At 61.9% G+C, this 56,819-nt stretch carries 49 protein-coding genes and 1 pseudogene (2 of these 50 cut by a window edge); 25 read left to right on the forward strand and 25 right to left on the reverse strand.

The window, feature by feature from the left end; genetic code table 11:
* From CBW66_RS15780 to CBW66_RS15795, 4 genes are all read left to right on the forward strand, one after another.
* A protein-coding gene (locus CBW66_RS15780) for a RidA family protein (RefSeq protein WP_086138673.1) crosses the window boundary here: on the forward strand, positions 1-42 show its end. Its footprint begins 417 nt before the window's first position; 42 of the gene's 459 nt are visible here — the last part of the coding sequence; its start codon lies beyond the left edge, outside the window; its stop codon occupies positions 40-42.
* Between the two features lie 129 nt (positions 43-171).
* Positions 172-1,602, forward strand: coding sequence for an amino acid permease (locus CBW66_RS15785; RefSeq protein ID WP_086138674.1), 1,431 nt, complete (start codon positions 172-174; stop codon positions 1,600-1,602).
* A 294-nt stretch (positions 1,603-1,896) separates the two neighbouring features.
* The gene (locus tag CBW66_RS15790) at positions 1,897-3,369 is read left to right on the forward strand and encodes an amino acid permease (protein ID WP_086138675.1); all 1,473 of its coding nucleotides are present in this window, start codon (positions 1,897-1,899) and stop codon (positions 3,367-3,369) included.
* A gap of 67 nt (positions 3,370-3,436) precedes the next feature.
* Positions 3,437-5,386: a S9 family peptidase gene (locus CBW66_RS15795; protein ID WP_230492331.1), complete on the forward strand. Its 1,950-nt coding sequence runs from the start codon at positions 3,437-3,439 to the stop codon at positions 5,384-5,386.
* 128 nt (positions 5,387-5,514) lie between these two features.
* Here the strand turns inward: CBW66_RS15795 and CBW66_RS15800 are convergent, their stop codons facing one another.
* A complete protein-coding gene (locus CBW66_RS15800; protein ID WP_086138676.1) occupies positions 5,515-7,668 on the reverse strand; it encodes an FUSC family membrane protein in 2,154 nt (717 codons plus the stop codon).
* A 90-nt stretch (positions 7,669-7,758) separates the two neighbouring features.
* Positions 7,759-9,447 carry a M14 family zinc carboxypeptidase gene (locus tag CBW66_RS15805; RefSeq protein ID WP_086138677.1) on the reverse strand — a complete coding sequence of 563 codons (1,689 nt, stop codon included), beginning with the start codon at positions 9,445-9,447 and terminating at the stop codon, positions 7,759-7,761.
* 149 nt (positions 9,448-9,596) lie between these two features.
* Between CBW66_RS15805 and CBW66_RS15810 the strand changes: the two genes are divergently transcribed.
* Positions 9,597-10,175 carry a hypothetical protein gene (locus CBW66_RS15810; RefSeq protein ID WP_086138678.1) on the forward strand — a complete coding sequence of 193 codons (579 nt, stop codon included), beginning with the start codon at positions 9,597-9,599 and terminating at the stop codon, positions 10,173-10,175.
* 96 nt (positions 10,176-10,271) lie between these two features.
* On the opposite strand, the gene CBW66_RS15815 is transcribed toward CBW66_RS15810, so the two are convergent.
* The 6 genes from CBW66_RS15815 to purB all read right to left on the reverse strand — a co-directional run bounded on the left by CBW66_RS15815 (position 10,272) and on the right by purB (position 16,723).
* On the reverse strand, positions 10,272-12,425 hold the full coding sequence (locus tag CBW66_RS15815) for a S46 family peptidase (protein ID WP_086138679.1): 2,154 nt from the start codon (positions 12,423-12,425) through the stop codon (positions 10,272-10,274).
* Between the two features lie 305 nt (positions 12,426-12,730).
* Complete coding sequence (locus CBW66_RS15820; protein ID WP_076571892.1) at positions 12,731-13,000, reverse strand: GlsB/YeaQ/YmgE family stress response membrane protein; 270 nt, start codon at positions 12,998-13,000, stop codon at positions 12,731-12,733.
* A 164-nt stretch (positions 13,001-13,164) separates the two neighbouring features.
* Entirely contained in the window at positions 13,165-13,740 is a 576-nt protein-coding gene (locus CBW66_RS15825) for a YceI family protein (protein ID WP_086138680.1), read from the reverse strand.
* 139 nt (positions 13,741-13,879) lie between these two features.
* Positions 13,880-14,434 (reverse strand): YceI family protein, encoded by a 555-nt coding sequence (locus CBW66_RS15830; protein WP_086138681.1) that lies wholly within the window; start codon positions 14,432-14,434, stop codon positions 13,880-13,882.
* A gap of 199 nt (positions 14,435-14,633) precedes the next feature.
* On the reverse strand, positions 14,634-15,158 hold the full coding sequence (locus CBW66_RS15835) for a cytochrome b (RefSeq protein WP_071075201.1): 525 nt from the start codon (positions 15,156-15,158) through the stop codon (positions 14,634-14,636).
* Between the two features lie 185 nt (positions 15,159-15,343).
* Positions 15,344-16,723 (reverse strand): adenylosuccinate lyase, encoded by a 1,380-nt coding sequence (gene purB, locus CBW66_RS15840; RefSeq protein ID WP_086138682.1) that lies wholly within the window; start codon positions 16,721-16,723, stop codon positions 15,344-15,346.
* Positions 16,724-16,999: 276 nt separating this feature from the next.
* Between purB and CBW66_RS15845 the strand changes: the two genes are divergently transcribed.
* The gene (locus CBW66_RS15845) at positions 17,000-17,614 is read left to right on the forward strand and encodes a glutathione S-transferase N-terminal domain-containing protein (protein WP_086138683.1); all 615 of its coding nucleotides are present in this window, start codon (positions 17,000-17,002) and stop codon (positions 17,612-17,614) included.
* A gap of 59 nt (positions 17,615-17,673) precedes the next feature.
* Here the strand turns inward: CBW66_RS15845 and bfr are convergent, their stop codons facing one another.
* Positions 17,674-18,150 (reverse strand): bacterioferritin, encoded by a 477-nt coding sequence (gene bfr / locus CBW66_RS15850; protein ID WP_010401839.1) that lies wholly within the window; start codon positions 18,148-18,150, stop codon positions 17,674-17,676.
* A 423-nt stretch (positions 18,151-18,573) separates the two neighbouring features.
* Here bfr and CBW66_RS15855 point away from each other — a divergent pair, with 423 nt between their 5' ends.
* Positions 18,574-19,254 carry a Fe2+-dependent dioxygenase gene (locus CBW66_RS15855; RefSeq protein WP_035822772.1) on the forward strand — a complete coding sequence of 227 codons (681 nt, stop codon included), beginning with the start codon at positions 18,574-18,576 and terminating at the stop codon, positions 19,252-19,254.
* 226 nt (positions 19,255-19,480) lie between these two features.
* On the opposite strand, the gene CBW66_RS15860 is transcribed toward CBW66_RS15855, so the two are convergent.
* Entirely contained in the window at positions 19,481-20,182 is a 702-nt protein-coding gene (locus CBW66_RS15860; protein WP_086153647.1) for an energy transducer TonB, read from the reverse strand.
* Between the two features lie 17 nt (positions 20,183-20,199).
* Positions 20,200-20,415, reverse strand: coding sequence for a bacterioferritin-associated ferredoxin (locus CBW66_RS15865; protein ID WP_034745611.1), 216 nt, complete (start codon positions 20,413-20,415; stop codon positions 20,200-20,202).
* 405 nt (positions 20,416-20,820) lie between these two features.
* Between CBW66_RS15865 and CBW66_RS15870 the strand changes: the two genes are divergently transcribed.
* The 4 genes from CBW66_RS15870 (at position 20,821) to CBW66_RS29010 (ending at position 23,526) form a co-directional block, all read left to right on the forward strand.
* Positions 20,821-21,105: a FeoA family protein gene (locus CBW66_RS15870; RefSeq protein ID WP_086138684.1), complete on the forward strand. Its 285-nt coding sequence runs from the start codon at positions 20,821-20,823 to the stop codon at positions 21,103-21,105.
* 2 nt (positions 21,106-21,107) lie between these two features.
* The gene (locus CBW66_RS15875) at positions 21,108-23,009 is read left to right on the forward strand and encodes a ferrous iron transporter B (protein ID WP_086138685.1); all 1,902 of its coding nucleotides are present in this window, start codon (positions 21,108-21,110) and stop codon (positions 23,007-23,009) included.
* 9 nt (positions 23,010-23,018) lie between these two features.
* Complete coding sequence (locus tag CBW66_RS15880; protein ID WP_070220612.1) at positions 23,019-23,300, forward strand: hypothetical protein; 282 nt, start codon at positions 23,019-23,021, stop codon at positions 23,298-23,300.
* A 64-nt stretch (positions 23,301-23,364) separates the two neighbouring features.
* The gene (locus CBW66_RS29010; RefSeq protein ID WP_170932886.1) at positions 23,365-23,526 is read left to right on the forward strand and encodes a hypothetical protein; all 162 of its coding nucleotides are present in this window, start codon (positions 23,365-23,367) and stop codon (positions 23,524-23,526) included.
* A gap of 35 nt (positions 23,527-23,561) precedes the next feature.
* On the opposite strand, the gene CBW66_RS15885 is transcribed toward CBW66_RS29010, so the two are convergent.
* Complete coding sequence (locus CBW66_RS15885) at positions 23,562-24,482, reverse strand: AraC family transcriptional regulator (RefSeq protein ID WP_086138686.1); 921 nt, start codon at positions 24,480-24,482, stop codon at positions 23,562-23,564.
* 137 nt (positions 24,483-24,619) lie between these two features.
* On the opposite strand from CBW66_RS15885, the pseudogene CBW66_RS15890 reads away from it, so the two are divergent.
* Positions 24,620-25,601, forward strand: a pseudogene (locus tag CBW66_RS15890) (oxidoreductase).
* Between the two features lie 43 nt (positions 25,602-25,644).
* On the opposite strand, the gene nagZ reads toward CBW66_RS15890, so the two are convergent.
* From nagZ to CBW66_RS15910, 4 genes are all read right to left on the reverse strand, one after another.
* A complete protein-coding gene (nagZ, locus tag CBW66_RS15895) occupies positions 25,645-27,186 on the reverse strand; it encodes a beta-N-acetylhexosaminidase (protein WP_086138687.1) in 1,542 nt (513 codons plus the stop codon).
* A 181-nt stretch (positions 27,187-27,367) separates the two neighbouring features.
* Entirely contained in the window at positions 27,368-28,978 is a 1,611-nt protein-coding gene (locus CBW66_RS15900) for an FMN-binding glutamate synthase family protein (RefSeq protein WP_086138688.1), read from the reverse strand.
* Between the two features lie 223 nt (positions 28,979-29,201).
* Positions 29,202-30,215 carry a M48 family metallopeptidase gene (locus CBW66_RS15905; RefSeq protein WP_086138689.1) on the reverse strand — a complete coding sequence of 338 codons (1,014 nt, stop codon included), beginning with the start codon at positions 30,213-30,215 and terminating at the stop codon, positions 29,202-29,204.
* Between the two features lies 1 nt (position 30,216).
* The gene (locus tag CBW66_RS15910; protein WP_086138690.1) at positions 30,217-31,269 is read right to left on the reverse strand and encodes a YjgN family protein; all 1,053 of its coding nucleotides are present in this window, start codon (positions 31,267-31,269) and stop codon (positions 30,217-30,219) included.
* 166 nt (positions 31,270-31,435) lie between these two features.
* Here CBW66_RS15910 and CBW66_RS15915 point away from each other — a divergent pair, with 166 nt between their 5' ends.
* The 3 genes from CBW66_RS15915 to CBW66_RS15925 all read left to right on the forward strand — a co-directional run bounded on the left by CBW66_RS15915 (position 31,436) and on the right by CBW66_RS15925 (position 33,401).
* Positions 31,436-32,107 (forward strand): glutathione S-transferase, encoded by a 672-nt coding sequence (locus tag CBW66_RS15915; protein WP_086138691.1) that lies wholly within the window; start codon positions 31,436-31,438, stop codon positions 32,105-32,107.
* 71 nt (positions 32,108-32,178) lie between these two features.
* On the forward strand, positions 32,179-32,952 hold the full coding sequence (locus CBW66_RS15920; RefSeq protein ID WP_086138692.1) for a 5'-3' exonuclease: 774 nt from the start codon (positions 32,179-32,181) through the stop codon (positions 32,950-32,952).
* Positions 32,953-32,993: 41 nt separating this feature from the next.
* On the forward strand, positions 32,994-33,401 hold the full coding sequence (locus tag CBW66_RS15925; protein WP_086138731.1) for a response regulator: 408 nt from the start codon (positions 32,994-32,996) through the stop codon (positions 33,399-33,401).
* Between the two features lie 197 nt (positions 33,402-33,598).
* Here CBW66_RS15925 and mnmA read toward each other — a convergent pair whose 3' ends face one another.
* Together mnmA and CBW66_RS15935 are read right to left on the reverse strand one after the other, a co-directional pair.
* Positions 33,599-34,714: a tRNA 2-thiouridine(34) synthase MnmA gene (gene mnmA / locus CBW66_RS15930; RefSeq protein WP_086138693.1), complete on the reverse strand. Its 1,116-nt coding sequence runs from the start codon at positions 34,712-34,714 to the stop codon at positions 33,599-33,601.
* 42 nt (positions 34,715-34,756) lie between these two features.
* Positions 34,757-35,236, reverse strand: a complete 480-nt coding sequence (locus CBW66_RS15935) for an NUDIX hydrolase (RefSeq protein ID WP_010401817.1) — start codon at positions 35,234-35,236, stop codon at positions 34,757-34,759.
* A gap of 411 nt (positions 35,237-35,647) precedes the next feature.
* Here CBW66_RS15935 and CBW66_RS15940 point away from each other — a divergent pair, with 411 nt between their 5' ends.
* From CBW66_RS15940 to CBW66_RS15950, 3 genes are read left to right on the forward strand one after another with little or no spacing between them, the layout of a single operon-like run.
* Complete coding sequence (locus CBW66_RS15940; RefSeq protein ID WP_086138694.1) at positions 35,648-36,763, forward strand: Re/Si-specific NAD(P)(+) transhydrogenase subunit alpha; 1,116 nt, start codon at positions 35,648-35,650, stop codon at positions 36,761-36,763.
* A 15-nt stretch (positions 36,764-36,778) separates the two neighbouring features.
* A complete protein-coding gene (locus CBW66_RS15945; protein ID WP_034745644.1) occupies positions 36,779-37,093 on the forward strand; it encodes an NAD(P) transhydrogenase subunit alpha in 315 nt (104 codons plus the stop codon).
* An 8-nt stretch (positions 37,094-37,101) separates the two neighbouring features.
* Positions 37,102-38,556: an NAD(P)(+) transhydrogenase (Re/Si-specific) subunit beta gene (locus tag CBW66_RS15950; RefSeq protein ID WP_086138695.1), complete on the forward strand. Its 1,455-nt coding sequence runs from the start codon at positions 37,102-37,104 to the stop codon at positions 38,554-38,556.
* 61 nt (positions 38,557-38,617) lie between these two features.
* Here CBW66_RS15950 and CBW66_RS15955 read toward each other — a convergent pair whose 3' ends face one another.
* The 6 genes from CBW66_RS15955 to ltrA all read right to left on the reverse strand — a co-directional run bounded on the left by CBW66_RS15955 (position 38,618) and on the right by ltrA (position 45,940).
* Entirely contained in the window at positions 38,618-39,571 is a 954-nt protein-coding gene (locus tag CBW66_RS15955; protein WP_086138696.1) for a sensor domain-containing diguanylate cyclase, read from the reverse strand.
* 115 nt (positions 39,572-39,686) lie between these two features.
* Positions 39,687-40,829: an FAD-dependent monooxygenase gene (locus CBW66_RS15960; RefSeq protein ID WP_086138697.1), complete on the reverse strand. Its 1,143-nt coding sequence runs from the start codon at positions 40,827-40,829 to the stop codon at positions 39,687-39,689.
* A 9-nt stretch (positions 40,830-40,838) separates the two neighbouring features.
* A complete protein-coding gene (locus CBW66_RS15965; protein WP_170932888.1) occupies positions 40,839-42,161 on the reverse strand; it encodes an aminopeptidase P N-terminal domain-containing protein in 1,323 nt (440 codons plus the stop codon).
* Complete coding sequence (murU, locus tag CBW66_RS15970; RefSeq protein ID WP_086138699.1) at positions 42,161-42,880, reverse strand: N-acetylmuramate alpha-1-phosphate uridylyltransferase MurU; 720 nt, start codon at positions 42,878-42,880, stop codon at positions 42,161-42,163. The genes CBW66_RS15965 and murU overlap by 1 nt, the downstream gene beginning before the upstream one ends.
* A 164-nt stretch (positions 42,881-43,044) precedes the next feature.
* Complete coding sequence (locus CBW66_RS15975; RefSeq protein ID WP_086138700.1) at positions 43,045-44,112, reverse strand: aminoglycoside phosphotransferase family protein; 1,068 nt, start codon at positions 44,110-44,112, stop codon at positions 43,045-43,047.
* 124 nt (positions 44,113-44,236) lie between these two features.
* A complete protein-coding gene (gene ltrA, locus CBW66_RS15980) occupies positions 44,237-45,940 on the reverse strand; it encodes a group II intron reverse transcriptase/maturase (RefSeq protein WP_086138701.1) in 1,704 nt (567 codons plus the stop codon).
* Positions 45,941-47,083: 1,143 nt separating this feature from the next.
* Here ltrA and CBW66_RS15985 point away from each other — a divergent pair.
* The 4 genes from CBW66_RS15985 (at position 47,084) to rsmA (ending at position 52,719) form a co-directional block, all read left to right on the forward strand.
* A complete protein-coding gene (locus CBW66_RS15985) occupies positions 47,084-49,321 on the forward strand; it encodes an LPS-assembly protein LptD (protein WP_086138702.1) in 2,238 nt (745 codons plus the stop codon).
* A 103-nt stretch (positions 49,322-49,424) separates the two neighbouring features.
* Positions 49,425-50,819: a peptidylprolyl isomerase gene (locus CBW66_RS15990; protein WP_227742060.1), complete on the forward strand. Its 1,395-nt coding sequence runs from the start codon at positions 49,425-49,427 to the stop codon at positions 50,817-50,819.
* Positions 50,820-50,838: 19 nt separating this feature from the next.
* The gene (pdxA, locus tag CBW66_RS15995) at positions 50,839-51,888 is read left to right on the forward strand and encodes a 4-hydroxythreonine-4-phosphate dehydrogenase PdxA (protein ID WP_230492330.1); all 1,050 of its coding nucleotides are present in this window, start codon (positions 50,839-50,841) and stop codon (positions 51,886-51,888) included.
* A 51-nt stretch (positions 51,889-51,939) separates the two neighbouring features.
* Positions 51,940-52,719, forward strand: a complete 780-nt coding sequence (rsmA, locus tag CBW66_RS16000; protein WP_086138704.1) for a 16S rRNA (adenine(1518)-N(6)/adenine(1519)-N(6))-dimethyltransferase RsmA — start codon at positions 51,940-51,942, stop codon at positions 52,717-52,719.
* An 8-nt stretch (positions 52,720-52,727) separates the two neighbouring features.
* On the opposite strand, the gene CBW66_RS16005 is transcribed toward rsmA, so the two are convergent.
* Positions 52,728-53,645 carry a LysR family transcriptional regulator gene (locus CBW66_RS16005; RefSeq protein WP_086138705.1) on the reverse strand — a complete coding sequence of 306 codons (918 nt, stop codon included), beginning with the start codon at positions 53,643-53,645 and terminating at the stop codon, positions 52,728-52,730.
* Positions 53,646-53,872: 227 nt separating this feature from the next.
* On the opposite strand from CBW66_RS16005, the gene CBW66_RS16010 reads away from it, so the two are divergent.
* The 3 genes in view from CBW66_RS16010 to CBW66_RS16020 are tightly spaced (at most 57 nt apart) and all read left to right on the forward strand, a layout consistent with a single transcriptional unit that may run on beyond the window.
* The gene (locus CBW66_RS16010) at positions 53,873-54,988 is read left to right on the forward strand and encodes a porin (protein WP_230492329.1); all 1,116 of its coding nucleotides are present in this window, start codon (positions 53,873-53,875) and stop codon (positions 54,986-54,988) included.
* A gap of 57 nt (positions 54,989-55,045) precedes the next feature.
* Complete coding sequence (locus CBW66_RS16015) at positions 55,046-56,068, forward strand: ABC transporter substrate-binding protein (protein WP_227742058.1); 1,023 nt, start codon at positions 55,046-55,048, stop codon at positions 56,066-56,068.
* Positions 56,069-56,089: 21 nt separating this feature from the next.
* Positions 56,090-56,819: the 5' portion of an ABC transporter permease gene (locus tag CBW66_RS16020; RefSeq protein WP_086138707.1), read on the forward strand. 110 nt of this gene lie beyond the right edge of the window; 730 of the gene's 840 nt are visible here — the first part of the coding sequence; the start codon lies at positions 56,090-56,092; the stop codon falls past the right edge of the window.

The raw sequence follows: 56,819 nt of genomic DNA on the forward strand, positions 1-56,819 counted from the left end.
GGCGCTTGCGTCGAGATCGAGCTGATCGCCGAACTGGCCTGACGCGGTAGCCTGACCACATGAGCATGCCGGCGCTTGCCGCCGGCTCGCCTTTTCCTCCTTTCCAGCAAGAGCGGAACCGCCATTGGGGTGGAGGGATCGGTGTATTCAAGAAAAAAACGGAGACACGTAATGAAAACGAGTGAACAAGGCTTGCACCGCGGCCTGGGCGAGCGGCAGATCCGCCTGATGGCGCTGGGCGCCGCGATTGGCGTAGGCCTGTTTTTGGGTTCCGGCAACGCCATCAAGATGGCCGGTCCCGGCATCATGCTGTCGTACATCATCGGTGGCGCCGTCATCTTCATGATCATGCGCGCGCTGGGCGAAATGGCCGTGCACAACCCGGTTGCCGGTTCCTTCAGCCGCTATGCCCAGGATTACCTGGGACCCCTGCAAGGCTATCTGACGGGCTGGAACTACTGGTTCCTGTGGCTGGTCACGTGCGTGGCGGAAATTACCGCCGTCGCCATTTACATGGGCATCTGGTTCCCCGATGTGCCGCGCTGGATCTGGGCCCTGGCGGCCTTGGGTTCCATGGGCGCCATCAACCTGCTGGCGGTGAAAGCCTACGGCGAGTTCGAGTTCTGGTTTGCCCTGATCAAGGTGGTCACCATCATCCTGATGATCGTCGGCGGCACGGGCATGATCATCTTCGGTCTCGGCAACGGCGGCGTGGCCATCGGCATCTCGAACCTGTGGACGCACGGCGGCTTCTTCCCGAATGGCGCACAGGGCGTGCTGATGTCCTTGCAGATGGTGATGTTTGCCTATCTGGGCGTGGAAATGATCGGCCTGACGGCCGGCGAAGCGGCGAACCCGAAGAAATCGATTCCCGACGCCATCAATTCGGTGTTCTGGCGCATCCTGATTTTCTATGTCGGCGCGCTGTTCGTCATCCTGTCGATCTACCCATGGAATGAAATCGGCACCACCGGCAGCCCCTTCGTCATGACGTTCGAACGCCTGGGCATCAAGACGGCCGCCGGCATCATCAACTTCGTCGTGCTGACGGCAGCCTTGTCGTCGTGCAATGGCGGCATCTTCAGCACGGGCCGCATGCTGTACAACCTGGCGCTGCAAGGCCAGGCACCGAAGGCGTTTGCGGAAACCACGGCCAGCGGCGTGCCGCGCCGCGCCATTCTCGTGTCCGTCGTGGCGCTGCTGCTGGGCGTGCTGCTGAACTACATGGTGCCGGAAAAAGTGTTTATCTGGGTCACCTCGATCTCCACCTTCGGCGCCGTCTGGACCTGGGGCGTGATCCTGGTCACGCAGATCCAGTTCCGCAAGACCTTGACGCCGCTGGAAATCAGGAACCTGGCCTTCCGCATGCCGTTCGCGCCGTACGGTTCCTGGATTTCGCTGGCTTTCCTGGCCCTGGTGATCGGCTTGATGGCGTATTTCCCCGATACGCGCATCGCCCTGATGGTGGGACCAGCCTGGCTGATCCTGCTGACGGTGCTGTACTACGCGCTGGGCTTGGCGCCGAAAGCGCGCCGTGATGAGGTGCCGCAAGGCTACGAAGCGGGCTGGCCAGCGGCCGATGCACCGCACATCAAGAAGTAATCCAGCGTCGTTGAGCTGAGTCAAAAGCGCGCCCCTGTACTTGCAGCGGCGCGCTTTTTCTTTCATATGGGCAATTCCACGCCCCGCTAGCGCCCATGCGCGTTTCGCGGCGCACGGTTGGCGTTGTTTCCTTGCATCAAAGTTCTGTTTAGCTGAGCCGATGAAAGCCCTATAATCGCTTAGTTTTGAAAATGGACGCGATCTTTCCGGTTTTTTGCCAGGTAGGGCCGGAGCGCCGTTTTTAAGTGTTTTTACCCGTCATGCGAAATACGTATGCCTCATAAAGGAAGTCTAGTGAGCCAAACCCTGGTCCAGAAACTTTGCCGCACCAAGCCGATCGATACCACGGTCGAATATGGTGAAGGCCTCAGCAGCAGTGGCTTGAGCCGGTCCATCGGCCTGTTTTCCCTCACCATGATCGGCGTCGGCGCCACCATCGGCACGGGCATTTTCTTTACCATGGTCGAAGCCGTCCCTAAGGCGGGCCCATCGGTCGTCCTGTCTTTCCTGATCGCCGCCATCACGGCCGGCCTGACGGCCTTGTGCTATGCGGAATTGTCGTTCCGCATTCCTGCCTCCGGCTCCTCGTATTCGTTTGCCTACGCCACCGTGGGCGAATTTCTTGCCTTCATCATGGCCGCCTGCCTGCTGCTCGAATATGGCTTGGCGGGCAGTGCCGTGGCCATCGGCTGGTCGTCCTACCTGAATAACTTCCTGGAAAATGCGTTTGGCTGGCACATCCCGGAAATGCTGCGCACGCCGATGATCGTTTCCGGTCCGCATGGTATGGAGTTTCATTCCGGCCACATCAACCTGCCACCGATCTTTTTGATCTGCATGTGCGGCTTCCTGCTGCTGCGCGGCGCCAAGGAATCGGCCCTGATGAACGCCATCATGGTCATCATCAAGCTGGCGATCCTCGTGTTTTTCATCGTCATCGCATTTTCCGGTTTTAACGCCGACAATTTTTTCCCCTTCTTCAATAGCGACAATAGCAAGGGCTTTGCCGGCATGACGGGCGTCACGGCGGCCGCCGGCACCGTGTTCTTCTCCTTCATCGGGCTCGACACGGTGGCGACGGCGGGCGATGAAGTGAAAAATCCCACGCGCAATGTACCGCGCGGCATCCTCGGCGCCTTGCTCATCGTCACCGTGTTTTACCTGCTGGTGGCCGTGGCCGCCCTGGGTGCACAACAGGCGAAGCTGTTCGAAGGCCAGGAAGCGGGCCTGGCGGTGATTTTGCAAAACGTCACGGGCAAGACCTGGCCCGCGCTGGTGCTGTCGGCCGGTGCCGTCATTTCCGTCTTCAGCGTGACGCTGGTAACGATCTACGGCCAGACGCGCATCCTGTTTGCCGTCAGCCGCGACGGCCTGATCCCGAAATCGTTCCAGAAGATCCATCCGCGCACCCTGGTGCCGGTCAGCAATACCATCATCGTTTGCCTGGTGGTGGCCCTGGTGGCGGGCTCCGTCGACGCCACCTACCTGTGGGATATGGTCAGCATCGGCACCCTGACCGCCTTCATGGTGGTCTCGATCGCTGTGCCCGTACTGCGCCACAAGCAGGGCGCGAACCGCATCGAAGGCTTCAGCGTACCGTTCGGGCCGTACGTGATTCCGGGCCTGAGCGTATTGGCTTGCCTGTACATCATGCGCGATTTGCCGCATACGACGTTTGTCGTGTTCAGCGTGTGGATGGCGGTGACGGTGGCCATTTATTTCCTGTACAGCATGCGGCATTCGCACCTGGGCAAGAAGGCCCGCTAATGCAGTCTGTTCCATCCAAAACCGCCGCGCTTGCCGGCGGTTTTTTTTATTTCTAACCGGAATTTACATGATGAAAATAACTGATCTGGCCGCCTGCGGCTTGCTGGCAAGCAGCTTTCTGGGAACCCTGGCGCAAGCCGCGCCTGCCAGCGCACCGGCATTGCGCGATTACCGGGCCGTGGCGCTGTCGGCCAATGGCCAGCGCATCGCCGCCATCGAATCGAGCAAGGCGGGCGAAGAGCCGCAGCGTCCGCATGCGGCCATCGTCGTGCGCGACGCCGCCAATGGCGCCATCGTGCAGCAATTCGACCCGTGCGCCGCGTGCTCCTACGACAAGCCCAGCTGGTCGCCCGATGGCAGGCAGCTGGCCTTCATCGGCTACGATGCCAAGGCGGGTACGGCGCAGCTGTACTTGGCCACCCTGTCGCAGGCGCAAGCGCGGATGTTGACCAGCATCAAGGGCGTGGCCAGTACGGCGCGCTGGTCGCCGGACGGCAAGCAGCTGGCGCTGCTGGCCACGGTCGGGGCGCGCAAGCTGGCCGGCGCCGTGGAGGCGGGCGCGCGCCAGGTGGGTGAAGTGGGCAGCGCAGACGATGCCCAGCGCATCGCCGTCGTGCCGGCGGGCGGCGGCGAACCGCGCCTGCTGTCGCCCGCGGATACCTATGTGTATGAATACAGCTGGACGCCCGATGGCCGCGGCTTTGTCGCCACCAGCGCGCAGGGCAATGGCGACAGCAACTGGTGGGTCGCCAAGCTCAGCCATATCGATGCGGCCACGGGTGCCCTGCGCGTAATCGCGTCGCCCGCCATGCAGCTGAACCTGCCGTCCGTCTCGCCGGATGGCAAGACGGTGGTCTTCATCGGCGGCCTGATGAGCGATTTCGGCTCCATCGGCGGCGATATTTATACCGTGCCGCTGGCCGGTGGCACGCCGCGCAATCTGACGCCGGACTATCGCGGCACCTTCAATGGCGTGGTCTGGCGCGGCACCGGCTTGCTGGCGACCGCCCTGATCGATTCGCAGCTGGCGCTGGTGCCGGTCGATGCGCAAACGGGGCCGGCCCGGCCCGTGCTGCTCGGTGAACTGAGCAGTGGCGGCAGCGATGGTCGTCTGTCGTTCAGCGTCGATGGCTCGCAAGCGGCGGCCGCGCAGGAAGATTTTACGCACCCCAGCTACCTGGTGGCGGGACCGGTGGGCCAGCTGAAAAAGATTACGCGCGACAATGACGGCTTTGCGCCGCAGTTGACGGTGCAGAACGTGGGCTGGAACAACGAGCAATACAAGGTGCAAGGCTGGCTGCTGGGGCCGTTGAAGACGGAGGCGGGCAAGCGCTATCCCATGGTCGTCAACGTGCATGGTGGACCTGGTGCGGCTGCCTCGCCCCGCTACGTGGCGGCGAGTACCCTGATCCACGAATTGACGCAAAAAGGCTATTTCGTCTTCCTGCCCAATCCGCGCGGCAGCTTTGGCCAGGGCCAGGCTTTTACACGCGCGAACATGGCCGACTTTGGCGGCGGCGACTGGCGCGACATCCTGGCAGGGATTGATACCGTGCAAAAAGTGGCGCCCGTCGATGGCCAGCGCCTGGGCCTGATCGGCCATTCCTACGGCGGCTTCATGACCATGTGGGGCGTCACTCACAGCGACCGCTTCAAGGCGGCCGTGGCAGGCGCGGGCGTGTCAAACTGGATCAGCTATTACGGCCAGAACGGCATCAACCAGTGGATGATTCCGTTCTTTGGCGCCTCCGCATATGACAATCCGGCCGTCTACCGCAAGGCCTCTCCCATCGAATCGATCAAGGCGGCGAAGACGCCGACCCTGATCTATGTGGGCGAGCGTGACGTGGAAACGCCGGCCGCCCAGTCGCTGGAATTCTGGCACGGCTTGCGCGCCATGGGCGTGCCGTCCAGCCTGTTCATCTACGACGGCGAAGGCCATTCCTTCCGCAAGCCAGAGCACCAGCGCGACTTGCAGAAGCGTACTATCGGATGGTTCGAGCAGTATTTGAAGTAGTCATTGGCGGCCTGCCGCAGGCAGGCCAGCCTGGATAAAGCGGCTGACAAAATGTTCAGGGCTAGGCGTCGTGCCGAAGGCAGTACGAATGTACGACGAGGCGCGGCAACAACGCCATGGACTTTTTGTCAGCCGCGCGGCGCCACAATATGCACGATCGCCGCGCTATGGATGACGATCTTGTCCGCATCCGCCTGCAACAGGCGGATGCGGCGCTGCACCAGCGGCCAGCCCGACCAGGTCACGTCGCTGACGGGCGGTGCGGCAGGGGCGGCCAGCGGGGCGCTGATGGCGGCCTTGTCATCGAGCTGCTCCAGCGCGCGCGACAGGGTCAAACACACTTGCGTGTGGCTATGGCTGAGCAAGGCATTGACGGGCGCGACAGGCAACTGGCTGGCATGGCGCCCGAGTATCGAGCGCAGGGCCGCCACGTGGGCGACCAATAAGTAATTTTGCACGATGAACAGGTTGATGTCTTCCACGGCCCGCTGCTTGCTGGCCGGTTCGTCGAGCATGCGCACCAGCGCCGAGCTGAGCGCGGCCAGGCTGTCCATCAAACGCTTGCGCTCGATGCGGTAGGCGAAATCGTCGAAACATTTTCCCTGCAGCAGCGCGAAGCTGGCTTGCATGTACGACAGGTTGACGTTCAGCACCTGGCGCACCAGCCGCGGCAAGCTCTGGTATTCCCAGTTGGCCAGCACAAAGCTGAACACGCTGGCCACCGCCGCGCCGATCAGGGTATCGATCAGGCGCTCGCTGACGAGGTTCGGGTTGCTGGGCGCCACCAGATGCATTTGCAGCAGTATCATCAGGCTCACGGCGATGGCCGTGTAGCGGTAGCGCAAGTAAATAAAGGTGGGCGTGGCGACGATGGACAGGAACAAGATGGCCATCAGCACGATATTGCTGTGCACGAAGCGGATCACGATGGCGGTGATGATGCAGCCGATGATGGTGCCGATGATGCGGTCGGCGCGGCGCTGGCGCGTCATGCTGAAGGTGGGACGCAGAATGATGACGATGGTCAAGACGATCCAGTAGCTGTGCGCCGCATACGGCAGCCAGTGGCCGATCAGCAATCCCACGGAGATGGCCATCGACACGCGCAGGGCGAAGCGGAACACGGGCGAGTCGAGGCGCAGGTTGGCCAGCAAGGTCTTCAGTTCATATTTCTGCTGCGACAAAAACGGCGCCATGTCCGCGCCGCTCCAGAACGGCACGTCGTCGTAGACTTTCTGGCTGGCCAGATGCAGCTCACCGATCATCTTCAGAATCGCGCGGATCTTGTTGCGCTGCGCGCGCAGGGTCGCCAGCGCTTCCTGCGCACTGTCGCCTTTTGCGTGCAGGCGGGCAATTTCCGCTTCGATGTCCGCCCATTCCTTGTCATAGTTGATCTGCGCATACGAGGCGCGCTTGCGCGTGACGGCGTAGGCCACGGACTCGATGTCGCGCGCCGCCTTGTAGGCGAGGTCGTGCAGGGAGGCCAGGACGTCGGAGTCGGCCAGGTGCTGGCGCAGCAGCGCGTAATCCGTATGCGTGGAGAGGATCAGTTCATATAAATCGAGCATGCACACGTGCACTTGCACGACGATGGCATCCTTGCTGTTTTTGTGGCTGCGCAAAATCAGATCGCGCGATGCTTGCTGGCGGTCGGCCAAAATGCTTTGATGGCGCACCAACTTGTTGAACTGTTCCGTCAAATTGAAACGCGTGTCGTAGAAATCGGCCTTGATGTCGATATACGCGGCCAGTTCGAACAGGGCTTCGGCCAGCACTTGCTGCTTGATGCGGTGGCGCAAGACCCAGGCGATGGCCATGGCATAGGCCAGATAAATCAGGCCGCCCAGCATGAACAGGCCCGCGTGGCGGAACGATTGCTGCCATGTCATCTGGTGTTCCATCGACATGGTCATGATGAACAGCGCGGCCAGTTGCAAGGGCATGGATTTCTTGCCGTACACCACCATCATGCTGGCGAGAAAACTGACGAGCACGAGCACCGTCATCAGCAGCCACTGCACGGGGCCGCACAGGCTGATCAATAAAGTGACGGCGCTGCACAGCAGCACGGAAGCGAGCATTTCGTTGAACTTGTGGCGCAGCGGGCTGGGCATGTCCATCAGGGTCGTGCACAGGGCGCCGATGCACACCGTCATGGCGGTGGCGCTGTCGCTGATTTCCTGGGTCAGCAAGGCCAGGCCGACCAGACCGATGGCCACGCGCAAGCCCAGGTAAAAATAATGGCTGTAAATAAAGGTGCGCAGGTTCAGTGCGTAGTGCATGGGATTACCTTGTGGGCAGGGCACAGAAAGAGGCGCCGCACCGGGATCTCCGATGCGGCGCCAGGATATTGCAATCGCTACAGCCCGGATTTACATCAAGGCAATCACCGGATAACGCCGCCACTCCGGCTCGGCAAAGCGCTGGCAGTGCTCGAAGATAAAGTCGAGCACGGCTTCCTGATTGCTCAGCAAGGCCGGATTCGCTGCCTTCCACTCGGCAAACTTGGCCGCCAGCGCAGGCTCATCGCGCAGCAGTTCGGAGGCCATGTCTTCGAAGACGTAATCGGAAAACGCTTCCTTCTTTTCCAGCACGCTGTTGAAGAAGCCCCAGCGGAAGAAGCTGTCGTGCGCCTGTGGTTCCAGGGTTTCCACGGCGTAGCGCGCGTTGTCCTGGTCCAGGTGGATCACATAGTCGCCTGCCTGCACGGTGAACTGGCCCGTGCGCGCTTCCAGTTCCACCGTGTCGTGGAACATGTGGCCTTCATAGGGCATGGTGCGCGTACCGACATTGGTGATGTGGTAGTAGCGTGCCGTTAAGGTCTGTTCGGCGGTAATGCGTGACATTTCGACGCCGTTCCAGCGCAGGCGTTCGATGACTTCGCGCCACGCCTGCGGCACGATATAAGCTTTCGGCGCCGCCACGGTGACGTCCGCATCGAAGCGGTTGTAATACTTGATGTCGCGTTCCCACGGCTGCGAGCGGTCGTAGGACAGGCGCTGGTAGTCGCCCAAGATACTCGGCGTGTATTGCGCCGCATAGCCCTTGAAGGGGAAGGTCGACGGCTGCGCTTCGTTCATGGCCCAGTGGATGGGCCATGCGGCTTGCGTGCGGCCCGCCGCCTTGGCTTGCGCGCGCAGCTGCTTGATCTGTTCGCCATGTTCGACGGTGAACGCCATGGTGATGTCGAGCAGCGCGCGCATGGACGCATAGCGGTCGGCAAACGGTTTCAGCATGTGCGTTTCCGGCATGAAACCGATGACGTGGTGCAAGGCCGCAAAACCCGTCGAGAAGCGGGGCACTTCGAGGAATTCGGCGATACCGTGGTCGGGGCTGTCCTTGACGGGGTTGACATACGGGCAGGTGGGCCAGCCGGCTTGCTCCATCTGCGCAAAGATATGCGGCAGCATGGTGTCTTGCAAGAAAGGACCCAGGCCATTGCCCAGCTTATCCGTCTGCGTGTGGATCAGGGTCATCGTGTACGGGTAGTCGGCGCCGTTCGACGTGTGCGTATCGACCATCACGTCCGGGTCCCAGCTGGCCAGCAGGCGGTTGAACACTTGCGCGTTCAGGCTGTCGCACTTGATGAAATCGCGGTTCAAGTCCAGGTGGCGGCTATTGCCGCGGAAACCGAATTGCTCCGGGCCATCCTGGTTCACGCGCGAGGTGTTGGCGCGGTTCAGGCTGCCATCGACGTTGTAGATCGGAATGAACAGCAGTACGGTGCTGCCCAGCGCCGCCAGGCGTTCCGGCTGCGTGCACAGGTCGCGCACGATGGCCATGCAGGCGTCGATGCCTTCCGGTTCGCCCGGGTGGATACCGTTGTTGTTGAAGAACACAGTGCGGCCCGCGCGCTTGATCTGTTCGCGGTCGAACACGCCGTCGGCGCTGACGACGCCAGCATGGATGGGCACGCCCGAATCGGACAGGCCGATCTGTTCGAAGTGCAGCACCTGCGGGTAGCGTGCGGCGAGATCCTTGTAGAAAGTGATGCATTCCAGCCAGGTCGTGGTCTGGTTGTGGTTACCGAGTTCGTAGGTCGTGCGCAAGTCTGGTGGCATAGCGGTCTGAGTCTGGGAGGGGGAAGGCGCGCTGGGTAAGTACGCCCGCTAGGGGCCAATTGTAGCACCGGCGTTGGCGCCTTGAGGCGCGGCAGATGGGCCGGGCCGAACTTGTGTTATGAATACGTTTCACGCGCAAGGGAGGCGGTATGGGCAAGGCAGCGATGGCAGCGATGGCGGCGCTGGTGTGGTGGGCTTGCCTGGTGGCACAGGCGGCACCAATTCGCTTGCCGGCGGGCAGGGAACCGGTGGCGCAGGGCGGCTCCGTGACGGCCGCCGCGCAGGGCGCGCTGATACGCTACCGGGGCTGGCTGCTGGCCGTCGATGGCGCCGTATCGGAGGAGCGGCCCGACGTCTTGCTGACGTCGGCGAAGGCGGGTCAGGCGCCGCAGCTGCGAGTCGGCGCGGCGCAGCGTGTCTTGCCCGTATGGTCGGCCTTCGAGCTCGTCAAGGGCAGCGTGCGCCTGCGCATCACGGCGCTGCCGGGGCCGGATGAGGTGGCCGCGCTGCTGCTGGACTTTGGCGACGGCGATTACCGCATCGTGATTCCCGCCACGCGCATCGCCCCGCCAGCATACCCATTGCTGGCGCAGCGCTTTCCCGGCGCCGACCTGGCCTTGCTGCTGCAGGATGGCCGGAGGATCATGTTGCCGTTGGGACAAAGCCGCGCGCAAGTGTTTGGTGAGGAGCAAGCCGTGCCTTACCGTTTCACCAAAGTAAAACGCTAAGTCATTAAGCTACAGTCAAAAAAAAGCCACTCCCGCAGGAGTGGCTCAGGGAACAACCGCCCGTTGCCGGGCTTATTAGTTGTTGTTATCCGCGAATTACTCGGCGCCCATTTCTTTCAGCAGGTTATCTGCGTGGTCGATGTGTTTCATGTTCCACAGCATGTAGCGCAGGTCGACCTGGATCGAGCGGGTGTTGGCCTTGTTGTAGTCCCAGTCGGAAATGATCGAGTCCAAGGTGCCATCGAATGCCAGGCCGATGAATTCGCCTTTCGCGTTCAGGGCAGCCGAACCGGAGTTGCCGCCGGTGATGTCCAGGGTGGCCAGGTAGTCGACCGGTACGGTTTTCAGCTTCGGATCGACGAATTTGCCGAAGTCCTTGGCTTTGATCGCGGCCAGTTGATTCGCCGGTGCATTGAACTCGCCCTGGCCAGTGGCTTTGGCGGCGACGCCATTGACGGTGGTGAAGGCGGTCCAGGTGGTGCCGTCGGCGCCATGGTCACGGCCGGCAACACGGCCGAACGTCACGCGCAGGGTGCTGTTGGCGTCAGGATAGACGGCTTGGCCCTTGCTCTTCATGAAGGCGATTTTTGCTTTCATGTAGTTGGCGTAGGCTTGCTGGATCTTGCCGGCCAGTTCTTCGTCTTCTGCTTCGTTTTTCAGCGAATCCGGATACATGGCGACGGCGGCCTGGATGAAGCTGTCCTTGCTGGCCTGGAATTCGGCTGGCGTGCGTTTCAGCCAGGCTGCGCGCTCGGCCTTGTCGCCCAGCTTGCTGCCGGCATACAGTTTGTCCAGGGCGGCGGCCAGGTCCGCTTGCGACATGCCATCCTTGATGCCGATGGCGGCGTCGAAGCTGGCGCGGCGCTGTGCGGCCGGTTGCGCGGCGTACTTGGTCAGGCTGTTCAGTACCAGCGCCTTGTCGACTTTTTCATCGTAGGTGCGCTCGACCGAGGTGATGCCCGCTTCCAGGCGTGGCAAGTCGCGCGACTGATAGCCGGACTTGCGTTCCGTATCGGCCTTGGTGCCTTCGTTCGACAAACGGTACAGGCTGCGTGCCGTGCTCAGCAGGCGTGGCTGCGCATAGCTGAGGAAGAAATCGCGCTTGGTGTCGGCATCGCGCTCGGCGATCAGCTTTTCCACTTGCTCGATATCACCGGCAAATTCCGCCTTGCGGGCAGGATTGGCGTTGACCCAGGTTTTCAGGGCTTCGTGTTCAGCCGTCTTGCGCGCCAGGAAGTCGCTGCCGGCGTAGGAATCGAGCATGCCTTGGCGGTTCTTGTAGTAATTGTTCACGCCGGCAACCTGACCCGCGTATTTCAGGGCAACGTCCTTGTTGTCCTTGGTTTCGCGCGCGATGATGGCCAGGGTTTCGCCTGACGCTTTCACGAAGGCCGGGTAGTTCCAGTCAAACGTGAACGCCACTTCCGATGGCAGGCGGTGACGGTTGGTGCGGCCAGGGTAGCCCAGCGCCATGACGAAATCGCCTTCCTTCAAGCCATCCTTGGCCAGCTTCAGTACGTGTTTCGGCTGGTACGGCACGTTGTCCTTGCTGAAGTCGGCAGCTTTGCCGTCTTTGCTGACGTAGGCGCGGTAGAAACCATAGTCGCCCGTGTGGCGCGGCCACATCCAGTTGTCGGTGTCGCCACCGAACTTGCCGACGCCCGCTGGTGGCGCGTGCACCAGGCGCACGTCGCGGATTTCCAGTTGCTTGATCAGGTAGAACTCGAGGCCGCCGTAGTAGCTCGACACGGTGCAGCGGAAGCCCGCTTCTTTTTCGCATTCGGCGACCAGTTTCTTCTGGTTTTTCTCGATCGCATCGATGCGCGCCTTGCCTTGCAGCTTGGCCACGTCGGCGCTGATGATCTTGTCGCTGACATTCGTCACGGCCGAGGTGACGAAGATGCGGCTGCCCGGGGCGGCCGGCAATTCCTCAGCGAAGGTCTTGGCCAGGAAACCGTTGGCCAGCAAATCGCGCTCCTTGGTCGAATTGACCGCCACGCTGTTGTAGACGCAATGGTGGTTGGTGGCAACCAGGCCTTGCGGCGAGACGAACGACGCCGAGCAGCCGCCCAGGCTGACGATGGCGCCCATCGGGAATTCGGTCAGTTTGGTCAGGGTGGTCGGATCGAGTTTCAGTCCGGCGGCTTTCAGCTCCTTGGCTACTTGTGGCAGCTGTTGGGGCATCCACATGCCTTCGTCGGCGTGTGCGAAGTTGCTCAGGATGGCGAGCGCGATGAGAGATTTTTTCATTCGAGTTCTGTTCTTTTACATTGTAGGGAAGTCGGAATCAGCGGAGTACCCGCTGATTGTGCAGCGGGCGACATAGAGTATCCGTATCGAACCCGCACTAGTCAATCACATTTTCCGGAGGGTATGTTCACACGCGGTTGTTTTAATGGCATGATTTTGGGTGGCGCAGGGGCTGGAACCGGCCGCCAGCCCGCATTTTTCCGTACGGCCGCTGTGGTATTGTCCATACGTGTCCTAGTGACAATGAAAAATGGCCGGACGCTTGCGCGGCCCGGCCACTTGCTGATGCGCAGCTGTTTGACTGTTTAGCGTATTTTGCCGCGGCGTAAAAGATTAACGATGCCCAGCAGGATGACGGCGCCGAGGAATGAGACCAGCAGCGAAGACAGGCTGAAATTGTCGCTATTGATGGTGCCCGTGCCGAACAGGGGCGCCAGCAGCCAGCCGCCCAGGAAGGCGCCGACGATGCCGACGACGATATTGAGGAAGATGCCCTGTTGTGCATTGGTTTTCATGACCATGCTGGCCAGCCAGCCGATGACGCCGCCAATAACGATCCAGATAATGAAATTCATGTGGTCCTCCGCGGTGGATAAGTGGGTGTGTCATGTCATAACAACATCATGCCAATGGATAGTGATGCCGCACGATAGAAAAGTCCAGCGGATTCGCGTCGTGCATGCAAAAGCCCGCCTGGCTGCGGGCAGCGAGGCGGGCTTGTCCTGCGGAAAGGTCGTGTTTAATCGGCCTTGATCGCTTCAACCTGGATGGCCAGCTTGACTTCCGGCGAGAACGCCGGCATGCCGTAGTTCAGGCCGAAGTCGCTGCGCTTGAATTCCGCCGTGGCATCGGCGCCGCACACTTCACGCTTGTAGCGCGGGTGCATGATGCACTTGAACTTGCTCACGTTCAGCTTGACGGGCTTGGTCACGCCCAGCAAGGTCAGTTCGCCATCGACTTCCACCAGTTGCTCGCCGTTGAACTTGAGCGACGTACTTTTGTAGGTGATTTGCGGAAATTTCTCGACGTTGAACATGTCCGCTTTTTTCGCGTGCGTATTCATGGCGTCCAGGCCGAAATCGATCGAATCGGCATCGATGACCAGGTCCAGGCTGCCCGTCTTGGCAGCGCGGTCCAGGGCGACCGTCCCCTTGGTCTTGTTGAACTTGCCGCGCCACACCGACATGCCCATGTGATCGGCTTCGAAGCTGGGGAAGGTGTGCGTCGGGTCGAGGTTGTAGTGGTCGGTAGCGGCCATGGCCGAACCCGCGCCGGCGGCTGCCAGCACGGCGATCATCAAGTGCGAGAATTTCATGCAGATCCTATAGTTGAACAGGTTTTGGGGTTGTTTTTGGTAACGCCTGAAAAACGTTCAGGACAAGGCGCCTTGCCGAAGGCAGTACGAATAGTACGACGAGGCAAGAGCAACGCAGTCATGGACGTTTTCTCAGGGTTTACTGGGCTGCGACGTGGAATTTGATGGTGACTTCATCGGCAACCATGCTCGTGTCTTTCCATTCGCCTTCACCGATGTTGTAGGTCAGGCGCTTGATCGGCAGGGCGCCGTCAAACGCGTATTTGCCGCCATCGGCTTTCACGGCCAGGGGGAAGGTCACGTCGGTGGTCTTGCCTTTGATGCTCAGCTTGCCGGTGACCGTCAGCTTGCCCGCGCCGGCAGCCTTGATGCTGCTCGAGACAAAGGTGGCTTTCGGGAACTGGGCCGCATTGAACCATTCTTTCTTCGCCACTTCCTTGTTGTACTCGGGGTCGCCGATATCGATGCTGGCCGTTTCGATTTCCACCGACGCTTTTGAGGCATCCGGCGTGGCCGGGTTGTAATCGATGGCGATATTGAATTTCTTGAACTTCGCTTCCACGGGCACGTTCATTTGCTTGAACACGGCCGACACGCTGGTCTTGGCGGGATCGACTTTCAGCAAGGTGGCGGCGGTGGCGGCCACGGACAGGCCCAGCAGGGAAGCGAGGACGATGCGTTGGGTGGTTTTCATCTTATTTTTTTCCTGTAGTTTCAGTGATCAAAGCAGATTAAGACGGACTTGGAACGTCGGACAAAACCGTAGCGAGCGGAAGTGCGGCTCGGCGCCCCCGTTGCTCCGAGTAGCGGACCTGTGCTTGGCACGGGGCCGCCGAGGCAGTGAGCATCGCAGGCCGCAAATCGCGACGCGCAGTAGGTTTGGTTCGACGTTCTTAGGGCAGCATGCGTTTCAGCACCCCGTCGCGGTCGATGAACTGGTGCTTCAGCGCCGCCAGCACATGGGCGGCCACGGCGGCGGCCATTGTCATGTTCAGAACATAATGAATCTCTTTTAAAAGTGGCTTAAGTTCCGGGTTCGGCGCCATGATGACGGGCAGCTGGAACAGGCCCAGGTAGACGACCGGCACGCCGGCGGCCAAGGTGTACAGGTAGCCGGAGATGGGTACGGCGAAGATCAGGACGTACAGCAGCACATGCATGGCGTCGGCGGCCTTCTTTTGCCAGGCAACCATGCTGGCCGGGTGCGGTGGCGGTACATTCGCCTTGCGCCACAGCAGGCGGATGGCGGCGATGGCCAGCACGGTCACGCCCAGCCATTTGTGCCACGAGAAATATTTAAGCTTGGTGGGCGTCAGGCCGGGAATGTCCGTCATGACCAGGCCCATGACGAAGGCGCTGATGATCAGCAGGGCGGTCAGCCAGTGCAGGATGATGGCGGTGGTGGTGTAGCGTTGCATCGATGGCTTTCTTGAATGTAGTACGTATTAGGACTAATTCGGCCTAATATACCAAAGAAAAGCAAATTGCGCTGCGTGCTGGAGATTCTACAAGAAAGATTGCCGTAAAAACCGCGGGGCGGGCAGCATTTGTGTGCTGGCCGCCCCGCGCGAGTGGGATCGCAGGATCCCCAGGTAGAAAATGCTTAGATGGCTTTGGCCAATTGCGCCGCGATACCGATGTAGTTGCCCGGCGTCATGGTCAAGAGCACATCCTTGGCATCCTGCGGAATGGCCAGGCCATTGACGAAGGTTTGCAGCGCTTCTTTCGAGATGCCCTTGCCGCGCGTCAGCTCTTTCAGCTGCTCGTACGGGTTTTCGATGCCATAGCGGCGCATCACGGTTTGTACGGGCTCGGCCAGCACTTCCCAGGTCGCGTCCAGGTCTTGCGCCAGGCGCGCGTGGTTCACTTCCAGCTTGTTCAGGCCGCGCAGGCAGCTGTCATACGCCAGCAAGGTGTAGCCGAGGCCCACGCCGATGTTGCGCAGCACGGTCGAATCCGTCAAATCGCGCTGCATGCGCGAGACGGGCAGTTTTTCCGACAGGTGCTTGAGCACGGCGTTGGCCAGGCCCAGGTTGCCTTCAGAGTTTTCGAAGTCGATCGGGTTGACCTTGTGCGGCATGGTCGATGAGCCGATTTCGCCCGCTTTCAGTTTTTGCTTGAAGTAGCCCAGCGAGACGTACGTCCAGATGTCGCGGTTCAGGTCCAGCAGGATGGTGTTGGCGCGCGCGAAGGCGTCGAACAGTTCGGCCATGTAGTCGTGCGGTTCGATCTGGATGGTGTACGGATTGAAGACCAGGCCCAGGCGCTGTTCGATGACGGCCTTGGAGAAGGCCGGCCAGTCGAAGCTTGGGTAGGCCGACAGATGGGCATTGTAGTTGCCGACGGCGCCATTCATCTTGCCGAGGATTTCCACTTGCGCGATGCGTTTCACGGCGCGCTGCAGGCGGGCCACGACGTTGGCGAATTCCTTGCCCAGGGTGGTCGGGCTGGCCGTCTGGCCATGCGTGCGCGACAGCATCGGCACGTCGGCGTTGTCGTGCGCGATCTGCGTCAGCTTGGCTACCAGGCCGTTCAATGCCGGCAGCATCACGCCATCGCGCGCGGCTTTCAGCATCATGCCGTGCGAGGTGTTGTTGATGTCTTCCGAGGTGCAGGCGAAGTGGATGAATTCCGATGCCGCCACCAGTTCCGGTACGTCCGCCACTTGTTCCTTCAGCCAGTATTCGACGGCCTTGACGTCATGGTTGGTGACCGCTTCGATGGCCTTGATGCGGGCCGAGTCGGCTTCCGAGAAGTCGGCCGCCATCTTGTCGAGCAGGGCGTTCGCTTCGGCCGAGAAAGGCTTGATCTCGGCGAAACCGGCTTGCGACAGCGCTTGCAGCCAGGAGATTTCCACTTTCACGCGGTGGTGCATGAAACCGGCTTCGGACAGGATCGGGCGCAGCAGATCGGTCTTGCTGGCGTAGCGGCCATCGAGCGGAGACAAGGCCGACAGCGTGGAATACGGAGTAGTAGAAGTCATGAGAGCGGACGCAAGTTAAAGAAACGGTTGGCGTGTGGCGCGCGGGGAGGGCAGGGCTATTGCATACAGCAACACTGACGGCGCCACAGTAAAGGGCGATTTTACCACCGCTGGCCGCTGGCCAGCCGTCCATCGGGCGCCGGCGCACCGCATTTGGGCCGAATCCGGCTCCGATGCGGCGTGCCTGCCACACCATGGAGACGGCGGGGCGCGTGCTGCCAAACACCGCGGCCGCCGATGCTATACTGCTTGCTGATCCTTTACCTTAAAGCAGCCATGAAACTGATCGGTTCCCTCGCCAGCCCGTATGTCCGCAAAGCCCGTATCGTGCTGGCGGAAAAAAAGCTCGACTATGTCTTCGAGCTGGAAAACGTGTGGGTGCCGGAAACCCGCATCGCCCAGGCCAATCCCCTGGGCAAGGTGCCCTGCCTGGTGATGGAGGATGGCAGCACCTTGATCGACTCGAAAGTCATCGTCGAATACCTCGACACGCTCACGCCCGTGTGCAAGCTGCTGCCGGCCGGCGGCAATGGCCGCGAGCGGGCCGACATCAAGAACTGGGAAGCGCTGGCCGACGGCATCCTCGACGCGGGCGTGCTGGTGCGTCTGGAGCGCACGCAGCGTCCGCCCGAGCAGCAGAGCGCCGTCTGGATCGCGCGCCAGCTGGACAAAGTCACGCTGGGCCTGGCGGCGCTCGAGGCACGCCTGGGCGAGAGCGCCTATTGCGCCGGCAAGAACTACACCCTGGCTGACGTGGCCGTGGGTTGCACCCTGGGCTGGCTCAGCTTCCGCTTCCCGGAAATCGAGTGGCGCGCCGATCACCCGGCGCTGTCGCGCCTGTTCGACAAACTGTCCGAGCGCCCATCGTTCAAGGACACCGCGCCGCAGTAAAGGCCCGGACATAAAAAAACCGGCAATTGCCGGTTTTTTTTTGCGCCTGTCGAAGGAAATTATTCTTCAACCGCCATCTGGCTTTGCAGATAATTTTGAATGCCGACTTTGGCAATCAGGTCGATCTGCGTTTCGAGCCAGTCGATATGCTCTTCCGTGTCTTCCAGGATCATCAGGAACAGGTCGCGCGAGACGTAGTCGCCCGCTTTTTCGCTGATGGCGATGCCTTCCTTGACGGTGGCGTGCGCGGCGCGTTCCAGTTTCAAATCGCATTCCAGCATTTCCGGCGTGTTCTCGCCGATCAGCAGCTTGTGCAGCGCTTGCAGGTTAGGCAGGCCGTCGAGCATCAGGATGCGGTCGATCAGCTTGTCGGCGTGCTTCATTTCGCCGATCGATTCTTCGTATTCCTTCTTGCCCAGCTTTTCCAGGCCCCAGTGCTTGTACATGCGCGCATGCAGGAAGTACTGGTTGATGGCCGACAGTTCGTTGGTGAGCTGTGCGTTGAGCATGCGGATGACTTCTTTATCGCCCTTCATGGGAATTCCTTTGTTCTGTGTCGCGTTCGATGATGAAACCGCAGGCTGCTGGCGTTCACGGCCGGGTGGCGCAGGGCTGCCTGGTGGCGCGCAGGTTGCCGGTTTCGCTATGCCCGCATGATAGCGCAAAATATCGGTGATTTCCGGTGCTAAACGGCATTTTTCCGTCTTTTTAACGTAAATATCGTGCGAATAAAACCCATTCTCAAGTGGATTGCTCACTTGCGCCGTTTTTTATTTGTTAAGGAAAATGAAGGCCATTCTCATTCGCGTTCCTGGCGCTCTTTTTTGCTCGCCGGCACGCCTGCCTGGCCGCGCTGAACAGGCGGGAAATGTTGGTCCATTCTTGCTTTTGTGTCTTCTTGGCCGCTACCGGCGATGCGATAATCAGGCAGGGATATTTACTGAAAAAAGGATAGCAAGATGATGCTGCATATACCCGGCGTGCTGACGCCGGAACAGGTGACGCAGTTTCGCCAGCGCCTGGCGCAGACGGACTGGGTCGATGGGCGCGCCAGCGTCGGGGCGCAAGGCGCGCAAGTCAAGCGCAACCGCCAGCTGGCCGAAGGTTCGCCGCTGGCGCTGGAGCTGGGCGAGATCGTCAGCCGCGCGCTGATGGCCAATCCCCTGTTCTTTGCCGCCGTGCTGCCGCTGCGCATCCTGCCGCCCTTCTTCAACAGCTATGCGGGCGGCGAGCACTATGGCCTGCATATCGACGGCGCCATCCGCACGCCGAAAAACGGCATGCAGTCAATGCGCGCCGACGTCTCGTCGACCGTGTTCCTGAGCGAGCCGGACGAGTACGAGGGCGGCGAGCTGGTGGTGGTCGATGCGTACGGCACGCATGAAGTGAAACTGCCGGCTGGCGACGTGATCGTGTATCCGTCGAGCAGCGTGCATCAAGTGCTGCCCGTCACCAGTGGCGAGCGCATCTGCTCTTTCCTGTGGACGCAAAGCATGGTGCGCGAGGACTGGAAGCGCAGCATGCTGTTCGAGCTCGATCAAAACATCCAGAGCGTGCGCGCAGAACACGGCGATTCGCCGGCCACCGTGGGACTGACGGGGCATTATCACAACCTGCTCAGAATGTGGGCGGAGATGTAAGGCCGGGGTCAGACCCCGCTGAAGTTGGCGCTGAACCTTGCGTTGGCGGTGTCGAGGGTCTGCCCCCTTGGGACAGTACGGGCAAAAAAAAGTCTGCCTGGCCCGGGGATGTAGGCTGGCAGACTGAAACAAGCAAATCGCTTGACGAAAAACGGGCGCAAAAAAGCAAGCAGGGCACACGGTGCGATGCTTGCGGGCTGGCAGCGGCGCCGTGGCCGCCGGAAGGCTAGCTCAGCTGGAAGGTCAGCGGTACTAAAACGTACACGGGCACGGGTTTGCCGTTTTCGATCATCGGCTTGAACAGCGCCCGCTGCGCGGCCTGGCGGCCCGCTTCATCGAGATTCGTGTAGCCGGTCGATTTCTGGATCAGGATTTGCTCGGGCAAGCCCTTTTCATTGATCAGGATGCGCAGCACCACGGTGCCGCTTTCGCCCAGGCGGCGCGACAGATTCGGGTAGACCAGTTGCGGCGCCTTGATGTATTCCACGCTGCTGACGGTGCGCGGCGTCGCTGGCGCTGGCGGCGTCGGCGACGGGGCCGCTGGCGCCGTCGGCGCGGCGGTGGCGACAGGTGCGGCTTCGGCGCGCGTCGGCTGCGGCGGCGTGATCGTCGGTTCGCTCGGCGCCACGGCGATCAGCGGCAGCGGCGGAATCACGGCTTTCGGCACGGGGGCGCTCAGTTCCACGGTTTTCGGTACGGACGGCGCCGGCGGTTTCGGCGGCGCCGGCGGGGCGATGATGCTGATGGTCGTGATGGTCGGCATGGCCGCCGTGACGACGCGGCTCAAGAGACCGCTCTGGATGGCGTAAAAACCGGCGATATGTAGCACGACGATGGCCATCAGCGGCGCGAATTTGTTGCGCTTCTTGTCGAAGTCGGCAAATTGCTGCACGGCCTGCACCGTTACGGGCGGGGGCATCATCGTCATGGCGTTCATCGCTTTCTTTAGTTTGTCAGTACAGCTCGCATCAATACGGTTTCTTGCAGCGCCACGGTGGCGTTCAGGTGATCGTTCAGCACTTCCCGCGCGCAGGTGTGGCATTTGCCGCAGCAGGTGGCTACGCCCAGGTCGCGGCGCAGTTCGGCCATGCTGGACAGGCCAAGATCGACGGCTTGACGGATTTCACGATCAGATATGTTGTTGCAGACACATACAATCATTGCTACACCTTCTGGCTGGAGGATGAACAGACACTAGTGCTTAAAAGCATTGTTGCTAGTGTTTTAATGAGAATCATTATCATTACGTTTCATTGTCGCGCAAAGTGCAGGACAATGCAAGCGATTTTGATCAAGTGTGCGGCAGTTGGCGGCCTGGCGCGGCAGCGTGATATGCGCTTCACGCGCATGGCGCAGCCCTTGGCAGGGGCGGCTCTCCGGGCTAAATAAAAACAATTCGCATTCATGTTTATAATGCTGGTATTGTCTCGGACGGGCGCCGTCTGGACACACTGAAAGGCCGCTTGTCGGTAATGCGCAACAGTTGCGTTTTACCTCACAACATCAGGGCATGCGCCACGCGCGGCAGTTGCTCCCCGGTGTTCTTAATTTGAACGGAATTTGCTCATGACTCTAGTTCCACCCCTGATGACGCTCGACGCGCTGGCAGTCGGCCAGAGCGGCACGGTGTTGCATATCACGCCCCACGCGGCAGGACAGACGGAAGACGGCGTCGACCTCGTCCGCCGCTTGATGGAGCTGGGATTCGTTCCCGGCGAACGACTCCGCATGCTCAAGCGCGGTATTCCCGGCGGCGATCCGCTGGCCATCAAGGTCGGCAATGCCACGTTTGCACTGCGCCGCTTCGAAGCGGCGCTGATCACGATTCAACCGCTGCTTCAACCGGAATAAATATGGGTGCCGTAGAAACTATCGTGGAAGCGGGCGCGCACAAGCCGCCGCACCAGCCACAAATCGCCTTGCTGGGTAATCCGAACTGCGGCAAGACCGCCCTGTTCAACCGTTTGACGGGCGCGCGCCAGAAAGTGGCGAACTACGCCGGCGTGACCATCGAGCGCAAGGAAGGCCATTTCACGTCGCCAAGCGGCAAGCCCGTGCGCGTGCTCGACCTGCCGGGCGCCTACAGCCTGTCGGCCACCACGCCCGACGAAGCCATCACGCGCGACGTGGTGGGCGGGCTGCGCCGCGGCGATCCACGACCGGACGCCATCGTCTGCGTGGTCGATGCCACCAACCTGCGCCTGAATTTGCGCCTGGTGCTGGAAGTCAAGCGCCTGGGCCTGCCCATGCTGCTGGCGCTGAACATGACGGACGTGGCGCGCAAGCGCGGCATGCTGATCGACACGGCCAGGCTGTCGCAGGAACTGGGCATGCCCGTGGTGGAAACCGTGGCGGTGCAGCACGATGGCGAAAAAGCCCTATTGAATGCCATCGACGCCATGCTGCCGCTGCCGGCCGTGGAGGCGCAACCGCTGGCGGCCATCGACGCCGTGAGCGTCGAAGAAACCCAGCGCGAAGTGCGCCGCATCCTGGCCGCCGTCAGCAACGACACGCGCGACAGCGGCAACCTGACGGAAAAAATCGACGACGTGGTGCTGCACCCCGTGTTCGGCCCCATCATCCTGGCCGTGCTGATGTTCCTGATCTTCCAGGCCGTGTTTGCCTGGGCCGCCACGCCGATGGAAATGATTACCGACGGCATGGGCCATCTGGGCGCCGCGCTGACGGCGAGCATGCCCGATGGCCACCTGAAAAGCCTGCTGGTCGAAGGCATCATCGGCGGTGCCGGCAGCGTGCTGGTCTTCCTGCCGCAGATCCTGATCCTGTTCTTCTTCATCCTGAGCCTGGAAGACTGCGGCTACCTGCCGCGCGCGGCCTTTTTGCTGGACCGCCTGATGGGTGGCGTGGGCCTGTCGGGCCGCGCCTTCATCCCGCTGCTGTCGAGCTTTGCCTGCGCCATTCCCGGCGTGATGGCGGCGCGCACCATCCAGAACCCGCGCGACCGCCTGGTCACCATCATGATCGCGCCGCTGATGACGTGCTCGGCGCGCCTGCCCGTGTATGCGCTGATCATCGCCGCCTTCATTCCCCAGCGCCAGGTATGGGGCTATCTGAGCCTGCAAGGCCTGGTGCTGTTCGCGCTGTACTTCGCCGGCATCATCTCGGCCATGGCCGTGGCTTGGGTCATGAAGCGCAGCATGGGCGTGCGCGGCAACCAGCCGCTGCTGCTGGAACTGCCGGCCTACCACTGGCCGCATCTGCGCAACCTGGCCGTCAGCCTGTGGGAGCGCGCGAAGATCTTCCTCACGCGCGTCGGTACCATCATCCTGAGCCTGATGATCATCCTGTGGTTCCTCAGCACCTTCCCCGGCGCGCCGGACAACGCGATCCATCCGCCCATCTATTACAGCCTGGCCGGCATCCTGGGCCGCGGCCTGGAAGTGATCTTCGCGCCCATCGGCTTCAACTGGCAGATCTGCATCGCGCTGGTGCCGGGCATGGCGGCGCGCGAAGTGGCCGTCGGCGCGCTGGGCACCGTGTATGCGCTGTCGCAAACGGGCGACGCGCTGGCCTCCACGCTGGAGCCGCTGATCGCGCATTCGTGGTCGATGGCCACGGCATTGTCGCTGCTGGCCTGGTACGTGTTCGCGCCGCAGTGCCTGTCGACCCTCTCCGTGGTGAAACGCGAAACGGGCGGCTGGCGCTATCCGCTGCTGATGGCCGGCTATATGTTCGCCCTCGCGTATGCCGCCTCGTTCATCACGTACCGCGTCGCCCTGTTGCTGGGCGCTTAGGAGAAAACCATGTGGCAAACCCTCATCGTCGCCCTGATCGTCGCAGCCGCGCTGCTGCATTTTTCGACCAAGTACCTGCCGGCGGGCGTGCGCCGCGCCATCGTGCGCGGCCTGGTGCGCTGCGGCCTCGATGAGGCGAAGATGTCGACCTTCTTCAAGGTGGCGCCGGGCTGCGGCAGCGGCTGCGGTTCCTGCGGCTCCTGCGACAGCCCGCCGCCACCGTCCGCCACGCCGCCGGCCGACGGCAGCAGCAAGCGCGTGATCCTGATGCAGGTGCAGCGCCAGGATTGATGTACGTCTGGTCACGGGCGCGCCCGTGGGCTACACTGGACTTTCCGCATGGCAAGGAGTGGCAATGGCGATACTGTTGATCTTCATGTTTTTGTTTGCGGTCGCCACCTGGCTGCTGGCCAGCCGGCGCGGCCGCCACGGGGGACTGTGGTTCGGCATCGGCCTGTTCCTCGGGCCGTTTGCCTTGCTGGCGGTGGCGGCCCTGCCGCCCGTCGCGGCGCGCTGAGCCTGTATTGTTAAAACCCGCCACCGCGGGTTTTTTTATGCCTGCGCGCACGCGTGGCGCAGCCGGTACTGGCGCGGCGAGCACGCCATGACGCGCTTGAAGGCGTGGCTGAAGGCGCTGTCCGAATCGTAGCCCAGCGCCTGTGCGATCGCGGCGATGGGTGCGCCGCTGCCCTTCAGGCGCCGCGTGGCCAGGCGCATGCGCCAGCGCAGCAGGTAGTCGAGCGGCGTCACGCCCACCCTGTTCTTGAAATGCACGGCAAAGGCGGAGCGCGACTGGCCCGCGACCGCGGCCAGCTGCGGCAAGGTCCAGCGGTGGGCCGGTTGCGCATGCATGGCCTCGATGGCCGCGCGCAGCCTGGGATCGGCCAGCGCAAACAGCCAGCCTGCCGGGTGCGAGGCCTGCGCTGCCAGATACTGGCGCAGCATCTGCAGCAGCATCATGTGGCCCAGGTGGCGCGTCATCAGCGCCGCACCGGGCGCCGTCGCCTGCAGTTCCTGCGCCAGGCGTCGCAAGGCCCAGTGCAGCACGCCGGCCTGGTCTGTATCGCCGCGCACGTGCAGCAGCGGCGGCAGGCAGTCGAGCAGGATGGCCGCCTCGTCGCCAAAGCTGAAGCGTCCGCCGATCAGAAAAAAATCGTGCCGTGGCGCGCCGTGGCGGGCCACGCCCTGCTGCGCGTGCCTGTACACGTCCAGTGCCGGCGTGGCAGGCAAGCCGGGTGCGCTGGCCAGCGTGAATGCATGCCCCTGCGCCAGCAGGAAGCAGTCGCCTGTATGCAGTTGCACGGGAACGTCGATGCCCGCGACCGTCAACCAGCAACCGCCTTCGATCACGGCGTTGAACTTGATGCCGTCCGGCGGCGGAAAGTCGATGGCCCACTCGCCGCCCGCCTTCAGGCCGGCAAAATAGGAACTGCGCGTATCAAACAGCGAAAGTACATCGGAGAGCAAATCCATGGTGGGGTTTAATTCTGGACGATAGCGATAGTATTGAAGATTTTACGCCATTCACTGTCCAGTTTTTTGCGCGCAACATATCCATCTCGCCAGCATTCGGACTGGCGCCACTTGCAAAGGCAGATCCCATGGACAGCATCAACCAGCAACAAACTCCCCTGCGCTCCGGTTTTGATGCCGCCACGACCGCCACCGAGGCGCTTGCCGGGCGCGACCTGTCCGGCATGCAGGCCATCGTCACGGGCGGCGCGTCGGGCCTGGGTCTGGAAACGGTGCGCGTGCTGGCCGGTGCCGGCGCCAAGGTACTGGTGCCGGCGCGCGACCCGCATCTGGCGCAAGCTGCCCTGGACGGCTTGGCCGGCGTGGAGGTCGCCGCGCTCGACCTGCTCGATCCGCAATCGATCGATGCCTTTGCCGCCGCCTTGCTTGCCACCGGCCGCGCCCTGCACGTGCTGGTCAACGGCGCCGGCATCATGGCCACGCCCTTGCTGCGCGATGCGCGTGGCTACGAGGGGCAGTTCGCGACGAATCACCTGGGGCATTTCCAGTTGACGGCACGCCTGTGGCCCGCCCTGCGGCGGGCGCGGGGGGGCGCGCGTGGTGTGCGTATCATCGCTGGGACACCGGCAGGCCGCCACCGACCTGGATGACCCGCATTTCCTGCGCCAGCCGTACGACAAATGGCGCGCGTATGCTCAGTCAAAAAGCGCGAATGCCTTGTTTGCCGTGGAACTGGACCGGCGCGGCGCGGCGCACGGCGTGCGCGCCTTTTCGCTGCATCCGGGTGCCATCCTGACGCCGCTGGTGCGCCATCTGGACCTCGACGACTTGCGCCGGGTCGGGGCGCTCGATGACGAGGGCCAGGTGAATCCGCCGCCGCAATCGGGTTTCAAGAATGTGGCGCAGGGCGCCGCCACCGCCGTCTGGTGCGCCACCAGCGCGCAGCTTGAGGGCCTGGGCGGCGTGTATTGCGAAGATTGCGATATCGCTACCCTGGTGGCGGACGACAGCACGGGGCCGGGCGTGCGGCGCTGGGCGGCCGACCCCGCGCAGGCACGCCGGCTATGGGCGCTCAGCGAGCAGATGACGGGCGTGCGCTTCGATTGCGACGCAGCATAAAAAATGCCGGGCAATGCCCGGCATGTGCGAGGGCGGCGTGGCTTTACGCCTTGCCGGCCAGCTTGTCGACGACCGGCACCAGCGCGGCCGGGCGGCAGCCGAAGGCGGCCAGGCGGCCTTGCGCGTGGGGCGCCAGGTCCAGGTCGTAGGGCAAACGGCCCGCCACCAGCCACAGTTTATCGTGCGGCAGGGCCTCGACCAGGCGGCGCTGGCCGTCGACGAACATGGCGTTATACGTTTGCAGCACGATCTGCTGCGCGCCTTGCGCAAAGGCGATGGCCTCGTTGACCTCGTCGTCCAGCGCTTCGGCCGACAAGGCATATTCGCGCACGTCCAGACCCGCTTCGAGCAGCGCCGGCAGCATCGAGCTGCGCGCTTCCTTGTTGCGGCCCAGCGCCACTTCGTCGATCTCGCTGCGCGAGCGTACTTCCACCGTCAGCAGGGTCACGGGCAGGCTGGCGTCGAGCGCGCGGTAGTCGCCCTGCACGCGCAGTGCCGCTTTTTGCAGCAGCTGCGACAGGGCCATGGCGGCCGGCTGCATCAGCGCCGGCGGATTGACCGGGCGTTCGCGCCAGTCGCGCACGGCGCGGTTGCGCTTGAGTTCCGCCACGCGCGCGCAAGCCGCCTCGATGCGCGAGATCGCAATGTCGCCGCGCTCCACGGCGGCGATGACAGCCTCGATGGCCGCCGTCTGCTGCGCTTCGCGGTGCGAGATGAGGACGATGTCGGCGCCCGCCTGCAAGGTAGCGATGGCGCCCTGTGGGATGCCGATGCCGTCGGCGATCGCCGCCATTTCCAGGCAATCGGTGATGACCACGCCCTTGTATTGCATTTCACCGCGCAGCAGGTCCGTCAGCACGCCTTTCGACAGCGTCGCCGGCACGCTGGTGTCGGCCTCGAAGGCGGGGAAGACCACGTGCGCCGTCATGATGGCGTCCACGCCGCCGGCGATCGCCGCGCGGAACGGCGCCAGTTCCACGGCGCGCAGGCGTTCCTTGTCGTGCGGGACCAGGGCCATGGCGTAATGCGTGTCGATGGCCGTGTCGCCGTGGCCGGGAAAGTGCTTGGCGGTGACGGCCACGCCGCTGGCGCGCTGGCCGCGCATGGCCGCCATGCCGTAGTCGATGACGGTGGCGGCATCCTCGCCATACGCGCGCACGCCGATGACGGGGTTGTTGCGGTTGTTGTTCACGTCCAGCACGGGCGCGAGCAGCATATTGATGCCCACCTGGCGCATTTCATCGCCGCTGATCTGGTTCATGCGTTCGCAGTCCTCGATGGAGCCGGCCGCCTGGAAGGCCATTGCCGCGGGAATCGGCGTGACGCCCTGCTCGATGCGCATCACCATGCCGCCTTCCTGGTCGATGGAGATCAAGAGCGGGATGTCGGACACTTCGGCGTTGATCTCCTGCAGTTCGCGGCACAGCGCGGACACTTGCGCCGGCGTGTGCACGTTGCGGCGGAACAGGATCACGCCGCCGACCTTCTTTTCGCGTATCAAGGTCTTGATATGCTCGTCCGCCTGCAGGGCGTCGAAGCCCACCATGAACAACTGTCCTATTTTCTCGCGCAAACCCTGCTCCATGCTGCAACTCCTCCGGTATTGATTGTGACGACGGCATACGTATTCTGGCACCGTGGTGGCGCATCGTGGCGGTCACCGGAAAAGCTGCCTTGGTTTTGTACTTGTTTTGGTATTGTATTGGATTTGGGTTTTTGCGCAAGTGGTTATTAAGTGGTATTGCTTCACTTGCGCAAACACCGCATCAATCGAGGCGCTGGAACGAGGCCGATTGCGCCTTGGGCCAGTACAGGCCGAACACGGGCGGCAGTTGCGGCAGCTGGCTCGGGTCGAGCAGCTGGCCCGCTTCCAGGAAGGGCAGCAGGGCCGACGCCAGTTTCACCTGGTTCGGCGAGATGCGCCGCACCAGGTGGTGCGGGCGCAGTTCCTGCGGATGCGCCAGTCCGGCGGCGGCGATCAGTTCGGCCAGCGCCTTCATGGTGTTCTGGTGGAAGTGCGCCACGCGGGCGATCTTGTCGGATACCACCAGCGCGCGCTGGCGCTGCGGGTCTTGCGTGGCCACGCCCGTGGGGCAGCGGTCCGTGTGGCAGCTTTGCGACTGGATACAGCCCAGCGCGAACATGAAGCCGCGCGCCGAATTGCACCAGTCGGCGCCCAGCGCCAGCAGGCGGGCGATGTCGAAGGCCGTGATGATCTTGCCCGAGCAGCCGATCTTGATCCTGTCGCGCAGGTTGGCGCCCACCAAGGTGTTATGCACGAGCACCAGCGCTTCCTGCAGCGGCGTGCCCACGTGGTCCGTAAATTCCAGGGGCGCCGCGCCCGTACCCCCTTCGCTGCCGTCGACGACGATGAAGTCGGGCGTGATGCCCGTTTCCAGCATGGCTTTGACGATGGCGAAGAATTCCCACGGATGGCCGATGGCCAGCTTGAAGCCCGTCGGCTTGCCGCCCGACAGGGTGCGCAGGCGGTCTATAAAGTGCAGCATTTCCAGCGGCGTGGAAAAGGCGCTGTGCGCCGCCGGCGAGACGCAATCCTCGCCCACCATCACGCCGCGCGTGGTGGCGATCTCGATCGTCACTTTCGGGCCGGGCAGCACGCCGCCGTGGCCCGGCTTGGCGCCCTGCGACATTTTCAGCTCGATCATCTTGACCTGCTCCGAGCTGGCGTTGGCGATGAAGCGCTCTTCCGAAAACGTGCCGTCCTGGTTGCGGCAGCCGAAGTAGCCGGAACCGATTTCCCATACCAGGTCGCCGCCGTTTTCGCGGTGGTAGGGGCTGATGCTGCCTTCGCCCGTATCGTGCATGAAGCCGCCGCTGCGCGCGCCGCCGTTCAGGGCCAGGATGGCGTTGGCCGACAGGGCGCCAAAGCTCATCGCCGAGATATTGAAGACGCTGGCCGAATACGGCTTGGCGCGCGGGCAGTCCGGATGGTTGCCGATCTCGATGCGGAAGTCGTGGCCCGTGACCTTGGCGGGGGCGATGGAATGGTTGATCCATTCGTAGCCCGCTTCATACACGTCGAGCTGGGTGCCGAACGGGCGCTTGTCCGTCTGCTCCTTGGCGCGCTGGTAGACGATGCTGCGCTGGCTGCGCGAAAACGGCGTCGCCTCGCTGTCGCTTTCCAGGAAATACTGGCGGATTTCGGGGCGGATGCTCTCAAAAAAGAAGCGGAAATGCGCGAGGATGGGGTAGTTGCGGCGCAGGGCGCGCTTCGTTTGCAGCAGGTCGCTGATGCCGACCAGGGTCAGGGCACCGGCCAGCACGGGCAGCCAGTAATGGTCGTAATAAAACAGGGACAGGACAAAGATGGCTGCCGTCGCGATGAAGGTCAGGTAGCGAAATGGTACTAGGTGCATGGGCACTCCGGGGAAGTCAGACTGATACTGCTGAGTGTACCGGTGATTTGTAGATCTTGCTGACTGGAAAAGTGTGCTGTTGGAGCGGTGCTATCCATACTTGCAACGCCTGACAAAACCGTAGCGAGCGGCAGTGATTTGCGGCCGAGAAGCGCAACCGTACTCTAGTACGGTGAGCATCGCCGGCCGCAAAGCGCGACGCGCAGTAGGTTTTGTCAGGTGTTTACCGTTGTGCCGCGCGGATGCGCTCAACCCGCTCGGCGCTGGCCGGATGGCTCGACAGGTAGGACGTGCCTTCGTCCAGTTTGCCCAGGGCGACAAACACCTGCGCCAGGTGTTCCAGCGCGATGCCGTTCTGGCGCAGCATGGCGATCGCGTAGTCGTCCGCTTCGCGCTCGACATCGCGCGAATACTTCAAGTCCAGCAGCAGCGGCGGCAAGGTCGCCACCACGGTCGAGACGTCGCCGAACAGCAGCGCCGCGCCGGCGCCCACGGCCGAGGTCTGGATCAGGCGGCGCGTCAGGTGGCGCTGCTGCAAATGGCCCAGTTCATGCGCCAGCACACCCATGATGGCGTCGTCGTCCGGCATCAGTTCCACCATTTCATCGGTCAGCACGATGTCGCCGGACGGCAGGGCGAAAGCGTTCGGGCCGATCTTGCTCTTGCGGAAAACGATGCGGTGCGTGGGCGCGCTGTCGCCGGGCGTGGCCAGGCGCGCGAACCGGGCGCGCAAGGCTTGCTGGCGCGCGCCATCGAGCTTGCTTGCCGCAAACACGTGGCCGTCGAGGAAATCGAGCACGCCCTGGCCCAGCTGGCGCTCGACGGACTGGGGAATCGCATACGCGACGCCCTTCGCCACCACGGGCAGCAGGTACTGATAGCTGAGCCACAGGGCCAGCACGGTGGCGACCGTGGCCAGCAGGGCGCCGCGCCAGCTTTGCTGCAGCCGCACCACCCAGCCGTCGCGGTGGCCCGTCTCATGCAGCACGTCGTTGAAGGCCGCCTGGTCGGCGATCTCCAGGTAGGCGCCGTCGGGAAAGCTGACCTTGCGCACGGCGTGGCTGCTGCGTTCGGACACGTGCAGCTCGCCCAGCGGGCAGCTGCGCTCGATATCGCCGGTCAGCATGGCCATGCCATCGCGCACGCTGAGCGTGACGTGGTACAGGCGCGAGGTCTGGCCGTCGAAATAGCGCGCGGGCACGGGGCCCGCACCCGGCGCGTGGTGATCGAGCGTCATGCTACAGCGACAGGTCGAAGTCCAGCAGATCGACCATGCCTTCGCCCGTGGCAGAGACTTGCTCGCCGGTGGCGGCGACGAAGGCGTCCAGGCTGCCGTGCACCAGCATCGACGTCGCTTCCAGGCGGTACTTCAGCCAGCGCACCTGGGCGAAGGGCGAAAACAGGCCCAGGGTGACGACGATACCGAGCAGGTTGGTCAGCATGACGAAGGTGGTGCGGCCCCAGGTCAGCTGCGACTGGAACTGGTGCTGCTGCAGGCGCGTGTGGTTCCAGATGAGGTTCTGGATCATGGTCAGGAACAGCGGCAGCACGATAAAGGCCCACGCATACAGGGCGGCCACCGCGCCGAAGATGCTGCCGGCCTTGGTGACATCGTTGGCGTTGCTGGCAAAGGTGGCGAAGACGCTGGCGAAGACGACAAAGATCAGGACCAGGAAACCGGCCAGCAGCAGGGCGAAGAACAGCAGATAGGTTTTGTAGAAGCTGCCAACCGAGGCGTCAAAGCTGAAATTGCTGTTGCCGAAGCGGCTTTGCGTATGCTGGAAGCGCTTCAGGCGCTGGTGCAGGAACGGCGTCATCAGGCCAGCCGTGAAGGTGTTCAGGATGGGCAGCCACAGGAAGTATTTGTAGGCTTCCCTGGCGCTGCCGTCGAAGCCGAAGCGGATGCCGCGGTAGCTGGTGTTGTAGAGCTTGAATTGCAGGCTTTTCCAGACCAGCCATGGCAGCACGGCCATCATCAGCACGAGCATGATCAGGCCGACGATGGGCGAGATCTGGAAGGCGATGTTGTAGCCGCCGATCAATACCACGGCCGCGATGCGGCCCTTCAGGATGGCGACGGCATTGCCGTGGTATTCGAAGCTGCTGCCGGCCAGGTGGGTGCTGGAATAGAAATAGCGGTTGCGGCGCACCTTGGCCCAGGCGGAATAAATGCCCAGGGTGACAATGCTCAGCAGCAGGTTGACGATCCAGATACGGAAGTATTCGCTGCCGGTGGCGCTGAAGGTAATGGCTTCACGCTTGGGCGTGGTGTTGTTGGTATCGAAATCCACAGGGGAGTTTCCTTACTTATTGGAAACAAAACAAGATAAGGGAAGATTGAAAAGTTATCAATTGAAAATAGTGTTTTTCGCAATTATTTTTGGTGTGCGGCCCCTGCCGCCGCGATTTTTCCGTCCCGGCTATACTGGGACTCAACCATTGCCAACGGAAATCGCCATGATCGTCGTCCACCATCTGAACAATTCGCGCTCGCAGCGCGTGCTCTGGCTGCTTGAAGAACTGGGCCTCGACTACGAGGTCAAGCGCTATCAGCGCGACCCGACAACCATGCTGGCGCCCGCCTCGTTGAAGGCCGTGCATCCGCTGGGCAAGTCGCCCGTGATCACGGACGGCGCCAACACCATCGCCGAATCGGGCGCCATCATCGATTACCTGGTCGAGCGCTACGGCAATGGCCGTTTGATACCGGCGGCGGGCACGCCGGAAAAATTGCGCTGGACCTATTGGCTGCACTTCGCGGAAGGCTCGGCCATGCCGCCGCTGCTGATGAAGCTGGTGTTCGACAAGGTCGAATCGTCGCCGATGCCGTTTTTCGTGAAACCGATCGCGCGCGGCATCGCCGGCAAGGTCAAGAGCAGCTTCATCATGCCGAATATCAACAGCCAGCTGGCCTACATGGAAGCGGAACTCGAGAAAAGCAAATGGTTTGCCGGCAATGAATTCACGGCGGCCGACATCCAGATGAGCTTTCCGCTGGAAGCGGCCGCCATGCGCGGCGGGCTCGACGAGCGCCTGCCGAAACTGACGGCCTTTTTGCAGCGCATCCATGCGCGCCCGGCCTACCAGCGCGCCCTGGAACGCGGTGGGCCCTACGATTTCGCCAAATGAAGGGCATTCAAGACCGATGTGCGGGGAGCCATACGGTAAAATGATCGATTCAACCAGTATTTATTTACCGCATGGCCAGACTCCTCGCTATCGACGGCTTGAATATCGTACGCCGCGTCTACGAAGCCAGTCCTGAACCCGATTCCGACCTGAAGGCGGAGATCGCGCTGCGCCATGCGCTGTCGTCGTTTCGCACCCTCATCAACGACCACGAGCCGACGCACATCCTGCCGGCCTTCGACTTTGGCGGCCCCACCTGGCGCCACGCCCTGTATGCCGGTTATCGCGAGGGGCGCCAGCCCATGCCGCAGGTGCTGCGCGATGCCTTGCCCGGATTCTATGCCACCCTGGCCAGCTTCGGCATGCACGTGGTCAGCATCCCCGAGGTCGAGGCCGACGACGTGATCGGCACGGCCGTCATGCGCTGGCTGCACGAGGGGCGCGGCGCGGCCGTCATCGCCACCACCGACAAGGATTTGCACGGTCTGATCGCCCACGGCGCGCTGGTGTGGGACCATTTCAAGGGTATCTGGCACGACCACGCCTGGGTCGAGAAAAAGTTCGGCGTGCCGCCGGAACTGCTGCCCGACCTGCTGGCGCTGATGGGCGACGTCACCGACAGCATTCCCGGCGTGTCGAAGATCGGCCTGAAGACGGGCGCGAAACTGTTGCGCGCTTACGGCAATATCGACGCCGTGATGGCCGGCGCGGGCATTTTGCCCGGCGCACTCGGTGAAAGCCTGCGAAAAGAGCGGGAAATACTGTATCTTTCAAGAAAGTTAGTGGAACTCAAGACGGACGTGACGTTAGGCGTGACCTGGAACAAGCTGGCGTGGGAAAAGTAAGACGCCAGGCAAGAACAATCAAGCAAGGGAAGTAAATCATGATGTTAAAGACAGTCCTGATCGATAGCAGCGCCGTGGCGCGCGGCCTGCTGAACACGGTCCTGACCGATGGCGGCTACGATGTCTGCGGGCAGACGCATACCAGCGCGCTGGGGCTGGCGCTGCTGGTCAAGCACCATCCGCATTTCGTCTGCATCGCGCGCGAGCAGGTGGAAGACGGGACGAATATTGTGCAAACCATCCGCGCCCAGTATCCGAAGACGCTCATTTTCATGGTCTCGGGCGGCATCGACGCCGCCTCGCTGCAGGCGGCCCACGCGATGGGCGTGTCGGGCTTCATCGTGAAACCGTTCATGGCCGACACGGTCCTGAAAACCGTGCGCAATACGGTGATCGCCATGGTGCGCAAGCAGCAGCAGGCGCTTGCCGCCGCTGCAAAAGACACCTGATAAAATCTACTGCGCGTCGCGATTTGCGGCCGGCGATGCTCACTGGCTCGGCGCCCCCGTACTAAAGTACAGTTGCGCTTCTCGGGCCAACGGGGGCGCCGAGCCTCACTGCCGCTCGCTACGATTTTTTCAGGCGTTGTTATTGAGTTGGATGAGTAAAAATTTACTTAACCAACCTAACTTCAGGCCAGCTAACTTCAGGCCAGCCCCGTGGCGCTGGCGATGATGCCGCCACCGAGGCACACGTCGCCGTCGTACAGCACGGCCGACTGGCCCGGCGTGACGGCCCATTGCGCTTGGTCGAACGCCATGCCGAAGTGCTCACTCCCCTCCGGCAGCAGCTGGCAAGCCACGTCGGCCTGGCGGTAGCGCGTCTTGGCGCTCAAGGGGCCTGCCTGCGGCGCCGTGCCGGCGACCCAGCTGGCCTGGTCGGCGCTCAAGGCCGGCGACAGCAGCCACGGGTGGTCGTGGCCCTGCACCACCCACAGGGTGTTGTTGGCGATATCCTTGCGCGCCACATACCAAGCGTCGCTGCTGCCGTCCGCGTTCTGGTACGACTTCACGCCGCCGATGCCGATGCCCTTGCGCTGGCCCAGGGTATAAAAACTCAATCCCACGTGTTCGCCCACCGTCTTGCCGTCGGCCGTCTTCATCGGGCCCGGCTTGTACGAGAGGTAGCGGTTCAGGAATTCGCGGAACGGGCGTTCGCCGATAAAACAGATACCCGTCGAATCCTTCTTCTGGGCGTTCGGCAGCGCCAGTTTTTCGGCGATCTGGCGCACTTGCGTCTTCGGGATTTCACCGAGCGGGAACAAGGTCTTGGACAACTGCGCCTGGTTCAGGCGGTGCAGGAAGTAGCTTTGGTCCTTGCTGGCGTCGACGGCTTTGAGCAGTTCATAACGGCCCGCGTCGGTCGGCGCCTGGCGCACGCGCGCATAATGGCCGGTGGCGATCAGGTCGGCGCCCAGGGTCATGGCGTGGTCAAGAAACGCCTTGAACTTGATTTCGGCATTGCACAGCACGTCCGGGTTCGGCGTGCGGCCGGCCTGGTACTCGCGCAGGAAATCGGCGAACACGCGGTCCTTGTATTCGGAGGCGAAATTGACGGCTTCGATATCGACGCCGATGACGTCGGCCACGCTGGCCGCGTCGATCCAGTCCTGGCGCGTGGAGCAGTATTCCGAATCGTCGTCATCTTCCCAGTTTTTCATGAACAGGCCGATGACTTCATAGCCTTGTTCCTTCAGCATCCATGCCGCGACCGAGGAATCGACCCCGCCCGACATGCCGATCACGACTTTCTTCTTGCTCATCTTGCTTTCCAGTGTACTTTAATAATATGGCAATGCGTATTGCTATGCGCTATTGAAAACGGACGCATGCGTGTGCAGCAGGGCCAGCGGCGCCCGCCGGCCGGCCAGGTATTCGTCCACGCACTGCAGCACCAGCGGGCTGCGGTGGCGTTCCTGGCACGCCGCCAGCTCGTCGCGCGTCATCCACAGGGTACGGATGATGCCTTCGTCCAGCGGGCGATCATGCTCGGCGCCGGCGGTGCCGCAAAAGGTGAAGCGCAGATAGGTCACGTCCTCGCCCGTGCGCAGCGACTGGTAGCGCGACATGTACATGCCGACCAGTGCCGTGGGGATGAAATCGTAGGCCGCTTCTTCCAGCGTTTCGCGGATCACCGCCTGTTCCAGCGACTCGAACGGGTCGAGGTGGCCGGCCGGCTGGTTGAGCTTGATGCCTTCGCTGGTCTCTTCTTCAATCAGTAAAAACAGGCCATCGCGCTCGACGATGGCGGCCACGGTGACAGAGGGTTTCCAGATTCTCGGCATGATTCCATCCTTGAAAGAGCCGACATTTTATCTTGTTCTGCGCGCGCGGTTTGAAGCCGGCCTTTTGTTGCGCGGACATATTGATAAATGACAACGTTTTAGCAAATAGCGGTGGGAGGTACTTACGTCTTTCCCGGGGAGCGCACTAGCATGGGGGCTGAGGCGGCAAGATGGCAGGAAGCGCCCGCTAATATAGGCTTTCCCTGTGGTCAAAACAAGCGCGCACGCTAGCTCGACTGTGGTGAGATTGACACACCTTTCCCACAATATGGGCGCCGCGCCGCATGGTGAAACAAATCATGGATGCGGACGAAATTAGTGTCGTACGACTAAAAGTTGCTGCTTCACAAACGTTTAACGCGCTGCTTTCCGTGTTAGATTCTAGTCAGTTTATCAATTAGCGGAGGCATCATGAGGATAGGCATACCGGCCGAAACACGGCCTGGTGAAACCCGGGTGGCAGCCACGCCCGAGACAGTCAAGAAGCTGGCAGCCAAGCATCAGGTCGTCGTGCAGTCGGGAGCGGGCGTGCAAGCCTCGATTCCCGACGACGCGTATGCCGCCGCCGGCGCGCAGATCGGTACCGCCCAGGAAGCCTATGGCTGCGCCATCGTGCTCAAGGTGCGCGCCCCCGATGCCGAAGAACGGACCCTGATGGCCAGCGGCACGGTGCTGATCGGCATGTTGAACCCGTTTGACGCGGACAATATCGCCGCCATGGCCGCGGCCGGCCTGTCCGCCTTCGCCCTGGAAGCCGTGCCGCGCATCACGCGCGCGCAGTCGATGGACGTGCTGTCGTCGCAGGCGAATATCGCCGGCTACAAGGCCGTGCTGGTGGCGGCGAATACCTACCAGCGCTTCATGCCCATGCTGATGACGGCGGCCGGCACCGTCAAGGCGGCCCGCGTGCTGATCATGGGCGTGGGCGTGGCAGGCTTGCAGGCGATCGCCACGGCCAAGCGCCTGGGCGCCGTCATCGAGGCGTCCGACGTGCGCCCGCCCGTCAAGGAACAAGTTGAATCGCTGGGCGCCAAGTTCCTCGACGTGCCCTTTCTGACCGACGAAGAAAAGGAAATCGCCAAGGGCGCGGGCGGCTATGCGCGCGCCATGCCGGCCGACTGGATGCGGCGCCAGGCCGAACTCGTGCACGAACGGGCGAAGCTGGCCGACATCATCATCACCACGGCACTGATTCCCGGCCGCGCCGCGCCCGTGCTGATCTCGGAAGAAACGGTGAAGGCCATGAAGCCCGGTTCCGTCATTGTCGACCTGGCCGTCGAGCAGGGCGGCAACTGCCCGCTCTCGGAACTGGGCAAGACGGTCGTCAAACACGGCGTCTACATCGTGGGCGAGCCGAACCTGGCGACCCTGGTGGCGGCCGATGCCTCGGCCCTGTATGCGCGCAACGTGCTGGATTTTTTAAAGCTCATCATCGACAAGGACGATCAATTGCGGATCGACCGCGAGGATGAAATCATCAAGGCCAGCCTGGTTTGCGCGGATAGCGCGATCTTACGTCAATCATAGAGCGCCGGAGAGAATATGGAAATCAGTCACACCATCACCAACCTGATCATCTTCGTGTTGGCCATTTATGTCGGCTACCACGTCGTCTGGACCGTCACGCCGGCGCTGCATACGCCGCTGATGGCCGTCACCAATGCCATTTCCGCCATCATCATCGTCGGCGCCATGCTGGCGGCCGGCCTGACCGATGGCCCGCTGGCGCAAGTGGCCGGCACCCTGGCCGTGGCGCTGGCCGCCGTCAATGTATTCGGCGGCTTCCTCGTCACGCAGCGCATGCTCGAGATGTTCCGTAAAAAAGAACCGAAGGCCAAGCAAGGAGCAAAAGAATGAGTCACGCCATGAGCTTCGTCACCATGAACCTGGTGACGATGATGTACCTGATCGCCTCGGTGTGCTTCATCCAGGCCTTGAAAGGCCTGTCGTCGCCATCGACGGCGCGCCGCGGCAATGCCTTCGGCATGAGCGGCATGGCCATCGCCGCTGTCACCACCGTGGCGCTGATCCTGAAACTGAAGGAACAGCAGACGGGCGGCATGGGCCTGACCCTTGTCATCATCGGCATCGTCACGGGTGGCGCCATCGGCGCCTACCTGGCGAAAACCGTGGAAATGACGAAGATGCCGGAACTGGTGGCGGCCATGCACTCGCTGATCGGCCTGGCGGCCGTCTGCATCGCCGTGGCGGCCGTGTCGGAACCATGGGCCTTCAATATCGCGAAACACGGCGAGGCGCTGCCCATCGGCAACCGCTTCGAGCTGTTCATCGGCACCTTTGTCGGCGCCATCACGTTCTCCGGTTCGGTGATCGCCTTCGGCAAGCTGTCGGGCAAATACAAGTTCCGCCTGTTCCAGGGCGCGCCCGTCAGCTTCAAGGGCCAGCACATGCTCAACCTGGTACTGGCGCTGGTGATGGTGGGCCTGGGCCTGGCGTTCTGCTTCGCCGATGGCGTGCAGCCGGCCTGGACGCCGTTCGTCATCATGACCCTGATCGCCTTCGCGCTGGGCGTGCTGATCATCATCCCCATCGGCGGCGCCGACATGCCGGTGGTGGTGTCGATGCTCAACAGCTACTCGGGCTGGGCCGCGGCCGGCATCGGCTTTTCGCTGAATAACTCGATGCTGATCATCGCCGGCTCATTGGTCGGTTCTTCCGGCGCGATCCTGTCGTACATCATGTGCAAGGCCATGAACCGCTCGTTCTTCAACGTCATCCTCGGCGGCTTCGGCGGCGATGCGCCGGCCGCTGGCGCGGCGGGCGCGCAGGAACAGCGTCCGGTCAAATCAGGTTCGGCCGACGATGCCGCCTTTATCATGAGCAATGCGGAAACCGTCATCATCGTGCCCGGCTACGGTCTGGCCGTGGCGCGCGCGCAGCATTCGCTGAAAGAACTGGTGGAAAAGCTCACGCACAAGGGCGTCACCGTCAAGTATGCGATCCACCCCGTGGCGGGGCGCATGCCGGGCCACATGAACGTGCTGCTGGCCGAGGCGGAAGTGCCGTACGACCAGGTCTTCGAGATGGAAGACATCAACGGCGAATTCGGCCAGACGGACGTGGTGCTGGTGCTGGGCGCGAACGACGTCGTCAACCCGGCGGCGAAAGATCCGAAATCGCCGATCGCCGGCATGCCGATCCTCGAAGCCTATAAGGCCAAAAGCATCATCGTCAACAAGCGCTCGATGGCGTCCGGCTATGCGGGCCTGGACAACGACCTGTTCTACCAGCCGAACACGATGATGGTGTTTGGCGACGCCAAGAAGGTGATCGAGGATATGCTCAAGGCAGTTGAGTAAGGCAGTTGAGTAAGGCAGTGCCTTAGTCAACTGAAGATGGCCCGCCTTGCGCGGGCCGTTTTTATTGGGCGGCCGCTGCGGCGACGACTTTATTGCGTCCCTGGTGCTTGGCCGCGTACAGGGCCTTGTCGGCATCCGACATGGCCGCGTCCAGGCTGGCGCCGGCCGTCAGGGAGGCCACGCCGATGCTGATGGTCACCTGCAGTTCGCCGCCATCGGGCAAAGGCGTGATGGCGGCGGCCACGGCGGCGCGGATGCGTTCGGCCACCTTGTGCGCCTGCCGCAGGCTGGCGTCGGGGAACAGCAGGCCGAACTCCTCGCCGCCGAGACGGGCCGCCACGTCGGTGATGCGTCCCGTGTCGCGCAGCGCCTGCGCCACCGTGCGCAGCACGGCGTCGCCCACGGCATGGCCGTAGCGGTCGTTGATCTTCTTGAAATGGTCGAGGTCGGCCACGCCCACGGTCAGGGCGGCGCCGCTGCGTGCCGCGCGCGCCATCGCCTGCTCGGCTTGCGCTTCATAGGCGCGCCGGTTGGGCAGCGACGTCAGCGCATCGTGCAGCGCCTGCTGTTCCAGCTGCGCCAGCAGGCTGGCGTTTTTTGCCGCCAGTTCGCGCCGTTCGCGCACGTCGAGCAAGAAGGCGCCGAAATAGCGGATGCCGTCGACCACGCCCAGGTCCAGCGCCTTCATTTCGATGGGAATCATTTGCGCATCGCGGTGGCGGATGGCGAATTCGCGTATCTTGCCCAGCACGCTGGAGGTGCGCGAACTGCGGATGTAATTGATCACGTGGTTGTCGTGCTGCGCGCCGACGGCGTCGGGCAGCAGGCCGTTCAGGGTCTGGCCCAGCAATTCCCCGCTGGCATAGCCCGACAGCGCCTGCATGGCGCCATTGATATAGCGGATGCGGCAATGTTCATCGATGATGATGACGGCGTCGAGGGCGTCTTCCAGCAGGCGGGAAAAGAGCACTTCGGGAAGAGCGGCAGGCGGTGCTGCGGGCAATGCATCTGTCATGGAACGGTCGCCAAAAACCAGGTGACAGCCATTGTCGCATCCGCAGGCCGTTTACTCCATGCCGGAGACGTTCCGTGTTTCTTTTTCGCCCGTGCCCTTTACTTATTGTTAAGGTTCAGCGGCGGCCGTACATCATCAGGGTGGCCAGGCTTTTGCGCGCGGGGCTGAAAACGTCCAGCAAGCCCAGCGACAGGCCCAGCAAGCCTTGCGTGGGGGCGCTGCCCGTGAAGATGCGCGCCATGGTGTCGGTGACGCGCACGGTCAGGCCCCGGTCGGCCTGGCGCAGGCTGGCGTAGTGCTCCAGCCCGGCCGGGCTGCTGTCCTGCGCCAGCACGCGGGCCAGCACGGCGGCGTCGCGCAAGCCCAGGTTCAGGCCCTGTCCCGCCACCGGATGCAGGGTTTGCGCCGCATTGCCGATGGCGACCGTGCGCGCCGTGCCGTTCGCCTGCGCGTTCAGGCCCAGCGGATAGGCCAGGCGCGCCGTGGTGTGGGTAAAGCGTCCCAGGCGGCTGCCGAAAGCGGCGCCCAGGCGCGCCAGGAAGGCTGCCTCGTCCAGCGCCAGCAATTGCTCCGCGCGCGTGGGCGGCACGCACCACACCAGCGCGTAGCCGTCGTCCTGCGGCAGCAGGGCCAGCGGACCTTCGTCGGTGAAGCGCTCGTACGCGCGGTGCGCGATGGGGGCGCTCGTGCGCACATGGGCGATGATGGCGCTTTGGCCATAATCGCGGCTGACGGCGCGTTCCGGCTGCTGGCCGAACAGGCCGCCCTCGGCCTGCACCAGCAGACCGGCGCGCAAGCTCGACGCGGCGCCCGCCTGGTCGATCTGCACGGACACGCCGGCGGCGTTTTCCTCACTGCCCGTCACCAGGGCCGGGCGCAGGCTGGCCACGCCCAGGCGCTCGCACACGTCGGCCAGCGCGCTGACGACGGCGCCGTAACGCGCCACATAGCCGAGCGCCTCGACGCCATGTTCGCCGCGGTCCATCAGGCTGCGCCCGAACTGGCCGCGGCGCGACACGTGGATCTGGTGGATAGGCGTCGCCTCCACGGGCCAGGCGCCCGCTTCCTCGAGTATCTGGCGGCTGCCGTGCGACAGGGCGATGGTGCGCGGGTCGCGCCGGGCTTGTTCGAGGGATTTGGCGTCGAGCAGGGCGATGCCGGCGGCGCGGCTGCCCCGCTGCACCAGCAGGGCGGCCAGGGCCATGCCGACGGGGCCGGCGCCGCAGATGGCGAGATCGAAAGTGGATGGTGTATGCATGCGGCGGGGTTAATCCTGTGACATCAGTTGTTCGATTTCAGCGATGCTCTTGGGCGCCGTGCTGAAGACTTCATGGCCTTGCGGCGTGACCAGCACATCGTCCTCGATGCGGATGCCCGTATGCCAGAACTGCTCCGGCACGCCGGCGCCGGGACGCACGTAGATGCCCGGTTCCACCGTCAGCACCATGCCCGGTGCCAAAGCGCGCCAAGGCTTGCCGGGCGCATCCGTGTCGCGGTAGGCGCCCACGTCGTGCACGTCCATGCCCAGCCAGTGGCTGGTGCCGTGCATGTAGAAGGGCATATAGGCCTTGTCGGCGATGACGTCCTGCGCGCTGCCGCTTTTTTGCCGGTCCAGCAAACCCAGGTCCAGCATGCCCTGCGCCAGCACTTGCACGGCCGCCTCGTGGATGGCGCTGTGCGGCAAGCCGGGGCGAACCATGTCCAGCGCCGCCTGCTGCGCCGCCAGCACCAGCTCGTACAGCGCCCGCTGCGGGCCGCTGAAACGGCCGTTGACGGGCCAGGTGCGCGTGATGTCGGAGGCATAGCCATCGAGTTCGCAGCCGGCGTCGATCAAGACCAGCTCGCCTTCTTTCAATACCGCGTTGTTGGCGCTGTAGTGCAGGATGCAGGCGTTGCCGCCGCCCGCGACGATGGAGGAATAGGCGGGAAACTGCGCGCCGCTGCGGCGAAATTCGTACAGCAGCTCCGCTTCGAGCGCATATTCGTGCATGCCGGGCCGCGTGGCGCGCATGGCGCGTACGTGGGCGGCGCTGGAAATGGCGGCCGCGCGGCGCATCAGCTGCTGTTCCTGCGTGTCTTTCAGCAGGCGCATGGCGTCAAGCATGCCACTGATGTCATGCGCGATGGCGGGCGCCGTGACGCCGCTGCGGGCCTTTTGCCGCACGTTGTGCCGCCAGAGCTTCACCTGCGCATCGAGGCTGCCGCCCAGCGCATAGTAGATGGCGGGAGAGTCGGCCAGCAGGCGCGTCATTTCCACGTCGAGTTCCTCGATGGGGAAGGCGGCGTCAAAACCGAAGCTGGCGCGCGCCGCCTCGGGACCGTGGCGGAATCCGTCCCAGATTTCGCGCTCCGTGTTCTTTGCGCGGCAAAACAGGATGGCGCGCGCGGGCGCCGTGGCGCTGGCGGCCACCAGGGCCATGGTGCTGTCGGGTTCCGCAAAGCCGCTCAGGTAGTAGAAATAGCTGTCGTGGCGGTACGGATAATCGCAATCGCTGTTGCGCGGCACTTCGGGCGCCGTGGCGATGACGGCCACGCTGCCCGGCAGCATCTGCGCCAGCAGTGCGGCGCGGCGTGCCGCGTAATTGGCCATCATGTTGCGCTGGCCTTGGCCGTGACGCCATTGAGCACGTCGAGTTGTGCCGGCGTGCCCACATTGGTCCACTCGCCGGTATAGACTTCGCCGCCCACGCGGCCCTGGTCCGCGTACCGGCGCAGCAAATCGCCCAGTTTGGCGTGGCTGCCGGGCGTGATGCCGTCGAACATTTCAGGACGGTACACGCCGATGTTGGCGAAGGTCCACTTGGTGTCGTCCGTATTGTTGATCGAGAACAAGGTCAGGCCGAAGTCGCCCTTCGGGTGGAAGTCCGGGTTGGGCACCAGGTAGGTCCAGGCGATGTCGCGCTGATCGGCCGGATACGGCGTACCCAGCACATCCTTGTCGGCCAGCACGTCGAGCACTTGCTTGAAATCAAAGTAAGGGCAATAGATGTCGCCGGAAATGGCGAGGAACGGTTCTTCGCCCAGCAAGTGGCGCGCCTGGGCGATGCCGCCCGCCGTTTCCAGCGGCGTCGTTTCCGGCGAATACGCGATGCGCGCGCCGTACGCGCTGCCGTCGCCCAGGGTTGCCTCGATCTGCTGGCCCAGGTGCGAATGGTTGATGACGATGTCCGTGATGCCGGCGCGCACCAGGTTCAGCACATGCCAGACGATCAGCGGGCGGCCGCGCACTTTCAGCAGCGGTTTGGGACAGGTATCGGTAAGCGGACGCATCCGTTCACCGCGGCCTGCGGCAAAGATCATGGCTTTCATGGGTAGTCTTTTCTGATTTGTTCAGTAATTTTTCTGTGGTTACGACATCGGACAAAACCGTAGCGAGCGGCAGTGATTTGTGGCCGAGAAGCGCAACCGTACTCTAGTACGGTGAGCATCGCCGGCCGCAAAGCGCGACGCGCAGTAGGTTTTGGCCGGTGTCATCAGAATGTGTAGCCGACCTGGGGCGTTTTGTTCTCCAGCGCATCGAGCAAGCGCACCAGCGGCTTGAGTTCCGTGTAGCGGTTGGCCGTCTTGCGCACGTAGTCGAGCACGGTTGGCAAATCGCCCATGTACAGATCCTTGCCATCGCGGTAATTCAGGCGCGAGAACAGGCCGAGGATTTTCAGGTGGCGCTGCAGGGCCGTGAATTCGAAATCGCGGTAGAAGGCGTCGATGTCGGGATTCACCGGCAAGCCCAGCTGCTTGGCGCGCTGCCAGTAGCGGATCACCCAGTCGAGCACGAGTTCCTCGTCCCACTGGATATACGCGTCGCGCAGCAGCGAGGCGATGTCGTAGGTGACGGGACCGAAGACGGCGTCCTGGAAGTCGAGGATGCCGGGATTGGGGAGCGAGCCATCGTTGATGTGCATCAAATTACGCGAATGGTAGTCGCGGTGCATGAATACTTGTTGCTGCGACAAGATATTCGCCGTGATGGCTTCGAAGACCTTGTCCAGCTGGGTTTGTTGCACGTCCGTCAAGGTGGCGCCCAGGTGTTTGCCGATAAACCATTCCGGGAACAGATTCATTTCGCGCAGGATGAAGGCGCGGTCGAATTCGGGCAGCACGTCGGGGGCGCTGGCCAGCTGGATTTTCATCAACGATTCCAGTGCTTCGGCGTACAGCACGCTGGCGTTGTCGTGGTTCAGGGCGTCCAGATATGTAGTCGTGCCCAGGTCGGACAGCAGCAAAAAGCCCTGCTCCAGGTCTTGCGCGATGATGTCGGGCACGGACACGCCGGCGCCTTTCAACAAGCCGGCCACCTTGACAAAGGCGGGCACGTTTTCGCGCTCGGGCGGCGCATCCATGGCGATCAGTGTCTTTCCTGGCAATGTTGTGTTGCTTGGCAGCACATCGAGACGGTAGTAGCGGCGGAAGCTGGCATCGCTGGAAGCGGGGCGGGCGGATTCGGGCGCGACGAGGTTCAGCGGGGCCAACCAGGCTTTCAACAGGGGCAGGCGAGCGTCGGCGGAGGCCGGCGCGGCAGGGGAATTGGGGGAGAATGACATTAAGCGGCCTGTGGAATCGGGTTGATGGTGCGGAGGGTAGGAGAACCCCATTGCTGGAAGCTCTCCCCCCTAAGAACCGTGCGTGCGACTTTCACCGCACACGGCTCAAGCATAATAAAAGTCCCTATGCAGGGACCGGCTTCGCAACTTGTAAATCGTTTGCGTGCACATTTATATGGCAATTTGGGTGCAATAATACGCGATTTCCAAGGGCGTCGGAACCACCTGCCACACGGTATTCCATGTGGTGGTCATGCCATCCGGTTTCCATGTTCATCTCGTATCCACACAGAGCGCACAAGCCACGTTGGTCGAGGTAGAGCTTGGCCCACTCACGCCGGTAAGACATGTTTTTCAACATGCGTTCCTGCCGAAGGGTTTCACCATACAGTTCCCATTGTGGATCGTAGGGGTGATAGCCGCCCTTGATCTTCGTGTGACGCAGAATCGCCGTACCCGGTAACGAGTACAGTTCTTTCGTGGCCTTATTGCCGTTCTTTGTGACAACGTCCGCTGCAAACCCCCGATTTCCACTCTCGCTTGGGCGCCAGTATCGGTCGCGTATCCAACTGTCGGTTTTCTTCGGATGCCTGCGCATGGCCCAGCGACGAAGCCGCCAGTACAGCAGCGACTCCATCGTTGAGAACGCCTCCTTGGCGACGACAGGGCTGTGATATTGCGCCCAGCCCCGCAGCATGGGGTTCAGCAATCGAATGAGATTCTCTTGCTTCGCCCCGATGTTTTCGCTGATCGTCTTCCTCAGCTTTTCATAGAACGCTTTCATGTTCTTCTTACTTGGCTTGATGAGCAGTGTCCCGGAATATTTTCGGAAGTTCCACCCCAGGAAGTCGAAGCCCTCATCGATGTGCACGATCTTGGTTTTGGCACTGGACAGCCGCAATCCTCTGACTGCAAGAAACGCTTCGATCCAAGGCCTGATTTCCGTCTCCAGCAATTCCTTCGATCCACTGGTAACGACAAAATCGTCGGCATATCGCACGACACCGACTTTGAGCTTGCCTGCCTTTGACTTGCCGAATTTCGCACCGAGGTGCGCAATCAGTTCAGTCTCCAGCCCGTTCAACGTCCAATTCGCTAGGGCAGGGCTGATGATGCCGCCCTGTGGCGTTCCAGCTGTGGTTGCCATCAATTGCTTCCGGTCAACTACCCCGGATTTCAGCCATTTAGACAGGATCGACTTATCCATGAAGACATTGTCGACCAGCCATTGATGGTTGATATTGTCGAAAAAACCTTCGATATCGGCATCCAACACCCAGGTTGCCGAGACTTTCCGGCAGGTCTGGAGAAAAATTTGCGACATAGCATCGGCCGTTGAGCGATTTTTGCGAAACCCGTATGAATTGGGATCACTCAGCGTTTCCAAGACCGGATCCAGGGCCAACAGGTGAAGCGCCTGCATCGCCCGGTCCCGCATGGTGGGGATGCCCAGTGGGCGCATCCTTCCATTTGACTTGGGAATAAAGACCCTCCGTAATGGCAGGGGCCGATAGCCTTGTCTCTTCAACTGTGCAATGGCAGCGAACTTCTGCGTTGCTGAGTCCCACAACTGCTGGTCCACGCCTGCGGTTCGTTTGCCTTGATTCTCTGTCACTCGTTTGACTGCCAGCGCTTTCGCGCTGAACGAGTGGGTTAGCCACCTTTGCAGCGCTTTCGCCCTGCGCCAGTCGCCTTCCTGTGTCGCCTTCGTTAATCGATGCTGCATGGCTCTCACGTTGCGTTGTACGCGCCGCCAGTTGATGGCGACCCATTCAGTAGGCACGTGCGAGGACGCAGAACCGGCAAGACTGCTAGCGGTTACTTTCATGCTGAACCTCGTGTGGTTGTTCCGACGAGACACAGCGCACCCCGAAGGGTGAGCTGCATCCCTTCGGGGTGGTTGAAAATGATGATTGCCTGGAGCCAGTACAGTCGTATGACGACTATTACACCAGATGGAAGTGGGCACCCTTTCAGGTCGGGACAAATCTTGAATCCCTATCCGGACCATTACAGCCCGGCATTCGCTTTCTCCATCCTCCTCTACCCGCTCCCCCAAGGGCGTACCTTGCGGTTTGCTTGCCGCTATCTCGCTTCTTTGATCGAGCGGCAGGGAATCGGGCTTGCCACGTTCCCAACGATATCGACGCGACAGCTACATCGCGACTGGCTGTTTAGGGCCCATCTTTCCCCCGGTGGCTGAATGACGACGTATCCCCAGAATCCACGGAGATAACCAGCCACGTACCGTTTGGTTTAGGCCTGCCAGCAGCTTTGGCCTATTGATATTTACGAGGGTTCAAACGATGGTTCACATGACATTGCCCTTGCAGCACTCACCTGGCCCCTCGACCGCATCGCTGCTTGCAGTCTCCAGCCAGGCGTTCGCACGCCGGGCTGCCGGAAAAGATGGGGGTACGTTGTCCCTGAGGCTTTGCMCCCCGCCGTTACCGGCGACGCACACTCAAGTAGGTGACAGATGGTCGTACATCCGGTCATGGCAGCAGTTGCAGAACTGAAGCATGACAAGATATCGAAGAGTTTCACTCGGGTATGACTCAGTTGAGAGACAACTGAGCCTTGCAGAAAACTGTTGAAATATAGAAAATTGCAAGCAAATGTAAAATATCTACAAGATTTGCAAATAAGCTACAGTTTCAATGTTTTACGTAAACAAAACAGGCAAAGGAATCGCTGTTCGCCGATGATTCGGCGGGCGTATAAGACTGACAAGGCACCTTCTCGTAGCGTGTCTTGGCTTGCCAAGAATGGGTACTCCTGGGTGTCCCTCACTGTTTTATCACTGGTAATCCAGTGATTTGCCTGCGCAGTTCCTGCGCTGCTCGCCGTTTCTACTACGTTGCGACCGGGGCCAGCTACCCGAGCTTTAAGGCGTGTCGCACAGATTCCCATATAATAAGGGATTCAAATCAAAAAATCGCCTGTCAATGGTGCTTGCCCCTTCCAATTCATGAGCTGGTTTTCGGCCTCCCCCCCTTCGCAGCGCTGGGCTTTCGCCATCAGCGCGCTCGTCGCCGCCACGACGGTGCCTGTCCACGCCCAGAAAGCACCGCGTCCGGTTCATGTGGAAGATCCCGACGCGCCCACCGTCATGACGGCGAACAGCATGAACGGTCGACCGGAAAGAGAGATCAATCTCGACAAGAATGTCGTGATTGAGCGCGGAAAAACCACAAAAATGACGGCCGATACAGCTTGTTACAAACAAGTTGAAGATCAGTTCGACGCCGAGGGCCATATCAAGATGTGGCGTTTCGGCGATTACTACACGGGTGACGTCCTGAAGCTGAACATGGAGACCGGCAAGGGTTTCCTGCTCAACCCGACTTACCGCTTCGCAGTGGGCGGCGGCCAGGGCAAGGCCGAGCGCGTCGACTTCATCAATCCAGACGAAGCCAATGTTATCGAAGGCACCTACAGTACCTGCGAAGGGCCGAATCCGGACTGGTACCTGAAATCGAGCACCTTGAACCTCGATACCGGCCGCGACGTGGGCACGGGCAGCAAGACCATCATCTATTTCAAGGACGTGCCGATTCTGGGCACGCCGGGCATGTCGTTTTCGTTGTCGGGTGCGCGCCGCTCGGGCTGGCTGGCGCCCACGCCGGGCTTTGCCTCGAAGAACGGTTTCGAGCTGCTGATGCCGTATTACGTGAACATCGCGCCGAACCGCGACCTGACCCTGTATCCGCGCTACATCCAGCGGCGCGGCATCCAGCTCGGTGCGACGGGCCGCTACATGGGCGAGACGGATGCCGGCTTGTACAGCGGTGAAACGTCGGTTGAGTTTTTGCCGAACGACAAGCAGACCAAGACCAACCGCTACATGATCAAGTCCAAGCATGAGCAGGCGCTGGCCAAGGGCTGGAGTTACAGCTGGGATCTGCGCGAAGCGTCCGATAATAATTACCCCAACGATTTTTCGAAAAACGTCGCCACCGCCACCGAGCGCCAGTTGCTGCGCGAATTGCGCACCGATTATCGTACCGAGGACTGGAGCCTGACGGCGCGCGTGCAGAATTACCAGGTGCTGCAGGATCCCGATCCCAATGTGGTCGTGCCACGCCCGTATGACCGTTTGCCGGCGGTGAACTTCCATGCTGGCAAATACGATGTCTGGGGCGGTTTCGACTGGACCTTTGACGCGGAAGCGACGCGCTTCGCGCATCCGACACAGGTGCAAGGCTCGCGTCTCGTGGCCGTGCCGCAGCTGAGTTTTCCCATCATGCGCCCTGGCTACTTCATCACGCCCAAGCTGATGCTTAATGCCAGCGCGTATCAGCTCGACAATGACGCTCGGACCAAGGCGCTGTTTAAAACGACCTCGTTTACGCGCGCCGTACCGACCTTCTCGGTCGACAGCGGCCTGGTGTTTGAACGCGACACGAATCTGTTTGGCACCAAGGGCGGCACGCAAACCCTGGAGCCGCGCCTGTTCTACGTCTACACGCCGTACCGCGACCAGTCGCAGTTTCCGAACTTCGACACGGCCGATGGCACGTTCAACCTGACGCAGATCTTCACGGAAAACCGTTTTGTCGGCAGCGACCGCATCGGCGACGCCAACCAGGTCACGGCCGCCGTCGTCTCGCGCTTCCTGCAGGCGGACGGCACGGAGCGCATGCGCCTGACCTTCGGCCAGCGTTTCTATTTTGCCGACCAGCGCGTGCAGCTCAACTCGACCACGCCCGTCAACCAGTCGCGTTCCGATATCCTGCTGGCCGCAACGGGCCGCGTGTCCGAGACTTGGGCCGTCGACAGCCTGGTGCAGTACAATCCCAGCGATCGCCAGTTGATGAGCTACAACTACACCTTCCAATATCAGCCTGGTGCCAAGAAAGTATTGAATTTCAGTAACCGTTTTCAACGTGGCGTGCTGCGTAATGCGGAAGTGTCGACGCAATGGCCGTTGACGGACCGCCTGTATGGCGTGGGTCGCATCAGTTACTCCATCAAGGATCGCAGCATACTGGAAAGCCTGGTCGGCCTCGAATACAAGGGCGACTGCTGGGTGTTCCGCATGGGGGCGCAGCGTTTCGTGACGACGACCAAGACTGTCTCGACGCCGATCTTCTTCCAGTTGGAATTGACGGGCTTGTCGAGTGGCCTGGGCCTGGGCGCGAATGGCCTGGAAACTTTTACAAAAACTATTCCTGGTTACCAGACATTGAGCCAGCCACTCCGTTAAGATAGTCACCGTTGCCACCGCCGGTGTCCCCGGCGCTGGCACAAACCGGTTTTTTTATTCACCTGAACTCATGAGCGCTCTACACATTATGCGTAATGCCAGTATGCACCAACTCAAAATTGCAACGGTCTTGTTGTGCGCCATTTCCGGCGCCACGACCAGTAGTGTCTGGGCGCAACAGGCTGCGCCAGCGCCTGCGGCCAAGCCCGCTGCCGCTGCCCCAGCGCCAGTCAAGGGCTTCACGCCCCCTGCGTCGAGCAGTGGCCAGACCATCGATTCCATCGCCGTTGTCGTCAATGACGACGTGATCACGCGCAATGAAGTGGCGGCCCGCATCAAGAGCGTGGAGCAGCGCATGAAGGCGCAGAATATCCCGCTTCCCGACCCTGCCGACCTGCGCCGCCAATTGCTGGAACGCATGATTGTCGAGCGCGCGCAAATGCAGCTGGCCAAGGAAATGGGCGTGCGCGTGGATGACCTGACCCTGGACCGCGCGATTGGCCGTATTGCTGAACAGCAAAAGATGACGGTGCAAGAGCTGCGCAACCAGATGGAAAAGGAAGGCACGCCGTTTGCGACCTTCCGCGAAGAAATCCGCGATGAAATCATCATGCAGCGTTTGCGCGAGCACGAAGTCGACGCCAAGATCCAGATTTCCGATTCCGAAGTGGATAACTTCCTGGAAGCGGAAAAAGCGGCAGCCAGCGAACAGGTGGAGCTGAACCTGGCGCAAATTCTCGTGCGCATTCCGGAAAACTCCAGCCCCGAACAGATCGCCGCACGCCGCGCGCGCGCCGAAGAAGTCAGCCGCCAGCTGCGCACGGGCGCCGATTTCGCCAAGATGGCCGCCACCTATTCCGACGCCAGCGATGCGCTGAGCGGCGGCGATATCGGCTGGCGCCAGAGCGACCGCCTGCCGCCCCTGTTCACGGAGCAATTGCTGAAATTGAAGCCGGGCCAGATCACGCCCATCATCAAGAGCAACACGGGCTTCCATATCCTGAAACTGGTGGACCGCCGCAGCGCTGCCGAGGCGCAAGCTGTCGCCGCCGTGCAGCAGACGCATGCCCGCCATATCCTGCTGAAAGTGACGCCAACCCTGTCGGCGGCCGAAGCCAAGCGCAAACTGCTGGAATTGAAAGAACGTCTCGACAACAAGGCCGCCAAGTTCGAAGACCTGGCCCGTTTGTTCTCGAACGACGGTTCCGCGGCCAAAGGCGGCGACTTGGGCTGGCTGTATCCGGGCGACACCGTGCCGGAATTTGAAACGGCGATGAATGCGCTGAAACCGGGCGAAGTGAGCCAGCCGATCGAATCGAGCTTTGGCTTCCATCTGATCGAAGTGCTGGAACGTAAGAGCGACGACGTGTCGAAAGAGAAGAAACGCGCTGCCGCACGCAATGCCTTGCGCGAGCGCAAGCTGGAAGAAGCGACGGAAAACTGGGCGCGCGAAGTGCGCGACCGTGCTTACGTCGAATTCCGCGCGGATGACCAGTAATGCTGCTGTCCTTTTACGCATGAGTAACTTGCCCGCCGCCCGCCGCCCGGCCATCGCCATCACTTGCGGCGAACCGGCCGGTGTCGGCCCGGAAATTTCGATCCGCGCCGCCTGGGCCATGCGCAATGAAGTCAACTGCATTCTGCTGGGCGACGCCGCCTTCCTGGCGCTGACGGCCAGCCTGATCGATCCGGAGATCCGCCTGGCGGCGCTGTCGCTGCAAGCCGTGCGCAACAGCGGCTTGCCCCAGTTCGCTCCCGGCCGCCTGGCCGTGATCGATATTCCCACTGTGAACAATGTCATTCCTGGCGTGCTCGACAAGGAAAACGGGCGTTCCGTGCTTGCTACCCTGGACGCGGCCGTGGAAGGCATAGCCGCCGGCTGGTTTGGCGCCATGGTCACGGCCCCCTTGCAAAAGAGCACGATCAACGACGCGGGCGTGGCGTTTTCCGGGCATACGGAATACCTGGCAGAACAAACCGGCACGCCGCAAGTGGTGATGATGCTGGCCGGCGAACCGGGCCATGGCGAGCCGACCCTGCGCGTGGCGCTGGCCACCACGCATTTGCCATTGAAAGACGTGTCCGCTGCCATCACGATGGACAGCCTGGCCGTCACGCTGGATATCATTCACCTTGATCTGCAACAGAAATTCGGCATCGCCGCGCCGCGCATCCTCGTCACCGGCCTGAACCCGCACGCGGGCGAGGGCGGCTATCTGGGGCGCGAGGAAATCGATGTCATCGCCCCGGCGATTGCCGCGGCGCAAGCGCGCGGTATCGATGCGCGCGGACCGTACCCGGCCGACACCCTGTTCCAGCAAAAATATCTGGCGGACGCCGACTGCGTGCTGGCCATGTACCACGACCAGGGTTTACCCGTGCTGAAATACGCGACCTTCGGACGCGGCATCAATATCACCCTGGGCTTGCCGCTGATACGCACCTCGGTCGACCACGGCACGGCGCTGGACTTGGCCGCGCAAGGGCTGGGCCTGGCCGATTGCCACAGCATGGAGCAGGCGCTGCAAACGGCGCTCGGCATGCTGCGCGCCAGCACCCGCGCCTGATCCCCCCCGGTTTTACCCCGCTACACCGCCTCTAGAATAGAAAAACAGAATATGAAACACGTTGCCCGCAAACGCTTTGGCCAGAATTTCCTGCATGACCGCTTCGTCCTCGACGACATCACGGCCGCCATCGGGCCGCAGCCGGACGATGCCATGGTCGAGATCGGCCCCGGCCTGGGCGCCATGACGGAGCAGCTGCTGCGCCATTTGAAACAGATGCACGTGGTGGAACTGGACCGCGACCTGATCGTGCGCCTGGAAAAGACCTTCAACCCGGCCAAGCTGACGATCCACTCGGGCGACGCGCTGAAATTCGATTTCGCGCAAATCCCCGTGCCGGCCGGCCAGAAGCTGCGCATCGTGGGCAACTTGCCATACAACATTTCCAGCCCGCTGCTGTTCCACCTGGCGGACTTCGCGCCGCTGGTGCAGGACCAGCATTTCATGCTGCAAAAGGAAGTGGTCGAACGCATGGTGGCCGAACCGGGCAGCAAGGCGTATGGCCGCCTGTCCGTGATGCTGCAATGGCGCTATGACATGTCCTTGCTGTTCATCGTGCCGCCGACGGCGTTCGACCCGCCGCCGAAAGTGGAATCGGCCATCGTGCGCATGATTCCCGTGGCCGAGCGCCTGGCCTGCGACCAGGAAACCCTGGAAGCGGTGGTCATGAAGGCGTTCTCGCAGCGCCGCAAGGTGATCCGCAACTGCCTGGCCGGCATGTTTACGGAAGAGCAGATCAAGGCGGCCGGCATCGACCCGACCCTGCGTCCGGAAACCGTGGGGCTGGAGCAGTATGTTGCCTTGGCGAATCTGCTGAAGGCACCTGCTTGAGTTTTAACTTAAAACCACTGGTCCACTTGCTGCAGGTCTTGCCGCAGGGCTGAAAAGCAGTCGTCGACATGGTGGTTGCGGCTGATTTCATTGCGCCGCATCAGGGCGATCTTGCGTTTGCACGTGGGCTGGCGCAGCGGGGCCACGTGCAGGTCCTCGTCGTTGAGGAAGGTCGTGTACAGGCTGGGCATGATGCCCACGGCGATGCCGGCGCGCACCACGCCGTACAGCGATTCGCTGTGTATCATCTGGTACAGGTTTGACGGACTCAAGCCATGCTGGCGCAGGGCGCTCGAGGCGAACTCCCAGATGCTGCCCTTGGTAAACACGACGATTTCCTGGCCCGCCAGCTGGTCCCAGCGCACTTCCTTCAGCGGCGCCAGCGCATGGCGTCCCGCCGTCACCAGCACCAGCTCGTCTTCGAACAGGCCCACGCTTTCCAGCGACACGGAACCGGGCACTTCGATGCCCACGCAAAAGTCCAGCTGGCCCGAATGCAGCGCATGCAGCAAGCCGTCGTTGGGCATGTCCGACAAGACAATTTCCACTTCATCGCGATGCTGCTCGCAGTAGCGCGCCACCACGACGGCCGTCATCGCCATGGCAGACGGGATCGCGCCGATGCGGATACGATGCCGGCCGCTGCCGATGGCGCGCTGGATATCGGCAAAGGTATTGCTCGCCGTATTCAATAAATGCGTGGCGTAGTCGAGCGCCAGCCTGCCTTCGCGCGTCAGTTCCAACTGGTGGGTTGTGCGGTTAAACAACTTTTTTCCCAGCTGATTTTCCAGCAGCTTGATCGAGGCGCTGAGGGCCGGCTGGGTCACGCACAATTCCTGTGCGGCCTTGCTGAAGCTGTTTACCCGGGCTAGGGTGGCAAACGCTTGCAAATGTCGTAAGGAAATTTTCTTGCTCAGTTCATGCATGGGTGTTGCTTATTAGAAAAAGTAATGGATTTATAAAAATAAACAAATTTTCTTATCCGGCAATTTACCATATTCTGGACTGGTCCTTACTTGTCTTGAAAGCAACAATTTTCGGGAGAAGAGCCTGGAATGCGGCGTCGGCACTCTTGGCGGTGCGCCAGGCAAGGGACGCATCAATAAAATAATTCCAAAAAAACTCAGGGTTTATTCTTTTTAGGGTGGCGGCGATGAACAAATGGATGACGGGAACGATGGTGGCGGGTGGCTTGCTGGCGGCGCAGGGTGTGGCGCACGCGCAAAGCAGCGTGCAGGTGTATGGCTTGCTGTCGGCCGGGATCGGCTATGTGTCGGATGAGGGCAAGGGCAGCCGCACGCATGCGCTGAGCGGCACGAATCAGAATCCGCGCATCGGCTTTCGCGGCCAGGAAGACTTGGGCGACGGCACCAAGGCTATCTTCGTACTGGAAAACGGTTTTAACGTGATGACGGGCACGGCCTCGCAAAGTGGCCGCCTGTTCGGCCGCCAGTCGTATGTAGGCTTGTCCAGCAATGACAAGGGCACCTTGACGCTGGGCCGCCAGTATGAGGCCGTCAAGGACCTGCTGGGCCCGGTGGTCATCGCCAGTAACGGCGTGCACATCGGCGACAATGACAATGGCTACAACAACCTGCGCGTGCAAAATGCCGTCAAGTATGTCAGCCCGAACATCAGCAACCTGTCGTTCACGGGCTTGTATGGTTTCAGCGAGAACCCGGAAGATTCGAACCGCAACCGCGTCTACAGCATGGGCGCCGGCTACAAGGTCGATGCCTTCAGCTGGGCCGTCGCCTATACCAAGATGGATCGCCCGAACAGCCCCGATGCGCCGAATGGCGCCATCGGCAATGATTATGCCAGTTCCCTGTTGATCTTCAACAAGAGCGCCGTCAAGGGCGCCGGCGTGGACAGCCAGGCCATCGCCGGCACGGGAGGCTTTTATAATGTGGGCAAGACCAAGTTTGGCGCCTTGTACACCAACGTGCGCTATCACTACCTGGATCAAAGCAATCTGACCCTGCAAAACGTGGACTTGAACGTGAACCACAAGCTGACGGAAGCGTTGAACCTGGGCGCCTCGTATTTCTACACCACCGGTAAATACGACGTGATCAACAAGACGCCGAAATGGCATCAGGTCAACTTCCAGGCCGATTACTTCCTGTCCAAGCGCACCGATGTCGCCATCACCTGGAGCTACCAGAAGGCCGCCGGTGATGCGACGTTCGCCCGCGTGTTCGGCTTCGGCGCCTCGGGCGGCAAGACGCAGAGCGTCCTGATCGTCGGCATGCGACATTATTTCTGACACTGATTCATCTTTACAGGCGCTGTCCCGCAGCGCCGTCCCCTGAAAGGAAGCATCTTGAAAAAGCACCTCATGTTGGCGTTGAGCCTAGGCTTGCTGGCCAACGCCGCCCACGCGGAAAAACGCGAGCTGGTCATTTCGGCCTATCCGATTGCCCAGCCCTTGTTCATGAAGTATGTGTACGAGCCGTTCAAGGCCAAATGCGGTTGCGATATCAAGGTGGAAACGGGGAATAACGCGGACCGCATCGCCAAGCTGGTGGTGCACGCCAAGAATCCGGTGATCGATCTGGTGCTGCTGTCCGATTCCGGCATGCTGGAAGCGGCGCAAAAGGGCGTGATCCAGCCCATGGATTACTCCAAACTGAGCAATTACAAGGCCCTGTACGACGTGGCGAAAAACCCGATCGGCGGCAACTACGCCGTCGGCTACACGCTGTATTCGGTGGGCCTGGTGTACCGCAGCGACAAGGTTGCCCCGCTGACGTCCTGGAAGGACCTGTGGCGCCCCGAACTGAAGGGCCGCGTGGCCTTCCCCGACGTGAGCACCACGCAGGGCCCCTTGATGCTGCGCATGGCCGATGCGGCCTGGGGCGGCAAGACGGACGACTACGCCACCGGCTTTGCCAAGATCGTCGGCATGAAGGGCAACGTCGTCACGTTCTCGAAAAACAGTGCGCAGCTGGCGGCATTGTTTGCCCAGGATGAAATCTGGGCCGCGCCCGTGGCGCGCTTTACCTGGTCGCAAATGCTCAAGACGGGCCTGCCCCTGAAATGGAGCATCCCGGCCGAAGGCCAGGCGGCCGGCATGAACGTGATGGGCATCGTCGCCGGCTCGAAGAACGCGGACCTGGCCTACCAGCTGATGGATTTCTGGCTGTCCAAGGAAGTGCAGACGCAGCTGGCGACCAACCTGGTCGACTCGCCCGTCAACAAGGACGTGCGCTTGTCGGTGGCGGCCGCGCAATTCAATACCTATGGCGCCGATCAAATCAGCTCGCTGAAGTTCGTCAAGCCGGAAACCATCATCAAGCAGCGCAGCAACTGGATGACGCAGTGGAACAAGGCCATGAGCAAATAGTGGTGACGAGGAGAAAACACCATGTTTGCTGATCCAAAAAAGCGCGTGGGACTGCTGCTGGTCCTGCCGGCGCTGATCTTTATCGTCGTCTGCTTCCTGCTGCCCGTGCTGGCCTTGCTGGTCGACGCCTTCCGCGTCGGCGACGGCATGCAGTGGGGTGTTGCGCGCTTCGTTGAATTCTTCTCGCAGGAATTCAACCGCACCATCTTCTGGCGCACCGTGCGCATCGCCGCGCTGGTGACCCTGGCGGCCGTCATCCTCGGCTATCCGGCCGCGCAAGCGGTGGCGCGCGTGTCGCCGAAGTGGCGCGGTCTGGTGGTGGGCATGATGATCCTGCCGCTGATGGTCTCGCCGATCGCGCGTACCTACGCCTGGATCGTGTTGCTGGGCCGTAACGGTGCCCTCAACGCGGCGCTCGTCAACATGGGCTTCACGGACGAGCCGCTGCGTTTGCTGTTCAGCGAATTCGCCGTCTTCGTCGGCCTGCTGCAATTGCTGTTGCCGCTGATGCTGATGTCGCTGGCGGGCGCGCTGGAAAACCTGCCGCGCGACGTGGAACCGGCCGCGGCAACGTTGGGCGCGAATCCCTGGCAAGTGTTTTGCAAGGTCACCCTGCCGCTGACGCAGGAAGGCCTGGTGGTCGGCGGCACCTTGGTATTTACGGGCTGCGTGACGGCCTATGTGACGCCGGCCTTGCTGGGCGGCACCAAGGTGCTGATGCTGGAAACGCTGCTGTACCAGAAGGTCAGCG

The sequence above is a fragment of the Janthinobacterium sp. GW456P genome, from assembly GCF_002127655.1.
Taxonomy (GTDB): Bacteria; Pseudomonadota; Gammaproteobacteria; order Burkholderiales; family Burkholderiaceae_D; genus Janthinobacterium.

What these genes read in the sequence shown, in the direction of transcription:
- CBW66_RS15785 (WP_086138674.1), top strand. Translation starts at nt 172, where the DNA reads ATGAAAACGAGTGAACAAGGCTTGCACCGCGGCCTGGGCGAGCGGCAG.
- CBW66_RS15795 (WP_230492331.1), top strand. Translation starts at nt 3,437, where the DNA reads ATGATGAAAATAACTGATCTGGCCGCCTGCGGCTTGCTGGCAAGCAGC.
- CBW66_RS15800 (WP_086138676.1), bottom strand. Translation starts at nt 7,668, where the DNA reads ATGCACTACGCACTGAACCTGCGCACCTTTATTTACAGCCATTATTTT.
- CBW66_RS15805 (WP_086138677.1), bottom strand. Translation starts at nt 9,447, where the DNA reads ATGCCACCAGACTTGCGCACGACCTACGAACTCGGTAACCACAACCAG.
- CBW66_RS15810 (WP_086138678.1), top strand. Translation starts at nt 9,597, where the DNA reads ATGGGCAAGGCAGCGATGGCAGCGATGGCGGCGCTGGTGTGGTGGGCT.
- CBW66_RS15815 (WP_086138679.1), bottom strand. Translation starts at nt 12,425, where the DNA reads ATGAAAAAATCTCTCATCGCGCTCGCCATCCTGAGCAACTTCGCACAC.
- CBW66_RS15820 (WP_076571892.1), bottom strand. Translation starts at nt 13,000, where the DNA reads ATGAATTTCATTATCTGGATCGTTATTGGCGGCGTCATCGGCTGGCTG.
- CBW66_RS15825 (WP_086138680.1), bottom strand. Translation starts at nt 13,740, where the DNA reads ATGAAATTCTCGCACTTGATGATCGCCGTGCTGGCAGCCGCCGGCGCG.
- CBW66_RS15830 (WP_086138681.1), bottom strand. Translation starts at nt 14,434, where the DNA reads ATGAAAACCACCCAACGCATCGTCCTCGCTTCCCTGCTGGGCCTGTCC.
- CBW66_RS15835 (WP_071075201.1), bottom strand. Translation starts at nt 15,158, where the DNA reads ATGCAACGCTACACCACCACCGCCATCATCCTGCACTGGCTGACCGCC.
- purB (WP_086138682.1), bottom strand. Translation starts at nt 16,723, where the DNA reads ATGACTTCTACTACTCCGTATTCCACGCTGTCGGCCTTGTCTCCGCTC.
- CBW66_RS15845 (WP_086138683.1), top strand. Translation starts at nt 17,000, where the DNA reads ATGAAACTGATCGGTTCCCTCGCCAGCCCGTATGTCCGCAAAGCCCGT.
- bfr (WP_010401839.1), bottom strand. Translation starts at nt 18,150, where the DNA reads ATGAAGGGCGATAAAGAAGTCATCCGCATGCTCAACGCACAGCTCACC.
- CBW66_RS15855 (WP_035822772.1), top strand. Translation starts at nt 18,574, where the DNA reads ATGATGCTGCATATACCCGGCGTGCTGACGCCGGAACAGGTGACGCAG.
- CBW66_RS15860 (WP_086153647.1), bottom strand. Translation starts at nt 20,182, where the DNA reads ATGACGATGATGCCCCCGCCCGTAACGGTGCAGGCCGTGCAGCAATTT.
- CBW66_RS15865 (WP_034745611.1), bottom strand. Translation starts at nt 20,415, where the DNA reads ATGATTGTATGTGTCTGCAACAACATATCTGATCGTGAAATCCGTCAA.
- CBW66_RS15870 (WP_086138684.1), top strand. Translation starts at nt 20,821, where the DNA reads ATGACTCTAGTTCCACCCCTGATGACGCTCGACGCGCTGGCAGTCGGC.
- CBW66_RS15875 (WP_086138685.1), top strand. Translation starts at nt 21,108, where the DNA reads ATGGGTGCCGTAGAAACTATCGTGGAAGCGGGCGCGCACAAGCCGCCG.
- CBW66_RS15880 (WP_070220612.1), top strand. Translation starts at nt 23,019, where the DNA reads ATGTGGCAAACCCTCATCGTCGCCCTGATCGTCGCAGCCGCGCTGCTG.
- CBW66_RS29010 (WP_170932886.1), top strand. Translation starts at nt 23,365, where the DNA reads ATGGCGATACTGTTGATCTTCATGTTTTTGTTTGCGGTCGCCACCTGG.
- CBW66_RS15885 (WP_086138686.1), bottom strand. Translation starts at nt 24,482, where the DNA reads ATGGATTTGCTCTCCGATGTACTTTCGCTGTTTGATACGCGCAGTTCC.
- nagZ (WP_086138687.1), bottom strand. Translation starts at nt 27,186, where the DNA reads ATGGAGCAGGGTTTGCGCGAGAAAATAGGACAGTTGTTCATGGTGGGC.
- CBW66_RS15900 (WP_086138688.1), bottom strand. Translation starts at nt 28,978, where the DNA reads ATGCACCTAGTACCATTTCGCTACCTGACCTTCATCGCGACGGCAGCC.
- CBW66_RS15905 (WP_086138689.1), bottom strand. Translation starts at nt 30,215, where the DNA reads ATGACGCTCGATCACCACGCGCCGGGTGCGGGCCCCGTGCCCGCGCGC.
- CBW66_RS15915 (WP_086138691.1), top strand. Translation starts at nt 31,436, where the DNA reads ATGATCGTCGTCCACCATCTGAACAATTCGCGCTCGCAGCGCGTGCTC.
- CBW66_RS15920 (WP_086138692.1), top strand. Translation starts at nt 32,179, where the DNA reads ATGGCCAGACTCCTCGCTATCGACGGCTTGAATATCGTACGCCGCGTC.
- CBW66_RS15925 (WP_086138731.1), top strand. Translation starts at nt 32,994, where the DNA reads ATGTTAAAGACAGTCCTGATCGATAGCAGCGCCGTGGCGCGCGGCCTG.
- mnmA (WP_086138693.1), bottom strand. Translation starts at nt 34,714, where the DNA reads ATGAGCAAGAAGAAAGTCGTGATCGGCATGTCGGGCGGGGTCGATTCC.
- CBW66_RS15935 (WP_010401817.1), bottom strand. Translation starts at nt 35,236, where the DNA reads ATGCCGAGAATCTGGAAACCCTCTGTCACCGTGGCCGCCATCGTCGAG.
- CBW66_RS15940 (WP_086138694.1), top strand. Translation starts at nt 35,648, where the DNA reads ATGAGGATAGGCATACCGGCCGAAACACGGCCTGGTGAAACCCGGGTG.
- CBW66_RS15945 (WP_034745644.1), top strand. Translation starts at nt 36,779, where the DNA reads ATGGAAATCAGTCACACCATCACCAACCTGATCATCTTCGTGTTGGCC.
- CBW66_RS15950 (WP_086138695.1), top strand. Translation starts at nt 37,102, where the DNA reads ATGAGCTTCGTCACCATGAACCTGGTGACGATGATGTACCTGATCGCC.
- CBW66_RS15955 (WP_086138696.1), bottom strand. Translation starts at nt 39,571, where the DNA reads ATGACAGATGCATTGCCCGCAGCACCGCCTGCCGCTCTTCCCGAAGTG.
- CBW66_RS15960 (WP_086138697.1), bottom strand. Translation starts at nt 40,829, where the DNA reads ATGCATACACCATCCACTTTCGATCTCGCCATCTGCGGCGCCGGCCCC.
- CBW66_RS15965 (WP_170932888.1), bottom strand. Translation starts at nt 42,161, where the DNA reads ATGGCCAATTACGCGGCACGCCGCGCCGCACTGCTGGCGCAGATGCTG.
- murU (WP_086138699.1), bottom strand. Translation starts at nt 42,880, where the DNA reads ATGAAAGCCATGATCTTTGCCGCAGGCCGCGGTGAACGGATGCGTCCG.
- CBW66_RS15975 (WP_086138700.1), bottom strand. Translation starts at nt 44,112, where the DNA reads ATGTCATTCTCCCCCAATTCCCCTGCCGCGCCGGCCTCCGCCGACGCT.
- ltrA (WP_086138701.1), bottom strand. Translation starts at nt 45,940, where the DNA reads ATGAAAGTAACCGCTAGCAGTCTTGCCGGTTCTGCGTCCTCGCACGTG.
- CBW66_RS15985 (WP_086138702.1), top strand. Translation starts at nt 47,084, where the DNA reads ATGAGCTGGTTTTCGGCCTCCCCCCCTTCGCAGCGCTGGGCTTTCGCC.
- CBW66_RS15990 (WP_227742060.1), top strand. Translation starts at nt 49,425, where the DNA reads ATGCACCAACTCAAAATTGCAACGGTCTTGTTGTGCGCCATTTCCGGC.
- pdxA (WP_230492330.1), top strand. Translation starts at nt 50,839, where the DNA reads ATGAGTAACTTGCCCGCCGCCCGCCGCCCGGCCATCGCCATCACTTGC.
- rsmA (WP_086138704.1), top strand. Translation starts at nt 51,940, where the DNA reads ATGAAACACGTTGCCCGCAAACGCTTTGGCCAGAATTTCCTGCATGAC.
- CBW66_RS16005 (WP_086138705.1), bottom strand. Translation starts at nt 53,645, where the DNA reads ATGCATGAACTGAGCAAGAAAATTTCCTTACGACATTTGCAAGCGTTT.
- CBW66_RS16010 (WP_230492329.1), top strand. Translation starts at nt 53,873, where the DNA reads ATGAACAAATGGATGACGGGAACGATGGTGGCGGGTGGCTTGCTGGCG.